At 56.6% G+C, this 57,671-nt stretch carries 48 protein-coding genes and 1 pseudogene (1 of these 49 running past the window's edge); 21 read left to right on the forward strand and 28 right to left on the reverse strand.

All coding sequences use genetic code 11. The annotated features are described in order from the left end of the window. Positions 1–614: 614 nt before the first annotated feature. The 15 genes from ACLFKU_RS31175 to nodB form a co-directional block, all read right to left on the reverse strand. Entirely contained in the window at positions 615–1,982 is a 1,368-nt protein-coding gene (locus tag ACLFKU_RS31175; RefSeq protein WP_410851672.1) for a carboxyl transferase domain-containing protein, read from the reverse strand. A gap of 82 nt (positions 1,983–2,064) precedes the next feature. Beyond that, positions 2,065–3,408, reverse strand: a complete 1,344-nt coding sequence (locus ACLFKU_RS31180; protein ID WP_410851673.1) for an amidase family protein — start codon at positions 3,406–3,408, stop codon at positions 2,065–2,067. 39 nt (positions 3,409–3,447) lie between these two features. Then, positions 3,448–5,136: an FAD-dependent oxidoreductase gene (locus ACLFKU_RS31185; RefSeq protein ID WP_410851674.1), complete on the reverse strand. Its 1,689-nt coding sequence runs from the start codon at positions 5,134–5,136 to the stop codon at positions 3,448–3,450. A 1,554-nt stretch (positions 5,137–6,690) separates the two neighbouring features. Beyond that, complete coding sequence (locus ACLFKU_RS31190) at positions 6,691–9,738, reverse strand: efflux RND transporter permease subunit (protein ID WP_410851675.1); 3,048 nt, start codon at positions 9,736–9,738, stop codon at positions 6,691–6,693. An 11-nt stretch (positions 9,739–9,749) separates the two neighbouring features. After that, positions 9,750–10,901 (reverse strand): efflux RND transporter periplasmic adaptor subunit, encoded by a 1,152-nt coding sequence (locus tag ACLFKU_RS31195; protein ID WP_410851676.1) that lies wholly within the window; start codon positions 10,899–10,901, stop codon positions 9,750–9,752. A 94-nt stretch (positions 10,902–10,995) separates the two neighbouring features. Beyond that, positions 10,996–12,588: an efflux transporter outer membrane subunit gene (locus ACLFKU_RS31200; protein WP_410851677.1), complete on the reverse strand. Its 1,593-nt coding sequence runs from the start codon at positions 12,586–12,588 to the stop codon at positions 10,996–10,998. 217 nt (positions 12,589–12,805) lie between these two features. Then, positions 12,806–13,402: an adenylyl-sulfate kinase gene (gene cysC, locus ACLFKU_RS31205; protein WP_035491029.1), complete on the reverse strand. Its 597-nt coding sequence runs from the start codon at positions 13,400–13,402 to the stop codon at positions 12,806–12,808. A gap of 181 nt (positions 13,403–13,583) precedes the next feature. After that, on the reverse strand, positions 13,584–15,332 hold the full coding sequence (gene nodU, locus ACLFKU_RS31210) for a nodulation protein NodU (protein WP_410851678.1): 1,749 nt from the start codon (positions 15,330–15,332) through the stop codon (positions 13,584–13,586). A 13-nt stretch (positions 15,333–15,345) separates the two neighbouring features. Beyond that, positions 15,346–15,951 carry a nodulation methyltransferase NodS gene (gene nodS / locus ACLFKU_RS31215; protein ID WP_410851679.1) on the reverse strand — a complete coding sequence of 202 codons (606 nt, stop codon included), beginning with the start codon at positions 15,949–15,951 and terminating at the stop codon, positions 15,346–15,348. Positions 15,952–16,061: 110 nt separating this feature from the next. After that, positions 16,062–16,652 (reverse strand): NodA family N-acyltransferase, encoded by a 591-nt coding sequence (locus ACLFKU_RS31220; protein ID WP_410851680.1) that lies wholly within the window; start codon positions 16,650–16,652, stop codon positions 16,062–16,064. Positions 16,653–16,873: 221 nt separating this feature from the next. Beyond that, positions 16,874–17,614, reverse strand: a complete 741-nt coding sequence (locus ACLFKU_RS31225) for a sulfotransferase (protein WP_410851681.1) — start codon at positions 17,612–17,614, stop codon at positions 16,874–16,876. 102 nt (positions 17,615–17,716) lie between these two features. Further along, on the reverse strand, positions 17,717–18,505 hold the full coding sequence (locus ACLFKU_RS31230; protein ID WP_368587017.1) for an ABC transporter permease: 789 nt from the start codon (positions 18,503–18,505) through the stop codon (positions 17,717–17,719). Positions 18,506–18,507: 2 nt separating this feature from the next. After that, on the reverse strand, positions 18,508–19,422 hold the full coding sequence (gene nodI, locus ACLFKU_RS31235) for a nodulation factor ABC transporter ATP-binding protein NodI (RefSeq protein WP_375792177.1): 915 nt from the start codon (positions 19,420–19,422) through the stop codon (positions 18,508–18,510). A 55-nt stretch (positions 19,423–19,477) separates the two neighbouring features. After that, positions 19,478–20,821 (reverse strand): chitooligosaccharide synthase NodC, encoded by a 1,344-nt coding sequence (gene nodC, locus ACLFKU_RS31240; protein WP_410851682.1) that lies wholly within the window; start codon positions 20,819–20,821, stop codon positions 19,478–19,480. A gap of 421 nt (positions 20,822–21,242) precedes the next feature. After that, positions 21,243–21,920, reverse strand: a complete 678-nt coding sequence (nodB, locus tag ACLFKU_RS31245) for a chitooligosaccharide deacetylase NodB (RefSeq protein WP_410851683.1) — start codon at positions 21,918–21,920, stop codon at positions 21,243–21,245. A gap of 226 nt (positions 21,921–22,146) precedes the next feature. On the opposite strand from nodB, the gene ACLFKU_RS31250 reads away from it, so the two are divergent. Beyond that, complete coding sequence (locus ACLFKU_RS31250; protein ID WP_018434998.1) at positions 22,147–23,055, forward strand: LysR family transcriptional regulator; 909 nt, start codon at positions 22,147–22,149, stop codon at positions 23,053–23,055. Here ACLFKU_RS31250 and ACLFKU_RS31255 read toward each other — a convergent pair. Beyond that, on the reverse strand, positions 23,052–24,371 hold the full coding sequence (locus ACLFKU_RS31255) for an acetyl-CoA carboxylase biotin carboxylase subunit family protein (RefSeq protein ID WP_410851684.1): 1,320 nt from the start codon (positions 24,369–24,371) through the stop codon (positions 23,052–23,054). The two genes, ACLFKU_RS31250 and ACLFKU_RS31255, sit on opposite strands and share 4 nt — an antisense overlap. Before the next feature lie 626 nt (positions 24,372–24,997). Beyond that, positions 24,998–25,711 (reverse strand): hypothetical protein, encoded by a 714-nt coding sequence (locus tag ACLFKU_RS31260; RefSeq protein WP_368587013.1) that lies wholly within the window; start codon positions 25,709–25,711, stop codon positions 24,998–25,000. A gap of 655 nt (positions 25,712–26,366) precedes the next feature. Between ACLFKU_RS31260 and ACLFKU_RS31265 the strand changes: the two genes are divergently transcribed. From ACLFKU_RS31265 to ACLFKU_RS31300, 8 genes are all read left to right on the forward strand, one after another. Then, positions 26,367–27,299 (forward strand): LysR family transcriptional regulator, encoded by a 933-nt coding sequence (locus ACLFKU_RS31265; RefSeq protein ID WP_410851685.1) that lies wholly within the window; start codon positions 26,367–26,369, stop codon positions 27,297–27,299. 730 nt (positions 27,300–28,029) lie between these two features. After that, a complete protein-coding gene (gene nifA / locus ACLFKU_RS31270) occupies positions 28,030–29,676 on the forward strand; it encodes a nif-specific transcriptional activator NifA (RefSeq protein WP_410851686.1) in 1,647 nt (548 codons plus the stop codon). 273 nt (positions 29,677–29,949) lie between these two features. Further along, positions 29,950–31,443: a nitrogenase iron-molybdenum cofactor biosynthesis protein NifE gene (gene nifE / locus ACLFKU_RS31275; protein ID WP_410851687.1), complete on the forward strand. Its 1,494-nt coding sequence runs from the start codon at positions 29,950–29,952 to the stop codon at positions 31,441–31,443. 21 nt (positions 31,444–31,464) lie between these two features. Beyond that, positions 31,465–32,826: a nitrogenase iron-molybdenum cofactor biosynthesis protein NifN gene (gene nifN, locus ACLFKU_RS31280; protein WP_410851688.1), complete on the forward strand. Its 1,362-nt coding sequence runs from the start codon at positions 31,465–31,467 to the stop codon at positions 32,824–32,826. Positions 32,827–32,877: 51 nt separating this feature from the next. Continuing rightward, positions 32,878–33,291, forward strand: a complete 414-nt coding sequence (gene nifX, locus ACLFKU_RS31285; RefSeq protein ID WP_018435005.1) for a nitrogen fixation protein NifX — start codon at positions 32,878–32,880, stop codon at positions 33,289–33,291. 73 nt (positions 33,292–33,364) lie between these two features. Then, positions 33,365–33,583: a CCE_0567 family metalloprotein gene (locus ACLFKU_RS31290; RefSeq protein WP_410851689.1), complete on the forward strand. Its 219-nt coding sequence runs from the start codon at positions 33,365–33,367 to the stop codon at positions 33,581–33,583. Continuing rightward, positions 33,580–33,882, forward strand: coding sequence for a ferredoxin III, nif-specific (gene fdxB / locus ACLFKU_RS31295; protein WP_018435007.1), 303 nt, complete (start codon positions 33,580–33,582; stop codon positions 33,880–33,882). Before ACLFKU_RS31290 ends, fdxB begins: the two co-directional genes overlap by 4 nt. A gap of 16 nt (positions 33,883–33,898) precedes the next feature. Continuing rightward, complete coding sequence (locus ACLFKU_RS31300) at positions 33,899–34,468, forward strand: nitrogen fixation protein NifQ (protein ID WP_018435008.1); 570 nt, start codon at positions 33,899–33,901, stop codon at positions 34,466–34,468. Positions 34,469–34,890: 422 nt separating this feature from the next. Here ACLFKU_RS31300 and ACLFKU_RS31305 read toward each other — a convergent pair. Next, positions 34,891–36,784 (reverse strand): annotated as a pseudogene (locus ACLFKU_RS31305) (SAM-dependent methyltransferase). A gap of 1,502 nt (positions 36,785–38,286) precedes the next feature. Between ACLFKU_RS31305 and ACLFKU_RS31310 the strand changes: the two are divergent. Together ACLFKU_RS31310 and ACLFKU_RS31315 are read left to right on the forward strand one after the other, a co-directional pair. Then, complete coding sequence (locus tag ACLFKU_RS31310) at positions 38,287–38,715, forward strand: hypothetical protein (protein ID WP_410851690.1); 429 nt, start codon at positions 38,287–38,289, stop codon at positions 38,713–38,715. Positions 38,716–39,002: 287 nt separating this feature from the next. Further along, positions 39,003–39,251, forward strand: a complete 249-nt coding sequence (locus ACLFKU_RS31315; RefSeq protein ID WP_410851691.1) for a hypothetical protein — start codon at positions 39,003–39,005, stop codon at positions 39,249–39,251. A 1,422-nt stretch (positions 39,252–40,673) separates the two neighbouring features. Here the strand turns inward: ACLFKU_RS31315 and ACLFKU_RS31320 are convergent. Genes ACLFKU_RS31320 through nifV form a run of 7 tightly spaced genes read right to left on the reverse strand, consistent with a single transcriptional unit; the run spans position 40,674 to position 46,340 of the window. After that, a complete protein-coding gene (locus tag ACLFKU_RS31320) occupies positions 40,674–41,177 on the reverse strand; it encodes a hypothetical protein (protein ID WP_026228606.1) in 504 nt (167 codons plus the stop codon). A 59-nt stretch (positions 41,178–41,236) separates the two neighbouring features. Beyond that, positions 41,237–41,539 (reverse strand): ferredoxin family protein, encoded by a 303-nt coding sequence (locus ACLFKU_RS31325; protein WP_018435014.1) that lies wholly within the window; start codon positions 41,537–41,539, stop codon positions 41,237–41,239. Further along, positions 41,536–42,849 (reverse strand): FAD-dependent monooxygenase, encoded by a 1,314-nt coding sequence (locus ACLFKU_RS31330; RefSeq protein WP_410851692.1) that lies wholly within the window; start codon positions 42,847–42,849, stop codon positions 41,536–41,538. The genes ACLFKU_RS31325 and ACLFKU_RS31330 overlap by 4 nt, the downstream gene beginning before the upstream one ends. After that, on the reverse strand, positions 42,846–43,964 hold the full coding sequence (locus ACLFKU_RS31335; protein ID WP_410851693.1) for an electron transfer flavoprotein subunit alpha/FixB family protein: 1,119 nt from the start codon (positions 43,962–43,964) through the stop codon (positions 42,846–42,848). Before ACLFKU_RS31335 ends, ACLFKU_RS31330 begins: the two co-directional genes overlap by 4 nt. After that, positions 43,961–44,809, reverse strand: coding sequence for an electron transfer flavoprotein subunit beta/FixA family protein (locus ACLFKU_RS31340; protein ID WP_410851694.1), 849 nt, complete (start codon positions 44,807–44,809; stop codon positions 43,961–43,963). Before ACLFKU_RS31340 ends, ACLFKU_RS31335 begins: the two co-directional genes overlap by 4 nt. Positions 44,810–44,823: 14 nt before the next feature. Next, the gene (gene nifW, locus ACLFKU_RS31345; RefSeq protein ID WP_410851695.1) at positions 44,824–45,162 is read right to left on the reverse strand and encodes a nitrogenase stabilizing/protective protein NifW; all 339 of its coding nucleotides are present in this window, start codon (positions 45,160–45,162) and stop codon (positions 44,824–44,826) included. A 41-nt stretch (positions 45,163–45,203) separates the two neighbouring features. Then, entirely contained in the window at positions 45,204–46,340 is a 1,137-nt protein-coding gene (gene nifV / locus ACLFKU_RS31350) for a homocitrate synthase (RefSeq protein ID WP_410851696.1), read from the reverse strand. 404 nt (positions 46,341–46,744) lie between these two features. Here nifV and nifB point away from each other — a divergent pair, with 404 nt between their 5' ends. The 7 genes from nifB (at position 46,745) to ACLFKU_RS31385 (ending at position 51,565) form a co-directional block, all read left to right on the forward strand. Further along, the gene (gene nifB, locus ACLFKU_RS31355; protein WP_410851709.1) at positions 46,745–48,343 is read left to right on the forward strand and encodes a nitrogenase cofactor biosynthesis protein NifB; all 1,599 of its coding nucleotides are present in this window, start codon (positions 46,745–46,747) and stop codon (positions 48,341–48,343) included. Positions 48,344–48,412: 69 nt separating this feature from the next. Then, positions 48,413–48,607, forward strand: a complete 195-nt coding sequence (locus ACLFKU_RS31360; protein ID WP_084598351.1) for a 4Fe-4S binding protein — start codon at positions 48,413–48,415, stop codon at positions 48,605–48,607. A 68-nt stretch (positions 48,608–48,675) separates the two neighbouring features. Continuing rightward, a complete protein-coding gene (locus tag ACLFKU_RS31365) occupies positions 48,676–49,038 on the forward strand; it encodes a HesB/IscA family protein (RefSeq protein WP_368587268.1) in 363 nt (120 codons plus the stop codon). 59 nt (positions 49,039–49,097) lie between these two features. Continuing rightward, positions 49,098–49,595, forward strand: coding sequence for a nitrogen fixation protein NifZ (locus ACLFKU_RS31370; protein WP_410851697.1), 498 nt, complete (start codon positions 49,098–49,100; stop codon positions 49,593–49,595). Between the two features lie 318 nt (positions 49,596–49,913). Further along, complete coding sequence (gene nifT / locus ACLFKU_RS31375; protein WP_184228259.1) at positions 49,914–50,132, forward strand: putative nitrogen fixation protein NifT; 219 nt, start codon at positions 49,914–49,916, stop codon at positions 50,130–50,132. 1 nt (position 50,133) lies between these two features. Further along, positions 50,134–50,412 carry a hypothetical protein gene (locus ACLFKU_RS31380; protein ID WP_026228609.1) on the forward strand — a complete coding sequence of 93 codons (279 nt, stop codon included), beginning with the start codon at positions 50,134–50,136 and terminating at the stop codon, positions 50,410–50,412. Next, positions 50,402–51,565, forward strand: a complete 1,164-nt coding sequence (locus tag ACLFKU_RS31385; RefSeq protein WP_368587270.1) for a DegT/DnrJ/EryC1/StrS family aminotransferase — start codon at positions 50,402–50,404, stop codon at positions 51,563–51,565. The genes ACLFKU_RS31380 and ACLFKU_RS31385 overlap by 11 nt, the downstream gene beginning before the upstream one ends. Before the next feature lie 58 nt (positions 51,566–51,623). On the opposite strand, the gene ACLFKU_RS31390 is transcribed toward ACLFKU_RS31385, so the two are convergent. From ACLFKU_RS31390 to ACLFKU_RS31400, 3 genes are all read right to left on the reverse strand, one after another. Then, a complete protein-coding gene (locus ACLFKU_RS31390) occupies positions 51,624–51,866 on the reverse strand; it encodes an FmdB family zinc ribbon protein (RefSeq protein WP_035491037.1) in 243 nt (80 codons plus the stop codon). A 13-nt stretch (positions 51,867–51,879) separates the two neighbouring features. Further along, positions 51,880–52,521 (reverse strand): ankyrin repeat domain-containing protein, encoded by a 642-nt coding sequence (locus ACLFKU_RS31395; protein ID WP_410851698.1) that lies wholly within the window; start codon positions 52,519–52,521, stop codon positions 51,880–51,882. A 92-nt stretch (positions 52,522–52,613) separates the two neighbouring features. Further along, positions 52,614–53,222, reverse strand: a complete 609-nt coding sequence (locus ACLFKU_RS31400; RefSeq protein WP_018435028.1) for a hypothetical protein — start codon at positions 53,220–53,222, stop codon at positions 52,614–52,616. Positions 53,223–53,667: 445 nt separating this feature from the next. Between ACLFKU_RS31400 and nifH the strand changes: the two genes are divergently transcribed. The 3 genes from nifH to nifK form a co-directional block, all read left to right on the forward strand. Further along, entirely contained in the window at positions 53,668–54,549 is an 882-nt protein-coding gene (gene nifH / locus ACLFKU_RS31405; RefSeq protein WP_018435029.1) for a nitrogenase iron protein, read from the forward strand. Between the two features lie 78 nt (positions 54,550–54,627). Beyond that, positions 54,628–56,091, forward strand: coding sequence for a nitrogenase molybdenum-iron protein alpha chain (nifD, locus tag ACLFKU_RS31410; RefSeq protein WP_410851699.1), 1,464 nt, complete (start codon positions 54,628–54,630; stop codon positions 56,089–56,091). Positions 56,092–56,155: 64 nt separating this feature from the next. Continuing rightward, positions 56,156–57,671: the 5' portion of a nitrogenase molybdenum-iron protein subunit beta gene (nifK, locus tag ACLFKU_RS31415; RefSeq protein ID WP_410851700.1), read on the forward strand. 44 nt of this gene lie beyond the right edge of the window; the window shows 1,516 of its 1,560 coding nt (coding positions 1–1,516); it begins with the start codon at positions 56,156–56,158; the stop codon falls past the right edge of the window.

Consider the following 57,671-nt stretch of genomic DNA (forward strand, 5'->3'; position numbering starts at 1 on the left):
GGTCGCTTGACCTTCGCGATCCGATTCAATGTCTCGTCCACTTTAGTTCCCACCAAATTATTTAGCGGGAACTAAACTACCAACCGGTTCGCTCAGCCGTCGAGAATGGCCGTCATGAGCCGCTTACGTGTATATGTTACATCTCCCCTAGTTCAGCGGCAGGCTTTGTGCACGTCATTTCTTCAAATAGAGCTAATCCGGGAGGCACGCTCGACGTGCGCAAAGGCGCCACAGTGAAGTCGGTGCGCGTGTAGACACCACACAATCCGATCGGAGCAGTTCAAAAGCGGCCGCGTTTTTGCATTGGCAACTGAACTGCAATCCTTGGCAGAAAAGCAGTCGCACTATGCAGGTTACAGGTCGGCGTGCCAAACGCATCTGTCCTGGGCATCGTCCTGCTGAGCCTGACACGCAGCGCAATCTTGTTGATAGTGCGTGGACCCCGCCTAGCGCGATGAACGTGACATGCGTACATCGAATCGCCGGTTATCATGACGCAGTGCCGGATGACCGTGGCGCGGCAACAGTCCAAAGAAGTTTGATCGCGGCAGTGCTACGACTTGGACACGATAGTCTGGCAAGTCGCGCATTGTCCCGCGATCAGAACATCCGACTCAAGATCTGCCTGCTTCCGCGAACAAGTATCTCGAAACCTGCTCCCGGGTATCTTCTATTTCAATGACGTCGGTAATCAGTCCACTGGCCTTCAACAGTTCGGGATTTACGATCTCGTCGGTCAGCTTCTGCATTATGTCTCTTGTCGTTTCATCAAGTTCTGGCATGACTTTTGTCATCGTATCGGGAGCGAAAACACCAATGTGAGCCTGCGGATAAGCCAAGACTGCTACTGGGTTAAAGCCAGGGCCGCACATAGCATACACGCCTCCCGTGTACGCTTTTCTTGCAATGAGCAGCAACTTAGGTACTTTGCTTCGAACGTGTGCCCTGAACAAATCTGCCGCTGCAGAAAAAATCCCACTATTTTCGGCCTCTCGGCCTATCATAAATCCAGGGATGTCAGCAATAAACATGATCGGTATCCGGACTTTCTCAGCCACACCAACCATTTTGACTATTTTGGTAGCGGATTGCCTGTGAATGGCACCGCCCTTATAGCGGGGATTGTTGGCAATGATAGCGACCGCGCTTCCTTTAATGGTCGCGTAGCCTGTCAACACTTCCTTTGCGTATTCGGGGCTAATTTCGGTGAAACTGTCCTTGTCGACGAAAGAATGCAGCAACTGATGCATGTCATAGGGCGTACGATGATCCGATGGAATCAAGCTCTTGAAATCAGCTGCTTCGGGTTCTTCATATCCCAGACCACGGTTCGCTCCGCGGTTGGCGCTGACGTGAAGCAACTGCCTTACACATCCGAATAAGTCTTCTTCATCTTCGAATACCAATTGAACTGAACCTGAGTGCTTGCTGTGAACGTCTGTTCCACCTAGCGAATAGAGATCTGAATCCTGGGCCAGCATGGCCTTCACCATATCGGGGCGACCCATGCACAAGGCGCCCTTTTTGGTCATCAACACCAAGTCAGCCAGCATCAGTGGTAAGGCCAAGGGGCCTGAGGTCGGGCCGAGTATGGCGGAAATTAGCAAATTCTTCTCGGCCAACTCCGCGAGGGATGCACTGACTCTGCCCATTCCAGTTGGTGATAAAAGCAGTTTCGACATGTCCGATGAAAGAACTTTTGTGGTATCGAAACTATCTGTCCCTCCGGGACAGTCCTGAACGTAAATCAATGGGGCGCAACTGTCCCGGGCTATCGTCACGGTCTTTGTAATCTGCGTGGCGGTGCGCCACTGTCCGCTTCCTCTGAATTCACAGTCTCGTCCCCGATTCATGACCAGAAACGTTCTTACGGAATTTATAGACCCTTCGCCGCAGATGAAATGACTTCTCTCGACAGGGTGATGGTCGACAAAACTACCGGCGTCAAAGAGAGTGTTTATTCTTTGCAATGAAATCTGCATTGGCTACCGCCTCCGAAACGGTGTGCGAATCGTTTGCTGCTGCCTGCGCATGAAACCTTTCGCAGTGAAGATGGCAGTCGTGTTACGACGAATTCAGAACGTCTTCTACAGACGTTGCCATAGTCAAGAGGCGGCGGTCCTGACCTCGTGGTGCGTCAAGGCTCAAACCAACGGGCAATGCACGATCCGGAGCAACAGGAAGCGTAACCGAGGGCATCGCGGCATTGCTGGCCAAGTCGGTATTACGTATCACCTCCGAGAAAAGTTCGGGCCGCCCGGCATCGCTACAGTGGGGAACGCTGCGTGGAACCGTCGGGTATGCGAGAAAATCGATACCTTGGGTGGTGAACAGGTTTTTCATTTGTTGACGCAAAAGGCCCACATTCTGAATCGCAAAAGAATAATCCGCCGCGGAGATCAGTTGCGCACTAAGGTTACTGTGGACGATGTTGCGGACAGCTTCATCACGGATGTTATCGAATATCGTATTTATCCTGTTGGCCCAACCGAAGGAAAGCAATGTGCGTGGAAAGTCCATGAAGAATTCGTAAACGGGAATGGTGAAGGTTCCAATCCTATTTAAGTCGGCAACAGCCGAGTCGTCCAGATCAACGCACTCGAACCCCGCGCGGATCAGACGCGTGATCGCACGCCAACAATGCTTTCGGACATCTTCATTGAGGTCACTCCACATGGACGCCGGAAGTCCTATGCGGTAACGAGTACTAATCTGTTTTTCCGGCGGGCGGGTACCGGTGGAAAGCAGCTCATATATCATCAACGCGTCCTTCGCCGTGCGCGTCAAAAGCCCAGGTGAATCTTTAGTGCGAGAAACTGGAATGATTCCGGCTGAAGACCAGTGACCGCTTGTAGGCCTGAAGCCGATAATGCCACAGAAGGCGGCCGGTATCCGCACTGAGCCGCCAGTGTCAGTTCCGATCGCCATCGGAACGATCCCGGCAGCCACCGCGGCCGCGCAACCGCCACTGCTTCCGCCCGCCAGATATCCAGGAGCCTTCGGGTTGCCCACCGTTCCCCACCTCGGATTGACCGATGTGATGCCAAAACTAAGTTCATGCATATTGTTCTTACCGGCGACGACAGCGCCCAAGGATTTCAGTTTTCGGACGATAATGGCATCGCGTGTCGCTATGCATCCTTCCATCCCTGGCGTACCGGCAGTTACTGGAAACCCGTTAGCACAAATATTGTCTTTCAATGAGAAGGGGATGCCGTAGAGTGGTGCGCCTTTCAGCACATCATTCGGCCTTGCGAAATGCGCATCGAGGTCGCGACCACCAATGAAACAATTGAGCTTCGACTGACTGGCATTGGCGCTAATTGCGTGCTTCCGCATGTCATCCGCAGAGATTTCACCATCGCGTATACCATCACAAAGCGATTCCAGAGAGTCTTCCGAATACATAAAGTGTCCCAAAATAGGGTGTCGTCAGAGCATGCGATATCAGTAGTGATAGGCACTGCGTATTTCGTCGAGAGGATTGCCCCGTAGAAGGTCTCCGCCCGTACTGCGTATAACGGCGCAGGCGCTATTGATAGCCGTCTGGACCGCCCCCTCGATCCAACCACCGGTGAATGAACAACCACATCCAGCCAAATATAGGCCGGTATCCGTTGCAAGGTCGTTTGCCGTCTGAAATTGAAAAAAAAGCCGCTGTGAGTACACATCTTCACCGGGATAGTTGAGTTTAAACGCACCGGAAGAATGGGGATCAGTCAACCAGTCATGGTGAAGGATGGCATGCTCGTAGTCGTCATCCACGGGAGTCAGGTGGCGCGCAAGTTCAGGGTTGAATGTAGCAAGGGCGTCGACAAAACGCTCGCAGCGCTGCTTTTTGTCGGGGACGCTTAGTAGCTTATGCGCGTCGTCCTCCCACGTGTAGCTAAGCAAAACTACACCTGGACCGTCTGGCCTATCGGGCTCGTAGTCAAGGCAATATACCCCGCGCGCAAAACTGTCAGATTGAATTGTGACTGGCAAATCGTTACCGATCCAAAATTTACCATGTGTAAGCATGAATAGTTTTGATGACCCAGTGAGATGCGTTTCTCTAACGGCTCGTGAGACGTCTCGACTGAGAAACGTCTCGTCGTCGGTCAGGCCGTGAACCATCTGCATTGTCCTTGTGTTGCTGGTAACGATAACTCGGTCAAAGGTCATGATTTCGCCCGCGTCAGTCATCAGCCTTATCTTTCCGTCTTCTTTGTAGATACGGCCCACGCCATTGAAGCGAACCCGGTCAGCAACGGTGCATTCTCCGATCTTCTCTGCTGCGAGGCACTCAGCTAGTGTAGAAATTCCGCAAGAGACCAAGCGTTGATCGTCCATGTAGCCATTGATGACGAGCCGTAGTATTTCGGTGAATGCCGCCTGATAAACAGGAAGGAAGCCTCCAGAGCCTATGCCCAAAGAACCGAATAGTTCAAAGTCGTCAGGCCGTTCCCAGCGGATGTCTCCGGGCGGGCGAGATCCAGTGAAGATGGCCACGATGGCTGCATAAAAAGAACTGTCACGAAACACGTCGAGCCACGCTTGCCATTCCGCTCGGGCTTTCTCAAACCGGCCTGACCTCAACATTGCGGTGATTTTTGCGGGAGCAACTAGAGACGTACCGTTGATCACGCATCCTTCCTGCAAAAAGGCTCTCCAGCCTTCGTAGACGACTCTGAATAATGGGGGCGGCGGTTCTCCCGCGCGCCAGATATGGCGAGTACCGCGATAGTGCAATTCGGTATCGACCATTCCTGGATCCGGGAAAGAGGCTGTCGTCGAAATGCCGTACCTGTCAAGATAATGAAAAAGACCGGTCGCAGTCGGAGGAAATCTCATTGCACCCATTTCAGCAATGAGATGCGGGTACCGTGGATCAAAAGGTTGTGACCATACTCTACCTCCGATGCGATCGCGGGCTTCAAACACGGTGACATCGGTGACACCTGCTCGCATCAATTCCGCCGCGGCCAGAAGCCCGCTAATGCCAGCCCCCACGATTGCAACCCGCGGCGTCTGTACACTGGGTGAAAACGAGCCAATTGCTCCTTCCGATTTGCAAATGTCGAGGAAAGGAGCGTAGTCATACAATAGGTCAATAGTCGGTGATGCAATTTGTGAAGATGCGGCGCAGTTTTTCATGAATTATCTCGCTTTGGAGTACCTCTACCCGTCGAAAAGACGATCGCTGAGAGTAACGCTACGATTTAGATAAGAGAGAGGGAAAGATTGCTTATTTCGTTGCCAATAACTCCGTTGTCTGTCAGGGCAAACCGCTATTTATTTTTAGTATCCGCGTATGCCACGATAGCAAATCGTCTACCTCAGGATCAAACAAATAAAATTGATACTTGTGAGAAGATATCGTGAGGTCAGAACCGGTCGTCTATTTTTTGTCGCCGCCGAGTTGCCTAAACATCGCTTGCGAAGACGTGAAGGCAATGTCGCAACGAGGCGAGCGTCAGGATGTCGACTGGAAAAGGTTACCTCGTGCTCGATATCGGCTAACTTGAGGACGAGAACCCGTGGGCATATAACTTTCCGACTGGACTCGATTGCGGGTTGGTGGCGTGGCGTTGCCCTATAACCCCGGGGAAACGCACATCGTCTTCACGGACGAGTGAGCCATACAATTGCTGTGGGCCAGTGTACGTGCGTGGTCAGCGGATGCGGGGGGAAGGCAGTTCGCGCCCGAAGATACGCGTGCCATGGTCGATGTAGGTAGAGCGTTGTACGTCATTCGTTCGATGAGCTGCGCTGCTCGACGGCAATCAGCATCACGTCGTGCGCCACGCTGCCGGTATGGCTTCGAGTTGTCGCAGTCCAGCTAATCGCCTCCGGTCGCGGCAGGCAGCTCGAAGGTTACACACAGGGAAGAGCCATCGTCGCACCGGAACTTGAAGCCATCGGAGCACGAATGGTATTGCTGTTGTCCATGGCAACAACACGATCGTCGTGCTGGCACGTGTATCGCAGCGCCCCGAGACGGCGCAGCAGCAGATGATGCCCTCAGATAAGCCGATACACGCGCTTGTGGTTGGGCTACGGGGCGATCTGTTCTCGCCCGGAATGCCGTAGCGCCCAGACACCTGAAGTCGGAAGAAAATGCGTTACATGGACCAGCATTTCTTCGAGACATTCTGAGTCATCGGACGGTGTGGCGCTACGACCGCTTTGCCAATCGGACAAGCGAGCCCGTTTTCACTGCTACGTCATAGCGGACCGCGCCGAGAACTTCGCAGACCGCTTCAATCGTCGCCCCCCGCACCAAGGCGGGCGCGCAAACACGTCTTTGTGCACGCCATTCCAAACCTTCCTTTAAGGTTCCGACACCGGTCGTCCTAGTCCGCTGCGGCGTGCTCTGATGACGGTGCGACGTATCGTCAGCTTTCATCGCCGCCACTCCGCCTTCCTGCAATTGCTCGGTCCGACCGGACACCTGGTTCGGGTTAACGCCTCACCAACGGTGCTCCGGTTCACTCATAAATTCAACGGTTTCACATAATGTCTAGGCTTACCGCTAGCCTAGGCTATCCCTGATCTTAGGGGAGTCTTCGTGTCCTCAGATACGTGGGGCTGATCAATGGCGAGACACAAAGACCCGCGTGAAGGCAGTCCTTGCAGTCATCGCAAGTCGCTTGCTCCAGCCACGCCGCGGCGCGAGGAGTGCACGAAAAATTGCACAGTTGATGGCGGTCACGTCATTGCTGTTGTCTTCTCGTGATGTTCTGCACCTAACAACATGTACATCGACGGGACAACGAACAGTGTGAACAGAGTGCCGATCGACAGTCCCGTGAATATTACCAGCCCGATCGCGTTGCGCCCTGCCGCGCCAGCGCCGGACGCAATCACTAACGGCAGAACACCAAGCACCATGGCGGCTGTAGTCATGACGATCGGGCGCAGGCGCGCGCCTGCCGCTTCTTCAAGAGCTTCGCGCTTGCTGCGGCCTGAACGCTGTAACTCATTCGCGAACTGCACGATGAGAATGCCATGCTTGCTGATAAGCCCCATGAGTGTGACCAGTCCGACTTGCGTGTAGATGTTGAGCGTGGAAACGCCGATGTTAATGAAGATCAGCGCACCGAACAACGCCAACGGCACTGATACCAGAATGACGATGGGATCGCGGAAGCTTTCAAACTGCGCCGCGAGTGCAAGGAACACAATGACCGCTGCCAACATCAGAGTGATTAGGAAGCCGCCCGACTCCTGCATGAATTGGCGCGAAAGTCCGGAATAGTCCATGTTGTATCCTGAGGGAGCGACGCGGGTTGTGGCGTTGCGCAGGAACTCGAGTACTTCGCCCTGCGAAACGCCGGGTGCGACTACGGCCGAGATCGTTGCCGAATTCATTTGCTGAAAATGGCTGATGGATTCGGGCACAACCGTCGACTTCAGATGCGAGACAGTCGAAGCAGGGATCATACTGCCGTCGGAAGTGCGCAGGTTGTAGTCTAATAGCTGCGATGGGTTCATTCGGTCGACCTGCTGAAGTTGTGGAATCACCTTGTAAGAACGGCCGGCGACCGAGAAATAATTCGCGTAGTTACCACCGAGCGCAGCTCCGAGCGCCTGTCCCATGTCGCTTTGCGTAAGGCCGAGCGAGGCGACCTTGTCGCGGTCAACCATCAGAACGGTCTCGGGCTTGTCGATCTTTAGGTCGCAGTCGACAAAGAGGAACATGCCGCTTTCGCGCGCCTGTTGCAAAACCGCTTGGGTTACTTCGTTAAGGTTATCGAAAGGCTCAGTCGTGTTGATCACGAACTGCACCGGGAAGCCTTGCGCACCGGGCAGGGGTGGAAGCTGGAAAGCAGCAACTCGCGCGCCGGCGATGCCATTCCACTTGTGTTGAAGCTCCTGTTGCAACTCGGAGGCACCTCTCTTTCGCCTGTCCCATGTCGTGAAGAGCACGCCGCCGAAGCCCTGATTCAATGTCGGCGCGCCTGTCAACTGAAACATCTGCGCATACTCGGGCAATTGCTTAGATATCTGGAAAACCTGGTCGGCATACATCTGCATCTGTTGAATCGTCGCATTGGGTGGTCCCTGGATCAGCGACAGTACGATGCCTTGGTCCTCCTGGGGGGCGAGTTCGGACTGTGACGTCGCAAATAAATAGATGGTCCCGCATAACAGTATTGCACCCATCACGACGAATACGGTCCATGTGTCCAGTATCGAGCGCAGGAGCCGCATGTAACCCCGATGCACTTTCTCAAACTGCTGATGGACGAAACGGTTGAAGCGTCCGGGTTGCTGCTCGTGATGAAAGAGTCGCGAGCACATCATTGGCGATAGGCTTAGCGCGACCACGCCCGACATAGTGACCGCGCTTGCCAGTGTAAATGCGAACTCCGTGAACAGTGCGCCCGTCAGTCCGCCCTGGAAGCCAATGGGGAGATAGACGGCAATCAACACAACAGTCATTGCGAGTATCGGGCCACTGAGTTCGCGCGCGGCGATGAGCGCGGCATCGAAGGGACGCTTGCCCCGGGTCGTCAGGTGTCGGTCGAAATTCTCAACCACGATGATCGCGTCATCGACCACGAGTCCGACCGCGAGCACCAGCGCGAGCAGCGTCAGTAGATTAATGGAGTAGCCGAGCAACTGCATCATGAAGAATGTGCCGATCAGAGACAGCGGCATCGCGAACAAGGGCACTATCACCGCGCGGAAGCTGCCGAAGAACAGGTAAATCACTAGCGTTACGATCAGTAGTGCCTCGACGAGCGTCTTCACCACTTCGTCGATGGCAGTCTCGATAAAGTCCGTGGCATCATAGACGATGTCGCTCGACACCCCCGTGGGGAGCTGCTTCTGCAGATCAGGGAACACAGCTTTGACGCGTTTCGCTACTTCGAGCAGGTTCGCGTCGGGCGCTACCTTGATCCCAATGAACACCGAGCGTTTTCCACTAAAAGCGACATTGGAGTCGTAGTTGTCCGCACCCAATACAACATTGGCGACATCCTCTAGGCGCACGATCGCGCCGTCCTTCTGCTTGATAACCAGCTTCCTGAAGTCTTCGACGGAATGCAGATCGGTACCAGCGTTTAGACTGACGCTGGTCATCTGGCCTTTGGTTGCTCCGAGCGTCGCCAGATAGTTGTTGTTGCCGAGTGCGGTGTAGACGTCAGAAGCCGTGACGTTGTGCGCTGCGAGCCTGGTGGAATCAAGCCACGCGCGCAACGCGAACTGACGGCCGCCGAGAACCTCTGCGGTTTGCACGCCCTGAATTGAATCGAGCTTCGGCTTGACAACGCGCAGCAGATAGTCCGTGACGTTGTTGCTTGGCAGGACATCGCTGTAGAAGCCCATATACATCGTGTCAGTAGTCTGGCCGACCTGAATCGTCAACACTGGCTGTTGCGCTTGGGGTGGCAACTGGTTCCGCATAGACGCGATTTGGGTGTTGATCTCTGTTAGCGCGCGGTTCGGATCGTAGTTCAGGCGGAGAGTCGCGGTGATACTTGAGACACTCGTGCTACTCTTCGACGACATGTAATCGATGCCTTGCACCTGTGCGATCGCGGCTTCGAGCGGCTGAGTAACGAAGCCGGCCATCGTCTCGGCGCTAGCGCCATAGTACGAGGTGGTGATGGTAACGACGCCAGTGCCGGTCTGGGGATATTCGCTAACCTTAAGTGTCGACAGGGAACGTAAGCCCAGCACGAGGATGAACAGGCTTACCACGGACGCGAGGACCGGCCGTTTGATAAAGATGTCGGTGAAATCCATCTGAGGAACTCTTATTGTTCTTGGGGCGTCGGAGCAGGACTATCTGCCGGCAACACGCGATTGTCGATTACGAGCGGTGTGCCGTTCTTCAGCTTGAGTTGGCCGCTCGTCACCACTAGTGCGCCTTCGTCTAAGCCCTTCAGGATCGCAACCTGATCGCCGCGCGTGGGTCCTGGCGTTACGAAGATTTGTTGCGCAACGGGCATCGTTTTGCCGCGTGCGTCCTTATGCTCGCCCGGTTTGATGACGAAAACTGTTGCCCCGTAGGGATTGAAAGTGATTGCCGTTTGCGGCAGTGTCAGGTAGCGCTGCTCGTGACCAACATCGACTTTTACGCTAGCGTACATCCCCGGCAACAGTTTGCGCTCGCGGTTGTCGAGGGCCGCTTCGACCTCCACGTTGCGCGTCGTGCTGTCGAGGCGCGGGTTGATAGCGTGGATCTTGCCCACGAAGCCGCGGCTCACGAATGCACTTGTAGCTACGGCGACGCTCTGTCCCACCTGCAGTTGACCGAGTTCCTGCTGGGGCAGGTGAAAGTCGACGTAGATGGGGTCAATAGCTTGCAACGTAACGATGGCGTCTCCCGGATTGACGTACTGGCCTGGATTGACTGTCGTGATGCCCACGCGTCCCGCGAAAGGCGCGCGAATCGTTTTTTTCTCGACTAGTGCGGCCTGCTGTTCGACTTGTGCTCGTTTGCTTCTCAGGTCGGCGGCATCAGCATCCACTTGCGCCCTGGCAATCGCCTGAATGTCGTACTGTGCCGTGTCGCGGTTATAGACGGTTTGCGAGAGCTCGGCGGCAGCTCTTAGCGAGGCGAGCTGCGCGCGGTCCGAGCGGTCGTTCAGACGCACGAGCACCTGTCCAGCCTTGACTTCCTCGCCAGACTTGAATGCGATCTCGCGAACGAGTCCAGCCACTTCAGTCGTCACGTCGACACCGCGCACGGCACGCAGGCTGCCCACAGCGGCAAGCTGTGGCTGCCATATCTGATAGCTCACGACGGCGGACGTGACGGTAGCAGCCGGCACCGCATTGTGTGCCATGAGTTTCCGGATCATATGCGCCTTGTACAGGTTGAAACCGATCAGCGCGCCAAGCAGAACGCCCATGCAGATCAGCATGGTGATCATCCGTTTTGCTGTTGGTTTATTTGTCGTCATCGTCGTGTCCTTGCACGGCAAACTGATATGGAACAGATCCCTTTGGACGCGCAGCATTGGAAACCATGCGGGGCGCGGCAAGCAGAAAGAGGGTTCACTGCGGGTTGATATCGGAGTCCGCCTGTCCTGTCTGGAACCTGGCCGCGTCGCTCCACCAGCCGCCACCCAGTGCTTCGAACAATGCGGCCGTGTCTGCGTAGCGTGCAGCGCGCGCCTGGGTGAGATTGACGATGGTCTGCTGGTATTGACGCTGCGCATCGAGCAGAGCTAGATAACTGACACCGCCGGCACGAAACTGGCCACGCGTCAGCTCGAGCGAGCTGCTGGCTGCACGCCACGCTTCGGTTTGCGCGGCGAGTGCGGCTGCATCGTGATCGAGTGCGCGGAGCGTATCCGCGACATCTTCGAATGCAAGCAGTATCGTTTGCCTGTATTGCCCGTTGGCCTCATCGAAGGCGGCTTCCGCCGCGCGCTTTTTAGCGCTCAGTTGGCCTCCGTTAAAGATCGGCTGCGTGAGCCCCGCGCCGATGTTCCAGATCATGTCCGCGTACTTCAGCATGCCCGCTGGCGTGAATGATTGCGGGCCGTAGTTTGCGGACAGCGTAAGCTGCGGATACATGTTCGCGGTTGCGACGCCGACCTGGGCGCTCGCCTGACGCAGCAGGGCTTCCGCAGCCAGGATGTCCGGACGTTGACGGACGAGCGACGAAGGGAGGGCGACGGGTAAGGTCTGCGGTAGGGTGAACATCGACAGCCTGAACTCGGGAACGCTGTTATCGCTAGGCGGTTTACCCGCGAGCACGGCAAGCTGATGTCGCGCCCGATCGAGAGACTGCCGCAGTGGCGGCAGGGTAGCGCGCGTTTGTGCGAGCAACGTTTCCTGCGAGAGCACAGCCACGCGACCCACCCCGCCGAACTCAAGTTGCTTACGCAATACACCGAGCTGAGTCTCCTCATCCGCGGCGATACGCTCGGTCGCGTCAATCTGCTCGCGGAGGGAAGCTTCCCTGACCGCAGCGGTGACGATGTTCGCTGACAGCGCCAGGTATGTGCCCTGTAGCTGCAAATTCTGGAAGTCGACCTGCGCGCCCAGCGCCTCGAGTTCGTGGCGTGCAGCCCCGAAGAGATCCAGGTTGTAGGAAACGTTCACTGATGCGTTGTACAGACTTAGTATTCTGTTCAGGCTGGGCTGGCCTAGCGTCGTGCCATTGAGCTTTTCGCGAGTAGCATTGAGCTTCACATCGATGGCGGGATATAGATCGATCCCTGTTTGCGCACGCAGATTTTCGCTCGCCTGGCGCAGCGCCGCGCTGGCTGCAGCGATATTCGGGCTATTTGAGAGGGCGTCGCGTATCAGCGCGTCGAGGGGCTCGCAACGGTAAAGGGTCCACCATTGTGCAGGCAGCTCGCCGCCAGCCTTGAACTGCTGCGCAAGACCCGTCGCACCGGGCGACGAAACCGTGTGTTCGGGTAGGGCCTTCGGTGTATAGCTGTCGGTCGCGGGCGGCGCGGGAGTGCGATATTCGGGGCCGACTGTGCAGCCGGAAAGTGAATAGACTAGTGAAAGCAAGACAGTGATCGATGCGGCACGGCCGAGAGGCCGATTTGCTGCCGGAAGCAACGCTGAGTCGCGCAACCGAGACCGCGATCGTCCGCGATAGCAATTGAGATTGCCGTAATCAATCATCTGTCTACCTTGGTCCGCGTGAGCGCAGTGCAATCAGATGGGTGGTTGAAGAAACTCACCTCCCTGGCACCGGGTTCGCTGGAAGGCGGGTATGCAACATGCGAGTGTCGACGTTTCGCCCGCTCCGACAATTGGCGTCGATCGAGCCGCTCGTCCGCCATGGACATCGGTTTATCGAGTCCAGTTTTGCGGCGTGCCCACACTCGTCTCGCTCCAACTAGCGGCTATTGAGCCACTTCACCACAAGGTCCGCGCCTTCATCGATGGACTTCGAACATGTGTCGATGAATACGTCCGGGACCGTCGGCTGTTCATACGGCGAGTCGATGCCGGTGAAATGCTGTATGGCGCCAGTTCTCGCAAGCCGATACAGTCCCTTGGGATCGCGAGCTTCGGCTACGGCCAAACTAGCGTGAACGTGGATTTCGGCGAAACGGTGCCTACCCGCGGTAGATCTGGCGAGTTCCCGATCGCGACGGAACGGCGAAATGAGGCACACCAGCACAACGAGCCCCGCGTCAGCCATCAATTTTGCAATTTCGGCCACGCGCCGCACGTTCTCGTGGCGATCCGCATCCGCAAAGCCGAGATCCTTGCATAGACCGAGCCTGATAGAGTCTCCATCGAGAATGTAGGTGAGTTGGCCGGACGCATGCAGTAGTGCCTCGACCTTGTCGGCAATCGCCGACTTTCCAGCTGCCGACAGCCCCGTGAACCACAGGATGGCGGGCGTTTGCCGGAGCAATCGTCCTCTCGACTCCGGCTGAATCCGGAAGCCGTGCACATGAAGATCTGAAACGGAGGTCTTCTTCATATTTGTCTACGATAGGGGGTGAAACCGCTGTTGGAAGCAAAGGCGTCCGCTCTGCATCGCAGGGTCGGAGCAGTGTGGTGGGGCATCGGTATGGCAATATAAAAAATCTTGACATTGAGGGATGCTGCCGCTGTCTGTGCAGTTCGTCCGTGAAAGAAAGTCCCTGGCGCACTCATTCAAGTCACGCCCCGAGCGGTGCGCCTACGGCCCGCTCAAACTGGCCACCAGAACCTGGTTCGTCCATTGACGATGACAGGCCAGTGCTACATGCCTTGCTCAATAAAAGACCGTCGCACCATACATGTTCGACACCTCCCCACTCGCAGGCTGAAGCAGCGTCCGGAAAGAAGCCACGTCCATGATAGTTGGCACTGGTGTTACATAGCAAAGGAACGCCAGTGAGTCTTTCGTATTCAATCAGGAGTTGCGCCACGGGATGCGCGGAAGTTCTTGCAATGGTTTGCAACCGAGCCGATCCGTCGAGATGCACTACGGCGGGGATCCTTTCCCGCCATTCCTCGCGGGTCTGATGATCGAACAGCATGTAGGGGTCTGGAGTACCGGGACAAAAGACGGCAACCGCCCGATCTTCAAGACATATTGGTGCTACCGGACGAAAATGCTCCCGATGCTTCACCGCGTTGAGGAAGTCCTTCATCGCAGGGGACGTCGCAGCAGCGAGAATGCTTCGGGCACCCAACGCTCGGGGTCCCAACTCTGCCCTGCCGGCTAGGAAGACGACGGGTTTATTTTCAGCGAGTACGCCGGCGAGTTGTGCAATGGAGCAAGGGGACGTTGTCCATCCGGGCGGCACGTCACCAGTTTTCACTGCTGGCCCGCTATAGATCGACCATTCCAACGGCAGGAAGCCTTTGTTCGCTGCCATCGAGCAGCAAGCGGCGCCAATCGCAGACCCACTATCGTTCGGAAAAGGCGGAATCCAGATTGCGTCAAAAAGACGACTCTCACGTAGTGCGCTGTTCCATTTGATGTTGAGACCGCATCCGCCAGAGATGCACAAGTTCCGCGGCTCGAAAATCGGATGGCGTGAGAGCGCTGCTTCCATTCCTTGAACCAGAAGACGCTCGAGGAATACGTGAAAGGATGCAAGTATGTCTTCTTCAGGCTTGGCCTCCAATTGTGGAACGCATTCTTGGAAAAAGTCGCGTGTAGCTGCGAGAGATTTTTCTGGTATGCGGACATTCTCGCGGTATTCTTGCGCAAGTTCGGTGTCGCCGGCAAAGCGTTGCTCATAAAGATCCCGAAAGACTGCAATGATGCCTTCGTCGACCGACCCGAGCGCGATGTATGCCATAAGCTTGCCTGCCACGCCCAGGTCCCAGTCAGCGCCGCTCGCCTTCTTGTAGGGCCCGAAATGATGTCCAGCCGCCGCGTACATTTGGCCGATAACTGGGAACAGGCAATTGACGAGGCGTGCTTCGTCCGGTCGCACATAGTACAGTCTTGGGACCATGCCGCCATCCCAGACTAGGCAGTATGCAGGCTCCCCGCTTATCGCGAACGGACTGGTGCAGTACGCGGACGCGACATGGCCCGAAACATGAGGGTAGCTCTGATACGCATACGATTGTTCGCCGATTAACAGGCCGGTGCGTTCGAGCGGATGGAGGAGATCGTCGGCTCTGCGTTCGATATAGGGAGCACCTTTCAAGATCACAGGCGTACGGCCGCTGAGAGTGCGAAATTCCGACTCTATCTCGCCGTCCCAGCCATCAATTACAAACTGATCGATGTCATCGACAAGCAGCCCGTGTTCGCTCAGCACTGTTGCAACTACGTCAAGATTCCCGATTTCCTGATATCGCGGGTTATTGTCCCGCTTCTCCTGTTCGATGCAAAAAAGGAGCTTTCCATCCTCCACAACAGCGATGGCTCCATCGTGTGTCAGTTTGATGCCGCAGATGCGCATAGTATCTCCCGCTCTAACGGAGGCAATTCGGTTGATTTGGAAAATCCATCGGGCTCCGGAAGCGCGCGAGCATGCAATCCTCATTGGACGACCGCCCGATGCACTGCACGCGCTCGACCTCGGTCAGCTCTTCCCGTAGCATTTCGAGCACCGTTTCCGCCCCGGCGATGTGGCCCCACCGCCGGCAATTGGCGTCAACAGCCGATCCGAATACCAACTGCCCGTTGGGCGCAAGCATGCGCGCCAAGCTCTGCACAGTGGCCCGTACCTCGGCGATGCTTCCGAGGTAATAAAGAACCTCCGAGACAACGATCAGATCGAACTTTTCCGGAGCCGAAAAGCGCTGGATGTCTGATACGATCCAAGTGATATTGGCCGGTTCCATTAGCCGTGCGCGTGTTCGCGCGATCGCTTCTGGAACTACATCGATGACGGTGAGCCGTCGACAGTGAGGCGCCAGCTTTTCCGTGAACGCCCCGCCCGCACATCCGACTTCAAGTGCATCTGTGACGATGCCCTCGGCAAGTGACAATCGAAGCATTTGCCTGTGGCGCTCGAATTCGAACGGGTTACTGTCCAGCCGCCACGGATCGTTGGAGTTCAATTCCCGAAGCAGCAAGTCGAAGTTCGCTACATGTGTCAAGTTCACATACCTCGATAGCGGTTTACTATAAGGACAATTGCATGGGGGCGTCGGCTCCACCGCCTTCTGTGGTGAAGCGCCAGCCTTCATAGCTCCGGACCATTGCGCTCGATTGCACTCCCCTCCGGCCACTGGCTCATCGAGCTACCAATCGGCATGATTACCGCAAGGACGTCTTCAGTGCGTGTCGGGGGCAAATCTAGACGAACGTCGGCCAGAGTTGACCGCACCCGCACGCCCGAGACGACCATTCCCAATCCATGCCGACACAACCTCGCGATATGGTTCTTCAACTCATGGCGCACCGTGCCGAATGCGAAAGGAACCCGAAGGCCCTGCAGTGCCGGATACATCGCGCGGATCGAATGGCTGATGCCGAGTCCTTCGAGATCCGGACGAACTCCGTAAAGTCCCAGTTCGGCTACAAGAACATCGACCGTGCCAACCTTGATGAACCGGCGCAGCGAGCCCATGTGAGCCGCCACCCCTTGCGAATCGTAGGCAATCGCACGGAGTTCGGGCCGCGCACCAGCCCAACTCCGGCTGCCCTCGAAAGGTTTCGCGTTAAAAGATCCAGTTGGTCCATACGTTGCCCGAAAGAACTCGGACAATTCTATGTGGTCCGAGAGCCCTAGCTCATTTTCCCAACACAGTCTCCATTGCACAGTTGAGGCCATTTGAAGTCACCTTATAAGAATATGTTCATACGCCATTCGCTGAACACAGAACCGGAACAGTGGCCATACACATCGGGGTTCATCTGCTGTTCGGAACGCAAGAATTAGTTTAGCTAGGCTGCGGACCGCTAAACCCGAGTTTGCGAGTCGATAAAGCCAATGCTCTTCAAAAGCTAGACAATTGAAAGCTATCGGGGAAATCTTGATGTTTGGCGGGCCGATCAGCCCCCTTGAGCTTCGAAAAAGCTATCGTATCGACTGCCCTCGAAGTGACGCCTCAACTCTTCGAAGTTAAGTACCGTCTGCCGCAGCGATCGAACTTCCTGACGTCTAAGAGATGTGTTTTCAGAGCAAGGGTGATTCGAGATGCCGAGAAAGGCTGAGACCGCCTTCAGACTTGAGGCCGGATCGTCCCGAAGAGTTTCATAGTCGATAGTGAGCACGCTCGACGGTGAAAACGAGCTCAGAATTAAGTGGTGGAAATCGTCCGCGGCTTTAAAGTAAGCCTCACAGTCTTCGACTTTCAACATGACTTGCGGAGGCGGACGTGAGTCGTCGTTGTCCGGACCGTATTTTAGCCACTGACCGCTTTGTCTTGCTTGCACCAAAGAACGAAACGATTCCAACGTGTTTCGTCGAATCACGAGCAGTACCTTCAAACGTGGCCACGCGGCCAGCGTCTCGAAAAACCCGGGACGTTCGTTAAACTGAGGCTGGTTGATCTTGCAACCGACGTGTGTCAAATGGGGATTCCCGGTCATGGTCGGATGGTGCAGATAGGCTAGCTCGAGCAGTTCGCGATCGCTACGCAAAAGCCGGGCGCGATCGGGCCAGATTGGGTCATACGGATTGAGCAACTCACCATTGCTTGACACGTTCGGATGCGCATTCAGCAATTCTTCCAAGTAGTGAGTGCCGGTCCTCGGCATCCCCACGATCGCAAATGGCTCAGTTGTCTGCATGGGGTATGTCATGGCGTTCATCTAACGGGTTGAAAGAGGGTGTGAGTGCTGCGCAGATGGTCCGTTGCGAAGCTCGTGGGCTCGGATTGATTGCCAAAATCGTCACGACATTAGGCGGCGGCGAAGTAGAACCGCCGATAAAAAGAACGGCAGTACTGCGTAGACGCAAAGCGCAGCCACGTGAAGGCTGATACTAGCGACAGGCCGTGCCAGCATCGCTGGGCGGATCAGCTCAACGGAATGTGTCAGCGGAAGGAATCTCGCAATTTGCCGAAGAGCACCGGGGAGATGACCGATCGGGAAGACGACGCCGCTCAGGAACAACATGGGCGTCAGAACAAGGGTTTGGTAAAAAATGAAATAGTCGTAACTGGGCGCGATGGCGACGAGCACCATAGCCAGACTCGCGAAGGCGAGTCCAGTGAGAACGACGACGGGCATGACATAGATGATACTCGGCAGCGCCGCATAGCCTAGGACCGCAGCAACCACCATCACCGCAGCGCCGGCAAGAAGGGCTTTTGTGGCCGCCCATGAAAGTTCACCTAGAACGACGTCGCCAATCGTGAGTTGAGTGCATAACACCGCTTCCCACATGCGCTGAGTATGCATTCGCGAGAAGGCCGCATAAATCGTCTCAAAGGTGGCAGAAGTCATTGCACTCGTCGCAACCATTCCAGCGGCCAAGAAGGCGATGTATGACGTGCCGTCGACGCGGCCTATCATTATTCCCACACCTAGGCCAAGACCAAACAGGTACATCATCGGATCCGCAAGGTTCCCGAGGAGCGACACAAGCGCAGATTTCCTCCATGCAAGGTAGTTGCGGTGCCATACCGTGTGCCAGTTCAGCGCGTTGCCGGGCAGAGTTATCATGAATACATCACGCATCACTAATCCTTCATTTCGCGGCCGGTTAGCCGCAAAAACACGTCTTCCAGGTTGGCGGGGCGTTGGAGAATGCGCAGACCCGCATGCCCCCGCAACTGCAAACGCACCTGCTCAGGATCAGCGGCATAGCAAAACAATGCTTCGCCGCTCACTTCGGTTCGCTGTGTGTAGGGCTCGAGTAACGGCCGCAGTTCATGTGAATTGCCGCCATATATCTCAATCACTTGGCTCCCAATCTGCTCTTCGATCAGCGCACTAGGAGTACCTTCGGCAATGCTGCGCCCTTCGTCAATCACACAGAGACGGTTGCACAGTCGCTCCGCTTCTTCCATGAAATGAGTGGTGAGAAGAATTGTTTTGCCGCGCGCGAGTAGCAAGCGCAGGCGTTCCCAGATGAGGTGGCGCGCATGTGGATCAAGGCCCGTCGCGGGCTCGTCCATTACAAGTAGTTGGGGGTCGTTGATGAGCGCGCGAGCGAGTGTCAGACGCCGTTTCATGCCGCCTGATAATTCGATAACGCGCGCATCAGCCTTGCTTTCCAGTCGCGCGAATTCGAGCAAAGAGGGAATCACAACCGAGATCTCACCTGCGCTCATGCCAAAGTAGCTCCCGAATATCTCTAGGTTCTCACGCACTGTGAACCCGGGTTCAAGATTATCGAATTGCGGAACGACGCCAATTCGTGCACGTGCCCGTCGCGCGCGTCCAGGCACAGGCTCTCCGAGGACTGTGATCGTACCCGCGTCAGGTAGCGCCATCCCGAGGACCATTCGCGCGGTCGTGCTCTTGCCTGCGCCGTTAGGCCCCAAAAGGCCGAAACACTCGCCCGGCTCTACGTGGAAGGACAGTCCATTGACAGCGAGCTTCCCGCCGTAGGACTTGTTGACACCTGTAAACGTGATTGCTGCAGTTGGCATTGACATGGAAATCCAAATGGTTGTTCTCTTCAGGAAGATCTCGTGACGAACACGATCATCTGTTTCGGAAAACGTCATCAGATTCCGTTAATGCCTGCTCATCCCAGTGTCGACGGTGCTTGTCACGCTGAGCCTCGCCATTTGTGGATATAGTGGTGTCCGTTTCAGTGTCGTGCCCCGGCGGGTCGACGTGTGCGCTACAACCGCCGGCGGCCACGCCGCGGGACAGCCAGTTGCTGTTGCTGAGTGTACACAAGGCGTACGCCTTAACAGGTAGTAGGAACAGTAGGTTGACCAGCGTGTGCGCGGAGAACCCAAGAAATCGAAGCTCACGAGAGCGCATAGCTGCCACGGAGCAGCGGAGCATACTCATTGACGCGATCACGAAGCACGCCTTCCATGGGGCCGTCTCTGTCAATGCGATCTGTAAAAAGCCGGAGAGCATTGCGATCGCGAGCAATAGGGAGCCTGCATTCTGCGCAATGACGTCCAGCGTAAGATACCGATCTAGGCGGGGTAAAAGGCGTAGCGCCAACAGCGTGTCGCGATATGTGCTTCGCGCCCAGCGCAATTGTTGGCGAAGATACGGCCCGAGTCTGTCTGGAACGACGGTCGAAGCGATCGCATTTGGAACGTACTCTGTTCGGTAGCCCGCGGCCAGCATGAGAATTGTTAGATGACGATCCTCCCCAAAATCGCTTCGCTTTCCCCGGAACATCTGTGTTTCGTACTGGTCGAGCAGCAAGAGAAGCGCGGCGCGGCGATATATCGCGCACGGCCCGCAGCAGCACATCACGGCGCCGAACCGGGCCTGAGCTGCGCGCTCCTCGTTACACGCGAGCCAGTATTCCATATCAATCAGACGGGTCAACCACGTATCGTTGCGATTGCTGGCGGTCAATTGACCCATGGCGGCGCCGACCTCTGCATCGCTCATTGTCAGTATGAGTTGGCTTATAACGTCCGGCGCCAAGGTCGTGTCGGAATCGACGTTGAGTATGAGTTCTGCGGATGAAGCCCGTATTGCGGCGATCTGGGCCTTGCGTTTTCCCACGTTTTGGGGAAGAAGAACAAAATTGAATCTTGGATCGTGCTCGTAGTCGCGATAAACGGGTTCCAACGCATCGCGGTTGGCGGATCCGTCATCGACCACGTGGATTTTTAAAGCCCCTGAGTATTCCTGCGTTGCGATAGAGGCGAGACACGCGCGCAGAGTATCGGGGTTTTCGTTGAAGCACGGAACGATGACGTCGACGTCGGGAAGAAAATTCGTGGCAGATTGGTTGCTATGCTCAGCTGGGGCGGGTAGGGTATGTAGAACCTGCGCTGTCTTATAAACGGCAGAAAGAAGTGCGTACAATAAAACGGAGGTCGTATTGATGGCGGCAGGAATGTTCATCGAGGTCAGTTTGCTAAGTGGTGTCAAAAAACGATCTGATTACAGGCCTGCTAGGATCCGTCAATACGCCTGCTTGGCGTGATCACATCGACGACAGACCCTGCGTGAAACTGCGATACCGTAGACAGGAAGAGTTGACTGGGTGCTGTCGCGTACCGCCTAATCGTATTAATCTGTCGCTTTCGACCGACTAATAACCTCCTCCAATGCGTTCCATGGTATCGAGGTGAGCAACAACACCTCCATCGGCGGACACGGAAAGTTATATCAGTGGATCCTTTTTCACGGGTCAGTTTTTCCTGACATCTTCGTTTGATTGTCCGCCAGAATCGTGCACGATCTCTCGATGTGACTATGGGGAACCGTTTGCAATGAGTGGCTAGCCAATAGTCCAAGCAGGCTAGTGGTTACAGATGTGTACTCATTCGGCCAGTGTTTTGGATCGACGATCAGGAAGTCGACTAATCACGAACTTGCGCGCCTTCAATGCAGGAATTAGACGCGAGAGAGCCTCGGTCGTTTGTCTGCGGGATGTCGTGTGAACATCGGAGTTTGACTCTCCGGGGGGGCTTCCATCATGCAACAGCACAATCGAGCCTGGCCGGACTGATGCCATCACCGCATCAACAATCACATTGACACCCGGTTGAGACCAATCCCGCGGGTCTACTGACCAGTGAAGCGCGATCAATCCAGCCTTCCCCGTTTCCCCGATTGCGTCTTTCGTCCAGATTCCGTATGGCGCCCGGATATACGTCACTTTTGCCGCAGGACACGTCTCCTTGATAAGCGCATCCGCCTCCCATATTTCACGGCGAACTAGGTCCGGCTCACATTTCGAAAGGTCTGGATGTGTCATGGTGTGGTTAGCGAGTTCATGACCTTCTGCGGCGATCCGTTTGATCAGTTCTGGATACTCCGCTGCGTATGCGCCGATGACACAGAAAGTTGCCGCCGCTTGCTCATATGCCAATATGTCAAGTATTTTCGGCGTCCATACTGGATGAGGTCCGTCATCAAATGTAAGGTAAACCTTAGGGCGAAGATCGGCACAATCACTGTCGCTGCGCACTTCTGTCAAATAGTCTGGGTGGTTCATAGCCTTTCCATCGCGTCGGACGCATGCCTTGTATCGTTCGATCTGCCGATAGGTTCGATCGCCAACTGCGGATCACTATGCGGGATTTTGCGGATCAATCAGTACTACGATAGACGGGCTTCGACGTTCCCTATTCCATTTGAATGGTCGCAACTTTGCGTTATCGCAAATAATTTGTACAATCGATTGTTTCGATATGTCTCATCCATAAGGCGGATACCGGAACATGCGATTCAAAGGCCTTGATCTGAATCTTCTCGTCGCGCTGGATGCGCTGATGACGCAGCGCAACTTGACGGCTGCGGCGCAAAGCGTCAATTTGAGCCAGCCTGCCATGAGCGCCGCCGTTGCTCGACTACGCGATTATTTCGGCGACGACCTGTTTGTAATGAGAGGTCGTGAGTTCGTCCCCACTGCGCGAGCGACGGAGCTCGCTGGACCTGTTCGGGAAGCCCTATCGCACATCCAGCTTTCGATCATCTCGCGGGACGTGTTTCGACCGGAGAAGTCGAATCGCCGCTTCAGGGTGTGCCTGTCCGACTTTATGACGCTGGTCTATTTTCAGAATGTCATTGAGCGGGTAGCGCGCGAGGCTCCTTCGGTTGGTTTCGAATTGCTTTTCCCTGATGACGACCCGGGTGAGCTGCTTCGGCGTGGGGACGCCGATTTTTTGATCCTGCCGGAGCTGTTGTTGGCTGATGCTCATCCTAAAGCACCGCTCTTCGAGGAGAAGCTCGTGTGTGTAGGCTGTCCGACGAACAAACAGTTGTCCCGCCGCCTGCCGCTCGAGAAGTACATGTCGATGGGACACGTAACAGTGAGGTTTGGACGTGCACGGAGACCTTCGATCGAGGAGTTCTTCTTACTCGATCTAGGTCTCAAGAGGCGCGAAGAGGTTATCGTGCCTACCTTCGACTTGATCCCGCGAGTCCTGCTTCATACTAACCGTATCGCTACGATTCCTCTGAGGTTAGCAAAGTATTTCGCGGAAGTCGCCCCGCTGCGGATCGTCGACGTCCCGTTGCCACTTTCCTGTTTCACTGAAGCGATCCAATGGCCTTCCCTGCATAACGGGGATCCTGCGAGCATCTGGATGCGAGAGCTCCTGCTGGAGGAGGCGCGAAACTACGTCTAGCAAGGCAGAAGCGGCGGGGAATGCCTTCCGGGATGAACCATTGGAGCCGCTGGCTCCGCAGTGAAGGGGGGCGCGGCAATCTCGGCGAGCGTGTATTGGAAATTGTCTAATGTCGTGTGAATTCCTGTGGCTATTTCGTGCTCCGATGCAGCGCGGTAGCGGAAGCGCGCGAGGAGGGTGGCGTAGCCGCCGGTGCCGTCGAAGAAATGACGTGGCTTGGGGAAAACCGCCTCGTAAAGCGCGGGGATCTCTCGTAGCAATTTTGCATCGACGAATACTTTGCCCACTGGCTCCGGCAACATGAGGAATCCACCGCGGGCGGACGATGCCGACGCGTCTAGCGCTGCTTGCACCTGAGTGGCTAACCGCGCCTTGTCACCTGACTGCTGCGCGGCCCAGAGGGCGAACAGGTCAACACCGTACAGATCGTGAAAGAGGAATGGGATTTCTCCTTCGCCGACGCGGGCACCAACCTTAAGGAAATACAATTCATCGCAGCCCCGGACTATCTCAAGATGGAATGGCCCATTTCTGAAATCCAGGGCGCGCAGACACTTTACGGAGAATGCGGTTAGCGCCTCATTTAGAGGACTTGGGTCGAGCATCACCGAGCCGAGTGGTTTACCTTGAGCGAACTGGACATAAGTGCTGATGTAGCGAGACGCGCGCGCGATAACCAATGTGCTATTCAGAAGGAAGCCGTCAACGTGATAAACCGGACCGTCGATGTACTCCTCGCAATCGTACTCGGCAAGCGGTAGTGTCGGCCACAGTGCATCGAACTCAGGACGGGTCTCGATGCGCCGTGACCCTATGTTCGCCGTACCTGATCGCGGTTTCACGATTATCGGAAAACGCATCACAGTGGTAGTCGCCGCCTTGGCAACGACCAGATCTTCCAGGGCTGCAAACCGCGGTACACGCAGGCCAGCTGCGGCGATAGTATTCGTCGTAACGGCCTTATTTCGAAAGCGCACGACTGTCTCGGGAAGGTCGCCGGGGATATTGAACGAATTGCGCAGTCGCGCGGCCGCTAAAAGGTCGAATTCGGATAAGGCGACTAGCCTGTCGATGCCGCCGAGCGCTGAACTACAGGCGCGCACCGCCGCATGCAGCGCGTCTTCATCGAGGATGTCAGATAGCTGTTCGACGTGTGCAATGCGAGAGGTGTCAAGCGCGGCGACACTGTTGGGCGTGCAGACGTATGCGATCTTGTTCGCCGCATGATCAATGTAGCGCTGATAGGCAGCGAAACCGTCGGACCACCGGTTAAGCACGACTATGCGGTTACCCTTAGCAGGATGATTGGCTTTCATGTGGAAGCAACTTGTTCAGATATTTTTTCGGCTTGATCAAATTTGAGCGCACAGAGCGTTTTGGCGATGTCCGGGCCCGGCGTCGGGGCGATCTGCGGCGGTGAACCGGACATGTCTGGTAGGGGTTTAAGAGAGCAGTCAGTCTCGCGATAGTGGAGGACGGGTGGGCGTGGGAGCTTCGTCTCCTTTGAGACCGGATTGTGGCGCACACTCGCCACTTCGGCGCCGCCGGCGAAGTCCGCTGATAAGGATTTGACGAACCGTACGATTGTCAGGCACGTCGCATCGCCACGTTCGCATTGCCGGAGCTGCGTGGGTTTGGATTGCAAATATGGCCGCGTATCATCAGTTTCGACAACAAGATCGACTTGTTTAGTTTAACCAGTGGGTATATGTGTCCATTACGCTGCTGCCCGGCAATCTCTGCGAGCGCTGAACTGTCCACGGTGACTCGCCTGTGCATGGGAAGACACCGAGCGCAGCGCCCACCACCGCGAAGGACGCAACAGACGCTCGCAGTCGAAGGGTCGCGGCACGCGCAAATGCAAGGGCGGCGATACCTTGACGAGCTGTGGCGGCGAAAACTGCGGTACCGGATGACGCTGGCGCAACCAAGATGACGGCGGTCATGTGGCTGCTTCCCGCGAGGTTATGCTTTCCGTCCGGGGCACGGTCGTCACACGCAACTCATCGAAATATTCGTGGATCAGGCCGACGAAGTTGCGGAGATACATTTCCGCGCTCTCAATGCTGCCCCAGCCGCCTATTGCCCGCTGAAGGGCAATCCAAATGATGTCATAGTGCTTGTGCGATTCCGCGTACTGAATGTGGTCGAGCGAACCTTTAACGTGATCGTGGCCGAACGCCCGCGCGGCGGCTTCTGTAATGCTCTTGCTGTAGCGATTGGTGTACCATTCGAGCAGCCAGTTCCAGACCATCGTCGGCAGCGGACCGTTGCGACCAATGCTCAGATAGAGGTAGCCGATCAGTTTGTCGGTGCTGTGGAGGGGGGCAACCCGGTCGACGTCATTGGCAGATAAGCCGAATTTCTTAAGGTCGTGGAGGAATTTCCCCTCATGCCCGTATCCTTCTGCCAAGTATTGCGCGAGGATCTGTGCGAGCGTGTTGTCCTTGGAGCCGATTTTGTAGAGTGCGAACGCGTCGACCTCGTTATTGAGTCGGATTCGCAATACAGTTTCTACGAGGTGGCGGCGATAGTACTCACTGTCGATCCAGTCGCCGCGGTGGAACGCTGCGGTTTCGGGCGAAGTTGCGAACATCTGTTCCACAGCTTGTTGAGCGACTTGCTCAAAATAAGTGCGATCGTTGGCTGTACTCATGTGACCTCCGGTTAGAAATTGAAAAAGGGCAAAGAAACGAGCGAACCGGGCTGCTATAAACGCGTCGAGGAGATCAGCCGGGCACCTTGACGCGTTCCTGCGGGAAACTTCGATGCGTACATCAGGCTCGCGGGAGTTCCTAGAGCTTCTAGACTCGAACCGCGACTGCGGCGGTCGTGCGATGAGAGGGCAGCACTGTCAAACATTCTTGGGCATTTTTTTCGGCTAGCATAGCGAGAGAGGGTTCGTGCAACCTGCTGAACGCAATGCTTCAACCTATTGTTTGCTAAGCAGTTAAGTGGTCGTATCCGGGCTCAGATAGCCCGGCGTGCCTAGAACTCCTCATCGAGGAGCGCCATGACGTGGGCACGAGATGACTGGAGGCCACAACGTCAAGCTGTGCTTTTCTGCAGTATTGCTCCTTCACTGGAAGGAGCATTGGCCAGTTCGGTGGCGGCTGTTCGATCAGGTACACGGCGAAGCTCGAGGGGCCGGCTGCGCCAGCGACTCGGGTATTCCCCGCAATGCGTATTCGGCGTGTTTCTCGTGCAACTTTTTTCGCATCCATGTTCCCTGACTCGTGACGGTAGGATATTAACCGCAGGGGTATGCGTGGTATAAGCTGATAATCTTTATGTCTGCATGAGGGAAATTGATGATTCGCGATCTCGACAGCACGCTGCTGCGTACGTTCGTGACGGTTGTAGAAGCCGGCACCGTGAGCAATGCTGCGATGGCTCTCCATCGGACACAGGCTGCTGTCAGCATGGCCCTTCGGCGGCTCGAAGATGAGGTTGGCCACCGCTTGCTCGAACGTTCACCGCGCGGCGTAAAGCCGACCACCGCGGGCAGCGTGCTACTGCCATATGCGCACAAGCTCCTCGACATTGGCCTCGCGGCTCGCTCCGCCCTGACTGAGGGCGACGTTTCTGGCACGGTGAGGGTCGGCATTCCGGAAGACATCGCAATGAGCCACCTTCGCCATGCATTGCGGCAGTTCTCGGCTCTCTATCCGGACGTAGCGCTGGAGATTGTTGTCGATGCGAGCCCGGCGTTATCGCAGCGGCTCGCAAGCAACACACTAGATTTCGCGATCGGCGACCCTGCGCTGATTCACTCGGAGCCGATAGTGACATGGCGGCATCCGCTTCGCTGGGCGGCCGCACGTACCCGGAACACGGACCTTGGCGAGGGCCCGCTTCCGATTGTTGCATTCGGCGGCGCATGCCGGTGGCAGGAGATTTTTTTCGCGACGTTGCTCGACGCCGGCATCGCGTGGCGTGTTGCGTGTACGAGCACAAGTCTGTCGGCGGTGCAGTCGGCCGTTGAGGCAGGACTCGGTATTGCAGTGCTGCTCGACTGGCACGTGCGCCGCGACACCATGCACGCGATCGATCCGCAAGCTGTCGGGTTGCCGATGCCGCCAGTGGCGGAATTCGGTCTGTTCACTCAAGAGAACTGGAACGACCGAACATCCGCAGCTACCGCACTTCAACGGTTCCTCTTTCGCTCGCTGCAGCTGAGCTCGGCAGAGCACGGAATGTTCACGGCAGAGCAGCCGGCGATGCCAACGCGTGGTCAGGTTTAGGTGACGTCGCGCAGTGGTCGGGTCGAAGAGATGATATTTCGGCGCGTCAAAACGGTTGCTGCCGGGTATTTTCGATGAGCAGCCCCGACGCTGACGCGGGCAGGCAGCGTTGCTTTGGGAATTCACGAGCCCACTGAGTGGCGTTTGACTTATGTCATCGAGAAACATCGGGCCTCGATGCGGAATGACATAGGTGTCGACCGGTTGCAGGCGTGTAACGTTGCATTGGATCGCGCGCTAAAAAAGAAACGACGAACAACTGGGCGGATGCACTCGAGCAAGCTGCTGAACTGCTCTCACAGCATTTTGGAAGGACTCGCGCGGAGTTGCGTCTGCGTGGTGCAATGCAATCTGAACTGCCATTTGAGGCCTATGGCACTTACGATTTGAATTTCATATAACGAAACCGCTTCTGCCTTCCTTCAACGCTGGCAGCGTTCGACCGAGACTAGGAACCTCGACTGACGGTGCGGGTTGCCGTTGACCCGAATTTGTCGTGAAACCTACGTCTTTTTTGGTTAGTATGCTAGCCGCGAACGGAGGGGCCCCGTTGCCTCTGTTTGCAGCTTCCCGACGCCATTGCTGCGATTTTGTCATTTTTGTCGAGTTTGGCGATGCCTGAGCACAGCGGCATCCCGAATTCGGCTGCCAACAACGCGACTATGGCTCTGCCGTTGTGCCGAGCCGTCTCCGTCACTGCGTTGACGAGTTGTCGCTGGAGCCCGAATCTATGTCGCATTCTCTTATCAACGAGAGCCCTCCCGATTTCGATGTAGTGGCCGAAGTGCTAAAAGCGCTGGCCTCATCCCGTAATGCGGAGCACGCGTTGAAGAGGTCGCTGTGGTTTCTGTCGCGTGCGAGAGGCTGGCGGTCCGCGTTCATCGCCGTCGAGCAGCCGGATGGAAAGCTTGGCGGCCTGTGTAGCACGGGACTGTCAGACGGCTGGCGAGAAGGTATGCGTTTTCCCTCCGGTGAAGGGATCGTAGGGCAGATACAGGAAAGCGAGTCCGCCGTGGTTGTGTCTGAGTTGGATGGTGACCCAATGTTCGACGACCGCACGGGGGCTGTTCGTGTTTCCAATGCCGAGCGTGTCGCTCTACTTGGGACACCGATCCGGCACGAAGGACGGCCGCTCGGGGTGCTCGTAGCACTTTGTGAGAATCCGGACGGGAAGCGTGTTTTCGCAGACGATCTCCAACTTTTGGAAGTTGTTGCTGCGCCAATGGGCAGGGCACTTCTCCTTGAGCGTGAGGCGAATCCGAACCGCAAAAGCGTGCAGGAGGAGATTAGTCGCCGACGGAACGCGGCCCCTCCTATATATCAAGTCGATTGGGCAATCGGCCGATCTGCGTCGATGCAGCACGTATTCGCGCAGGTCCATCAGGTCGCACCTGCGAGAACGACGGTGCTCTTGCGCGGCGAGAGCGGCACCGGCAAGGAGTTGATCGCGCGTGCAATCTATCGTTTGTCCCCGCGCAAGGACCAGCCATTCGTCTCGGTGAATTGTGCCGCGCTGACGGAAACACTGCTGGAAAGCGAGCTGTTTGGCCACGAGAAGGGGGCGTTCACGGGCGCGCAAACTCAGCGAAAGGGGCGCTTCGAATTGGCGCACGGCGGAACACTTTTCCTCGACGAGATAGGTGATATATCGCCGTCGTTCCAAGCGAAACTCCTGCGCGTTCTGCAGGAGCGGGAGTTCGAGCGGGTAGGAGGGACAACGCCCGTGAGAGTTGACGTGAGGCTCATCGTAGCAACTAATCGCAGTCTGGAACAAATGGTGAGAGAGGGCGAATTCCGAGCGGATCTTTACTACCGCATTAACGTGGTGAGCATCGTGTTGCCGCCGCTGCGCGAGCGCCGGGAAGACATCCCCGAGATGGCGCAATACTTCCTTAACCGCTTTAATCGTGAGAACGGTCGCGCTCTGCATTTCAACGAGGAAGCGTTGCGCGTGCTGTCGAGTTGTTACTGGCCCGGAAATGTGCGCGAGCTCGAAAACTGCATTGAGCGGACTGCGACAATGGCGCATCATGACACGATTGGTCGTTCTTCGTTTCTCTGCGAGATCGACCGGTGCCTCACGAAGGTGTTGCATCATGTGGAGCGAGAAGACGCAGTACGTCCGGCACGCTCGTCGGACGTTACAGTCAGTAACGCGCTGAACGTTCCCGCGAAATTCGGCGCCCCGGAGCGCGATGCCCGCGGTCTCGGCATGCGCTCTGGTGAGTACATCCCTGAGGACGAGCGTGAGCGGTTGCTCTGGGCCATGGAGCGCTGCGGTTGGGTGCAGGCAAAGGCGGCACGCCTGCTCGGCATTACGGCGCGGCAGATCGGCTATGCACTGCGCAAGCACGGAATCAAACTACGCCGCTTCTAAGAAAGCGAAGCTTGAGGTCACGCCCTGGACGGCTCCGATATTTCGTCTGCTCGGTATGCAAAGCGAAGCGCGCGTGGAACACAGCACGCGCATGGTCTGAAAGAAGGTCGATAAGTATGTTGTGTCGCAATCCGTTCAACTCCGACAAAGCACTGGTTTAAGTTGACGCTGTTACTACAGTGCCCGATCTCCCACGCTGCGGATGCCTGCAGGTTCGAGCCGTGGTATGGAACTTGCGATTAGTTGTGGACCTCATATTGTCAGGATTCTCCAATGTGGTTCAAGGCTAGGACTGCAGATATTTTCGACGAACCCGGTTGCGCGAAGAATAGGGCGAAAAGTGAGACGGAGCGCAGACAAGGCTGCGCCAAGCAACTTCCGCCAGGAGCGACTGCTGGCGGTTGTGCATTCGATGGAGCTCGGATTGCACTTCAGCCCGTGGTTGACGTAGCGCACCTTGTGCACGGGCCGATTGCGTGCGAGGGCAACTCGTGGGATAACCGTCCCGCGGCATCCTCCGGGTCGATGCTCTATCGGACTGCGTTCACGACTGATCTAAGTGAGATCGATGTAATTTATGGCGGCGAGAGACGGCTGTTCAGAAGTATTCGCGAGATTATCCAAAAATATGATCCCCCTGCCGTGTTTGTCTATCAGACGTGCGTCACCGCGCTGATCGGTGACAATATAGAGGCAGTGTGTAAGCAAGCGTCAAAGAAATTCGGCAAACCTGTGATACCGGTCAACGCGCCCGGTTTCGCCGGGTCGAAAAACTTCGGCAATAAACTCGGTGGGGAGGCGATTTTCGATCATGTAATCGGCTCGCGTGAGCCCGCTCACACAACGCCGTTCGACATCAATATCATCGGCGAATACAACCTCTCGGGGGAGTTGTGGCAGACGAAGCCGCTCTTCGACGCGCTTGGTATCCGTATCTTGGCTTGCATCTCTGGTGATGCTCGCTACAGTGACATCGCGAGCGCTCACCGCGCGAAGGTAAATATGGTGGTGTGCTCAAAGTCGATGATTAACATTGCCACAAAGATGCAGCGGAAATACGACATTCCCTATTTTGAGGGCTCTTTCTACGGAATCGGCGATGTGAGCGATGCGTTGCGCCAAGTCGCCAAGCTGCTGGTGCAAAGGGGTGCGCCCGACGATCTGATCAAACGCGCCGATCGCTTGATTGAAGCAGAAGAGGAGCGCGCGTGGGCGCGCATTGCGCCATACCGGGCGCGCCTCGATGGAAAGCGCGTGCTGTTGATTACAGGCGGTGTGAAATCCTGGTCGCTTCTTGCGGCGTTGCAAGAGGTGGGGCTCGAGATCGTTGGCACCAGTGTGAAGAAAAGCACCGAGAAAGACAAGGAAAGGATCAAGGAGATCATGGGCGATGACGCGCGCATAGTCGACAATATGACGGCAAGCGAAATGTACGGCATGCTCCGCGAGTCGCAGGCCGACATCATGCTGTCCGGCGGGCGCTCGCAGTTTGTCGCGCTAAAGGCGCGGGTGCCTTGGCTTGATGTCAATCAAGAACGCCATCATCCATATGCCGGGTATGAGGGAATCGTCGAGCTGGTGCACGAGATCGACCGCGCAATCAGCAACCCGGTCTGGCAGCAGGTGCGCATTCCAGCTCCGTGGGACGACAAAGGCGAAGGGCTCTGTGGCGAGCGAATGGAGTTCACGGAGCGCATGACAGAACAGTCGCCGCGTGCAAGCGCGCGGGATTGCCCGAAGGGCCTTCGACCCAGCGTCGCGGCCTGAACATAGCGGAGTGCAGACACAATGGCAAACGTCGTCGAACTAGGGAAAGCCTGTACGGTCAACCCGCTAAAAATGAGCCAGCCGCTTGGCGCGAGTTATGCCGCCATGGGACTCGATGCGTGCATGCCGGTGATGCACGGTTCGCAGGGCTGCACGTCGTTCGGCCTCGTCCTGTTGGTGCGCCATTTCAAGGAGGCCATCCCGTTGCAGACCACTGCAATGAATGAGGTCACTACCATTCTGGGCGGATTTGAAAACGTCGAAACGGCGCTACTAAACATCTGCAAGCGCGCGGCGCCGAAAATCATCGTGCTTTGCTCGACAGGGCTGACTGAGGCCAACGGGGAAGATGTCGCCGGTCATCTCGCGATGGTGCGCAAACGCAAGCCAGAGTTGAGCAATACCGAACTCGTGTACGTATCGACGCCAGACTACATTGGCGCATTCGAGGACGGCTACAGGCGCGCCATCGTTGCAATCGTGAAGGCGCTTGTCAAGCCGCTGCCAACCGTGCAGCGACAGGTCAACGTGCTGCCCGGCAGTCATCTGTCACCCAGCGATATCGACGAGTTGCGAGAGATCATTGAGGCATTCGGGTTAGTTCCGATCATATTGCCAGACGTCTCCGGTTCGCTCGATGGCCACATTGCTCCCGACTGGCGCGGGACCACGCTGGGCGGGACTTCTCTCGACCAGATACGCGCCGCAGGTGCGTCGACATTCACCTTCGGCGTGGGCGAGCAAACGCGCGACGGTGCGCAGGCACTGGAGACGATCGCAGGCATCCCATTCGAAATTTTTGAGCGGCTCACAGGGCTCGAACCGAACGACCGGCTCTTGCATCGCCTTGCGCGATTGTCAGACCGGGAGGTCCCGATCAAATACCAGAGGCAGCGCAGCCAACTGCTGGATGCAATGCTCGACAGCCATTTTTACATAGGTGGCATCAAGGTGGCCTTGGGCGCAGAACCGGATTTGCTGCTTGCAATCGGTTCGCTGTTGCACGAAATCGGCGCCGAGTTGCCAGTCTGCGTCAGCACGACTACATCGGCGTCGCATGCGCTACTGCCGACGAGCGAGGTCGTGCTCGGTGACCTTGAGGACATGGAACGAGGCGCGGGGGATTGCGACCTGCTTATTACGCATTCGCACGGCCGGCAGATGGCCGCGCGTCTCGGCAAGCCTCTGTTGCGCATAGGCTTTCCCGTATTCGACCGGGTCGGCAATGCCCATCGATGCCAGGTCGGCTATCGCGGAACGATGAACCTCGTCTTCGAACTCGCGAATCTATTAATCGATCGAGTTACGCACCACCGCTCGGCCGACTGGGCTCTGCCGCAGTCGTCGCTCGACCTCGCTGCGCCAGTCGCTAACGCGGAGTAAGGAATTCCGGTCGTCGCGACCATTGCATGCAAATCATGAGGGAACCATTGCATGAAAATCGCATTTGCTACGCAGGACAAACTGCATGTCGACGCGCACTTTGGCTGGGCGAAAAGCATTGTTATCTTCGATGTGACGGCGGAGGGGTACGCGTTCGTGGAAGCCTTCGATTTTGGCGGCAAGTTAGAGGAGGACGGCGACGAAGATAAGCTTGCACCGAAGCTGGACGCGATCCGCGGTTGCGCGATCCTGTACGTTGCCGCAATCGGTGGTTCAGGAGCGGCGCGCGTCGTAGCGCTGAAGGTGCATCCAGTCAAGGTGCCACAGCTGGAGCCAATTGAGGACATCCTTATCAAGCTTAGGGATGTCCTGAAAGGTACGCCACCGCCGTGGTTGCGCAAGGCGCTAACCAGAAATGTGCGCTCATTCGACTTGGCCGAGGATGACGAGGTATCTCATGGCTAAAGCCACTGTTGACAAGACCGCCACTTTGCGGACAGCGACAACTGAGGCGCGTCCTTTTACCACGGGAGGGGGCATGAGTGACCCGAATGAACTGAAGGTGCGCCTGAAGACACTCAATACACGGGCCATTCAGGCCAAGATGGATCTCCACGACCTTTCGGAGGATCTTCCGACTAGGTGGGAAGAGATATTGACGGTTGCGCAGCTCTGCCACGAGGCTCACGCCGCGCTGATGGACGCGCGCAAGGCCGCGGCAGCGGCTCTCGACGAAGCGCTTGGGAGCCGGAGATGAGCGAGATTTTTTGCGTAAAGCTACCTAGCGGGGAGATGTGGACGCCTACCTTTGTCTCCGCCCTTGATGATGAGAAGTGTATCGGCTGCGGACGATGCTTCCGGTCGTGTTCTCGTGGGGTCCTGCAGCTCGTCGGTGTAGACGAGGGGGGCGAGCTTACCCCGGTAGGCGAGGATGACGACGACGAGTACGAAAAGAAGGTTATGACTATTGCGCGCCGGGAGTTGTGTATCGGTTGCACGGCATGCGCGAGGATATGCCCAAAAAAGTGCTACACGCACGCGGTGGCCATGGTCTGAGCCACAAAGGACGGTGATGGACTTCTACACGACGTTGATGCGTCACGCTGTGGACAGCAACGATTCCACGGTTCTTGCCCTCGCTGGGGTACTCTCGGCGGCGTTCGGCCAAGCCGGCGTGCACACACTGCCCATCCGCGGGTTGAATCTGGATGAAACCCACTGGCTGCTCGCGCATTGGTTTCCCGGCGTCGACAGCGCCCTTTTCTTGCAACTGGCCGCCTCGCCTGCGGCGTGGCGCCAGCGATCGTGCGACGACGAGGTCGGAGACCTCGCAAACCTGTTGAAGGCACATGCTGATCCGCTCGCAGGCACAACGATTGAAATCCATTGCGTTTCGCATGCGCTCGCCTGCGCCTGTGCGGGGCACAAACACCTGTGGCAGGAGCTGCGCCTTCGCTCGCGTAGCGAATTGCCGGTGCTGTTGGGCTATTGGTTTCCGCGGCTGGCGCAAAAAAACGTTCACGGTATGAAGTGGAAGAAATTCCTCTACAAGCAACTGTGCGAGCGTGAGGCGTTGCTTGTCTGCAAGTCTTCAAACTGCGCGGAGTGTGGCGACTTCGCGGATTGCTTCGGACCAGATTGATGGTCTGGTTACCGACGATACGTGGCCATGCGGGGCCTTGGCATATTCGCCGTGACGGTGAGCTACAAATGCTCAGGAGATACTTTAACGATTGCCAGCTGATTGCGTTCAGCGCGGATCAAGGTGTTAAGCGTGGATGTCATCATGTCTTCCTATGCGTCTTCGCCTCCGGGTTTCTCGTCGCACACGACTGTACCGAGGCTGCAAACAACCTAGAATCCTTGGTGCATCTCGCACCCGAGGATTTCCTGCTCGGCTCCCCGGCGCACGCGGTGACCCGTACTTGGCTCGGTGGCATCGCTGCGCTGGCGCATTGCTACTCGTATAGCCTTGCGATTGTGGGATGCCCTTGCCGCTTGTAGCGCTGACCATTGCGCGGACTGGGGCGGATAAACAAGTAATTGCGAGGCATAGTCTGACGATTAGACCGTGGCTAGAGTTAGACGTGACGGTGTTGTTCCGATTTGCAGTCCGTCTGAGCGGTTCGCAAAGTACCTGTGGTTCAACTGGTCTATAGTCCAAGTGTGGGAACTGCTGAAGCCCAGTGTAACCAGCATTTGAGCCAACTCAGCCGGATCGAACGCGCTTTTCCACGGCTCGCCGCCCTCGGCGAATTGCGCCATCAACTGTTCGACGAAGACACGCATCATCGGCGGCAAGCTGGACACTGGCAATGCGTATTCCAGCAGCACGGCGCTGCCTCTGGCGCAGCGCGCGATGAACCGCAAAGTATCAACGACCGCAGCCTCGTCGAGGTACATGGTTACTCCGAGCCAGCTGAAGAAGGCCGGTGCGAGTGGATCGAATCCGGCACGCGTCAAGCCCTCGGCAAGGCTGATGCGCTCGAAGTCGACCGGTACGAACCGCAACGATTGCGGCAAGCGGATGCCCGCCTCATTCAGGTGCGCTCGTTTCCATTCCTGTGTGGCCGGCAGGTCAACCTCGAAGATGCTCCCGGGCGTGTCGTGCTGCCGGTAGGCGGTGGTGTCGAGTCCTGCCCCAAGCACGACGTATTGTCGCACCCCCCCACTCGGCGGCCTCGGTCCAAATGTCGTCCGCTAGCCTACTGCGTACGACCAGCGCGCTGCGCCTACACATCGACATCGGGTGGCGGAACCGATCGAGGCCATTGCGTAGGTCCTGTGCCTCGGCTTTGCCTAGCACGGCCAATGCGAGCGGATCATCAAGCACCAGCGGGCGATCCAGTAGTTGGTGCGCCGCCCGTTGCCTAGCCACGATCAAGGCGCTAGGCTTGGGCCCGGCGTCGGTTGGTGTCACATCGTGCCCAACGATGTGTGCCTTATGCAGATAGGCCAACAATGCCTCGTCGAGCCCCACCCCAAGTTGCAGGTCCGGCTCTTGGTTCAAGGCTTCTCGAACATGCACTTCCAAGACCACGTCATCGCCACAGAAGCCTTCACGGAAAAGCTGTTGCCAGCGCTCGACGAGAGCCTGTACCGGCGCAGCGTCGGCCGCGACGCCGGCCTGCATGTGTGCCCGCAACTCAAGCGCCAACGTTGGCCATTCGCGCCTGTTCTTTTCGTTAAGCTGGCGGCGTCGAACTTCGTCCATTTGCGCCGGGTTCAAGTGTTTGGCGAGAAGTGTGCAGCGCGCGTGCGCAAACGATTCGTCTATCCAAACCAGCATCTCCGCCGTAATGCCGACAATCTGCTGTGCGCGTGGTTCCGCGGTTTGAATCTTCATCAACTTGTAAGCGAGCGCCGGGTCGTTGTTCGTCATGCGGGTCATGAGCCGAACCCAGCGCCATGCCAACTCTTGGGCAACACTGCTTTCACTAGACAGACCTTCCCGCATGGCGCTATGAACCTCAACGATGAGCTCGTCCCATATTGGATCCATCGGCGCAAGCGCGTCCGGGCCCGTTGCAAACAGCGTGTCGAGTTCGTCTTCGTTCAAGTGCTTTTGATACATACTCATCAACTCCAAGGTGTTGAGCCAATCAATCGCGGGCGTTTCGCTGCCGGCGGCAAGCATCTTGGCGAGGCGTCTCAGGTGGCGACTGAGCCGCTGCGCCCGCGAAGCCTGCGCGTCCAGTTCGGCGATCTGCCGATGAAGAATATTTATCGGCGCACTGGCCGGTTGGTCGTCAAGGCTGGCTTTGATATCGGGAAGCGAATAACCGAACCGTTTCAGTGCCTCGATACGATGCAGCCGGATCAGGTCGCCACGCCCGTACAGGCGTGCTCCCCCCTCAGTGCGTTGCGACGGAGACAGCAAGCCGATCGCGTCGTAGTGATGTAAAGCACGAACGCTCAGCCCCGCTCTTTTTGCCAGTTCACCGATCTTTAACTGCATTGCGTCTCCGGTACGTACGTCAACGCTAAAGCCTGACGTAGCGTTAGGTGCAAGGTGAATTGATGTGCCGGTGCTGCTCCGCATTTTCAAGCTAAATGAATATCAGGTGTCGCGCCGATCGGCATCTGGCCTGATCTTGAAAGCATTGTCAATAGCTTGCCTGTGCTACCAAGGAAACGCCAAGCGCTGCGATGTTGTGATGTCTGGAAGGGCGATACAACGCAGCCCCGATTGAATTCTGAATCACTTTGGATGCGATAGAACTCTCTGGCTGGTTTGCGCGCCGCGCAAATCAAACAGTCAAGTGGTGGTCCGCGCGGTCGCCAAAAATCTAGCTACTGCTACTTGTTGATAGTCGCTGCTCCGATTCTTTGCGCAGCTGCAACCCGGCCTCGCCGTCATAGATTAGATCTGATCCCGGCTATTCCACCCGGGCGGCTTTGTTGCACTCCAGGCCTCCATGGCTCGTCAGTGGTACGCTCACGGCGCACAAGCGTCTCATCCGTCTGGCAATGTCATCGAGCATGCGCGGTTGAACGATTGTCAGCCGTTGTCCCAACGAATTGCCGCAGGAATGTGGTCCTCTGGCACGGTTTGCGTGGCCCCATCTGTATCGGATTCCGATATCGGCTCGCACGCGAAGGTTATGCCTCATTGAAAGCGGTCGATAAGAACTTGCGGCTAGTAGTATAAGAAATGTTGAATGCCAACTTGTTCTATAGTCTGCTAGCCTTCGGTACTATAGCTAAAACGTGGCAGCGTTCGAGCGCGTTCAGCGTTGAGGTGGGCGGCGGCACCATGACATTAGTTTCGTTATCGTGGCAGCAGTGCTATGAACCGCGGGTTCGATGGCCATCTGCTATCCTGATAAGGAGTTTCTATGCCTAAAATCAAGAGGGGCATGTTTGGATGGGGCTGGCCGCAGTGCTAGCCGGAAGAGCGCCGCTGGTCGCCTGCTGAGTACGCGGCCACCTGTCAGTCTCGCGAAATCCTTCTGGGATTTACCGCTGCGCAACGTTTGACGGAGGGTCAGTGGGCGTTGCTTTTAACCGGTGACGAGCATGATTGTTGCTGTACTGATCACGGCACAGGTACGAAACGGCCTAAGCAGCAAAACTCGTTGATCTGAGGTGCATGCTCGTCCAGGTGACTTCGCGTTTGACAGCCTTTCGGAGAATGGCCGTCGGTCGGACGCGGGCTATATGTATCGTCGGCCTAACTTCTAAAGATTGCGGTGCGGCGAACTCGTTTATGAGGTGCCGTCGCCCGTCGTCCTCCGCTTCAAGCGTCCCGCTGGCACTCATGAAGCACTAGAAATTCCGTTGCTTTTTTGACGACTGGAAAGCGTTAAGTCGCGCAGAGCAAGCTTTTTGAACTGGCCTCTCACTTTCCCGGCTCTTGTGTAATCGCTGTGCGCGAAATGGCGGGGCAGTGACATCTCACTTTGGCCGTCATTGTTGGTTGATTGTCAAATGGGCCCTTTCGAAACCTTGGAGAACATCGTGGCAATACTTGTAAACATTACCAGCGGTACTCCCGACGCCGTGCAAATTTGGGGATTCCATGATCTGTGTTGCGTGGACGACGTCGCGGCCGCTCTCAACACGATCGCTGCGGGGCTGAGCGGTGATGGTAATACGATTCATGTGATGTCAGGTACTCATGGATACTGCAGCGGACGGGTTGGTGCAGTAGCGACGCGGGAACAGAGGTTCGCGGAAGAAGATCGAGTTCTCGCTCACCCAATGACGAAGGACAACAACGCCGTTGCCGTGGTTGTCCACGACTTCAATACCGACAAGCTGCCGGCCCCCGACTACGTGTCTGCGGCGATGGCGAAGCTCAACGCGGATATCCGCTCAATCGTCAGGACCGACACCGGAAACCATGTATTCCTCCTCGCCTACTGCTGTAGTGCTGGTACGGAGTAGATTCGCAAACCGGGACAAGAGAACAGGTGGGCTTGACCCCCCGAGCATGTGCCTATGGCGCAGCGCGAGCCGGTTAGACACGCTTGTCCGTTCTGCAACCTTTGCAAGGTCCCGCATGCGCCATCGGGCTTGCCGCTGACCCGCGAGGCCACGCTGCTGCGTCGCTTCGGCGGTGAACTGCGTTGCAAACCATACAGAAATTGCTCATATACGTACCGAAGAAACGGGGCGCTCAAACTACGAGCGAAGCGGCTGGTGGCAATGCTCGCACGTATTAGAATGCAGAAATGCAGCCATTTAATCAGTGTGCGCCTTTATTTTTAGTTGATATGCTGTTCACGATGCATAAAAGACAGATTCATAAACTTCTCGACCTTGCTCACGAAGAAGCCTACGCTTTCGTTGAGGAGAATCCAGCACGAGCTTTCAAAGAATCGGAAGAGCTCTTTGATGAAATGTTCTTTCATCCGCTTTCGCGTCACATTGGTGAAATGACAATCGCAGAAGTATCCACCCGTATTCGCGAAGGAGAATGAGAACGAAACCTAATCTATCAGTTGGGCTCTGAGCAGTCAGAGAGTCACTGTGACATTGCTGAATTGACCGAGTACGATCGCGTGCTTAGGATGCGAGATCGCCGTGACCCACGGTCTTCGCTTCCCAGCGGCGGTCATCAGTTGCGCGATGTCCTATGCTTCAGGTTTCGGTTCAGTCTGTGTGATATCAAAGCGCTGCTGTTCAAGTAAGAGTAGCGTTAGTTGCGGACCGCTCCGACTTACGGACCTGATGGCTGGAAAATGACAAAGGACAAACACCATGACGAAAAACTCCGATGCCGCAACGAGGGGAAGCCGTCCGTAGTGGTGTGGAGGCCCTTGCGATGGGGCTGACGCGAACGGGGCGTTATCCCGTTGACGATGGTCGTCAACCTGACAGCTAGGGATGAGTGACATGGCCTTAACAAAAACCGCATTGCGAGGAGCACGGTGTGAAGCGTATCAGCTTGTACCGATTGCCCGGCAGGTTCTGTCCGAATGTCGCGATGCAACCAGTCCGACTGGTTGGCTCGATTGAATCGAGCGTGGACGATCGTGTAACCCGTTCGAATGTTTCCGCCTCGCCGACAAATGTCATGCGTGGGTTGGGGTGGTCGGATCTGCGTAATAAACCGACGCCCGCACGACGGTTGGCGTCTTGACTCCCTCCGCCACTTCGGCAGGTTGCATGGCGCGCAGGCATCCAGTCGGGCTTGCCGTCCTGACGGTGCACGCGTCTGCATCCCGCTTTGCCTCAATTGCGCGCGCATCGCTTTATCCCGGGCATGACGGCCCGAGCGTCAACGACGACATAATCTGTAGCTGTCGGGTCGACCGGTTTGCACTACCCACGCGTGGCCACCCGAGCGCGTCTACTTTGCGCCCACTTCGGGGGTGGCCGCGATGGTGCGGTCGATGGAGTAAGGGTACCGGGCGGTGTAGACTGGCCGAATGCGAATGGTTGACTTGCCTCCTTGTCAGTAAGCGGCGGTGCCACATCGTCTCCATTGCATTCGGCCAACTGGATTGCTACTGATACGAGCAGAACAGCCGCCCCCAACATCGCACGAAAGGATGCTCAACTCCGCTGGCGGCCCGTTGTACTCATGCTTTTCGAACTAGAATTGCATTAGCTGTTCGGGGATTGCGACGTCGTCAGCGGCGAGGTCCGGAACTCGCTCGCAACCTTCGGCACGGATTGATGTGCACCCCTGCATGAAGGTAGACGCGACATTGACGATACCGGGATTGCCTTCCGCACCGAACACGCACGAAGTCATGGTCTGCTTGTTGTTGAGAAGGTGCTATGCACCGTGCCGGAAGGATTGAGCATTACAAAGCTGACCACGCATTTCGATTGGGCATGCGGAAAAGCTCCAATGAATCGTGGGAGTTCCCCTTCTAGTGACGAATTGCTGTCTGTCAATTCGTCAGTTTGCGATTGCCGTGTTCTGACTGCGCGAGTAAGGCTTCGACGACCTCGAAACCGATGCAATCAATCGGGTCCAGCCAGCGTAGTTTGGCAATCAGCTTCAGTGCAAGGGCCCGTTCGCCACGCCGTACGCTGATGAACGCAAGCGCCTTCAGCGTAAAGAGCCAAAAGCGCGGCGGCCCGGGAATGGAGAAGTCCGCGTCGCCCGGCTGCACCGCGCACCAATCACCGCTGATCGACGCTTCCCAGGCAGCGACCGCCAAAGCCCTCGTTGCAACTCTATGCGCCTCGCCAAGTTCTCCCCGGTTTGCATGGAACTTATATAGCAGATAGTAGGGTGGCAGGCAGCGCGGATAGGACAGGATGGCAGTCCACAACGCGGCGGCCACATCGTCATCGCTGCCGCGGCGGGTTCTCTCGATCAGCTGTAGTACGCCGGCCGGGACTTCACCGCCGAATAGATCCGTCGACTCGATACCAGTAATGAGATTCATCAAAGTTTCTCCGGATGTGATAAGGCGCTCAGCCGCGGAGCGATACTGAGCTTGTTCGTTTAGCCGAATTTGAACTGTATGCCATATCCCCCGCGCGGATAGGCCCATTCAACATTGTGGTGGTCGGTGCACAAAATGCGGCAACTACCGCATTCGAGGCAGCCGTCGGTGACCAACGTGACTGAGCCGTCGTTCTCGTTCCGATAGCAGGAGGCGGGACACACGAATGTACAGCTCTTTTCTGTGCAATCGTTTGTGCAAATGTCCACGTCTTTTATGCGGACGTGCGGCCGCCCGACGTCCACTCGGTAGCGATTTTGAAACAGCTTTTCGTCGATGTTGGCAGTGATCGTATTATTCATCGGAAAGCCCTCCAGAATTTGTATGCGTCGCCGATCAGCCCTGCCACTGAGCGACTTTTACGGAAGCTGGCTATGACCTCGCGCTTCTTGGTCTTCTTGTCGATGCCATCGACCGTCATCATAGTGCGGGCCGCTTTCGCGACGAGATCAGGGTATGTGGTAAAGAACTGGGGATTATGGTGTAAGACCTTCGGCATATCGCGGTACTTGTGCAAGTCCTTCATCACGAAACTCTTGTCTAGCGCGGCCTTATACGCTGACAGCGTGCTGGCACGGTAGCCGTGGCGGCCGGCCGCTTTGGCGGCTATTGCTGTCTCGGCGGCGAGGCGCCCCGTCGTCATTGCGAGATTCGAGCCTTCTCGGTGCGCGGCGTTGACGAAGCCGCCCGAGTCACCGACGATCATCCAGCCGTTACCGTATACTTGCGGGATCGCATTAAACCCTCCTTCGGGAATGAGATGCGCGCAGTACTCCTTCATCTCGCCACCCGCGATAAGGGGAGCGATGGACGGGTGACGCTTCATTTTCTCGAGAAGCAGATACGGGGTTGTGCGATTAGAGTTTTTCTTGAAGTCGCTCAGCATACAGCCGACGCCGATCGTCAGCGACTCCTTGTTCGTGTAAAGAAACCCAGTTCCTGCCATGCCATCTGTGATTCGTCCAACCATCTCTATTACAACGCCTTCTTGATCGGCAACGTTAAACCTCTCGCGAATTGTCTCCTCGGGCATGAAGAGGATCTCTTTCACAGCTAGTGCGACGTTGCGCGCTTCGATCTCACCATGAAAGCCCGCTTTGCGGGCCAAAGTTGAGTTGACGCCGTCAGCGAGAATCACGACATCCGCATAAACTTCGCCGTGTTCGCGGTCGCACTGGACGCCGACAACTTGGTCTCCGTCAAGAATCAGGTCATTCACCGTAGTCTCGCAGATCAGTAAGGCACCGGCCTCACGGACCTTCGACGAAAACCACTTGTCGAATTGCGCCCGTATGATCGTGTAGCGGTTATACGGTGGGTTGTTATAGTCGTCGCTACGCGTGTGTGTGCCCACAAACGAAGTATCGTCGAGCATCCACATGCGCTGTTCAATGATGTGGCGCTCAAGTGGCGCGTCGTCACGGAAGTCTGGGATGATTTCTTCAAGTGCATTGGCGTAAAGAATCGCACCTTGAACGTTCTTGCTACCGGGATATTCGCCGCGTTCGATTTGAAGTACTTTGAGTCCACCTTTAGCCATAACATAGGCCGCAGCGTTGCCCGACGGTCCGGCACCCACGACGATCGCGTCGAATTGCGACGATTCTCTCATCTAACTCTCCTGGTGTCTCGCATTTGCCGAAGTGCCAAGTGTTCCTTGCAGGCGTGCGTTAGCGCGGGCAGGAACTGCAGTGCGTCCCCGACGATGCCGTAATGCGCGCAATCGAAAATAGGTGCGTTGGGATCGGTGTTGATTGCGACAATCACGTCCGAGCTTTCCATGCCGACGCGATGCTGGATTGCCCCCGAGATGCCGGCTGCGATATAAAGTTTTGGCCGCACGGTTTTGCCAGTTTGCCCGACTTGTCGATCCGCCTCGACCCAACCTGCCTGCACGCACGGGCGCGTAGCGCCGACTTCACCACGGAGTACGCGCGCCAGATCAAACGCGAGTCCAAAATTCTCCGGAGTTTTGAGACCCTTGCCGCCGCTGACGATCACATCCGCATACGGAAGGTTGATCTGAGAACTCGTCGTATCGGCGACAAAGTCGAGCAATTTGGTGGCAATGTCGGCTTCGACGAGCCCCAGTGTTTCCTGCACGACCTCGCCGACGCGGCCTTCTTGCGCTGAGGGCATCGCCATGACCCGTGGGCGTACCGTCGCCATCTGCGGGCGATATGCAAGCGTCATGATCGTGCAGAGCAATGAGCCGCCAAACGTCGGACGGGTGGCCGCCAGTGACCGGGAGGTCGGATCGATGTTCAGTTCGGTGCAGTCGGCGGTGAGCCCAGTGAGCAGGGTTGTCGCAACGGAGCCGGCGAGATCCCGGCCCATCGAGGTCGCGCCGAGCAGTAGAATTTCAGGGTGGTATTTGTTGACCAGATCGGTCAGCCCCTTCGTGAATGGCTCATTGCGATAGCCACGCAACACTGGGTCGTGAATGACATAGGCTTTGTCTGCTCCAAGGCTGAACGCCTCAGTTGAAAACTTTTCGAGGGGCTCATCCGTGCCGCCGAGCACCGCCACGCAGACGTTGCTGCCAAGTTTGTCTGCAAGCTTGCGCGCCTCGCCGAGCAGTTCCCAAGACACGCTATGCACGTGGCCGCGGTCGTGCTCAAGGAAGACCCAGACACCGGTGTAGTTTTTCAGATGTTCGGGTAGCTCCAGGTTGCGGCCTCCGGCATTCAAGGCCGGCTGCTTTTTCGCGGCAACGGTCGAGTTCATAAGGTCCTCTTCATTAGCACGTCTGCCTCCAAAGTCGGATGGCGAGCGAACATCCTATGCACCAGATCCAACGAGACGCCGCGCAGGCTCGCCATATCCACTGTGAGCATCTCGGCTTTTTGCTCGCGCGGTGTTGGGCCGAACACTTTGCTCACTACGGTATGTGAGCCTTTCAGCCCAATTTTGCTAACGTCCTCGATGCCGGCCTGCTCGCGATTCCATTTCCGTACCGGAAAAGCTGCCGCGTGGATCATTCTGGGCAGCGACGCGAAGCGAAGTTCGTTGGTGTTCTCAAGCATCGTCACCAAGCATGGCAATCGAGTTTTGAGTACGTGTACGCCGCCTTCTGCACGACGCTCGACGACGATCGAGCGTGCGGTGAGGTCGATTTCCAGGATCCTGGACACGTAGGTGAGCAACTGGAAGCCCATGCGTGTAGCGATGCCGGGGCCGACCTGAGCAGTGTCGCCGTCGATAGTCTGCTTGCCAGTAAAGATCATATCGACCGGCTGTTCCTTGGCGATTTGTCGGATCGCGGTAGCCAGCGCATATGACGTTGCCAGCGTGTCGGCGCCAGCGAAAGCGCGATCGGTGACGAGTACAGCCTCGTCGGCCCCATAGCTGACGCATTTGCGAAGTGCGTCTTCAGCCTGCGGCGGCCCCATGCAGAGTGTGGTTACAGTACCGTCAAAGAGGTCCTTTAGCCTCAACGCTTCCTCCAGCGAGAACAGATCGTACGGGTTTACGATGGCTGGGACGCCTTGACGCATGATGGTGTTGGTGACAGGGTGAACGCGGATCTGTGCCGAGTCCGGTACCTGCTTGATGCAAACGACAATATGCATTGGCTACTCCGGGGTCAGGCGTCGCCGCGTGCTGGCAGCGACGCGCGCAGCTGGTCAAGTGAGACGACCCGCCGTCCGTCCGCTTCCTGAAAGACTCTGAAAACCTTTTGCTCTGCGGGCGTGGACAAGACGAAGTCGTTGTAGGCCTTATTCAGTAAACATCGATAGATAGAGAACACAGCCGCCGCGTTATTACGCGGTAGCGCCTTCTGTTGCTCGATGTACTGAAAAAACCGCTTGAGAATGTGCAGGCGGCTGACGTTCACTACCTTCTCATCGTATGAAATGTCAAAGAATCGCAGGAAGTCTTCCGCGGACGACAGGCGATGCAGTTGTTCGATAACTTCTTGCACGTAGTTTCTCCTATTGGACCAATGCGCACCCGATGACGGCCTCAAGACACCTTAACTCGGGTGCCACGTGCTTGCGTCAGGAAGCGATGCAGATCGGCTGTCCCCGGCGCCTGTTTGTACTGTGTGGCAAATGACCGGATACGTGCAAGCAACTGGGGCACAAGCCGCTCAGACACTTTGACGCCAAGAGCGTCGTAGGCGTCACGCACACTTTGGGATCCAGAATGTTTGCCGAGTATCGTCGACCGGTGCCGGCCTAGTTCTGCGGGATCGAATCCCTCGTAGGTCGTGGGGTGCTTCGAAAGGCCGTCGGTATGAATGCCTGACTCGTGCGTAAAGACGTCCCTACCAACAATGCTCTTGTTGGAGGAAATAGCGCGGCCAGACGCCCGTTCGACCAGCGATGAGATGTCGCATAACGCAGTTGCGTCAATGCCGGTGTCTCGTCGGAGCAGATGTCGCGTGCCCATGACGACTTCCTCAAGCGCTGCATTGCCGGCCCGCTCACCCAAGCCGTTGACGGTAGTGCTGGCGTGGGTCGCCCCTGCCGAGAGAGCCGCTAGCGTGTTGGCGGTGGCGAGTCCGAGGTCGTCGTGCGAATGGATTTCGATTTCCAGGTCCACGGCGGCGCGAATTGCTGCGATAGCGTGGAATGTCTTGAAAGGATCCAATATGCCTACGGTGTCCGCAAATCGAACGCGCTGAGCCCCATGCTGCTCTGCGCATCGCGCAACTTCTAAGATGAACGAGGGGTCCGCACGCGAGGCGTCTTCCATACCGAGGGAGATCTTGGGGTGGCTTTTCGCAGCCTTACCAATGACGCGTGCGATGCGCGCTAGCACCCAACTACGCGGCTGTCGTAGCTTGTGTTGCAAGTGAATATCCGATACCGGGACCGAAAGATGAATCATGTCGGCATCGCAGCGTAATGCCGCGCTGAGGTCCTCGTCGGTGAGTCGCCCCCAAACCATCAGACGAGCGTCGAGGTTCATGTCGACAATCGCATCAATGCACGCCATTTCCTCTTCGCCCATGGCTGGAATGCCGATATCGAGTTCGGAGACGCCAGCTTGCGACAGCGCGGCGGCAATCGCGCACTTTTCCTCTGTGCGAAATGCGACGCCAGCGGTTTGCTCGCCGTCGCGGAGTGTCGTGTCATTGATGATTGGGTTGCTCATGTCGGATCGCTTCAATTGTTGGCCATGGGTCGCAAACGTTGTGCCAGGTGATGGTCTACACGTCAAAACAACGCTTTGCGGTACCCTGTCGGCGCCACACGAACGGCCGAAGCTTGCCCTTCAGGCGGAGGATCGCGGATGCCCCACGCGCGCAATCCGGCAGTGCCGGGTGATTGAGAGCGTATAGTGGCCTACCAAAAGCAATTTGTGCTCACGACGAGTGCGTTATTTTTGTCGTGACAGCGACAGAATACGGCTTGGTTGTCGGCTTTTGGTCAAGACGCGTAGGAAGAACATTGAGTTGGTTGGCCAACTCACGTACCGATACCAATGGAGTTCGAGCGAGTGGCATGGATTTCGCTGATAAAGCCGGCGAACCACTGGAGGCTTTGGAGAGAACATCCATGCAAGATTGCGCGAATGCCAGCACGCTGTCCTCGACTGCGCCTGTCGGCATCCAAAAGACACTAACCCTGAGGGTGACCGGACATTCGCTTGTTCAGATCGACGGCTGCGACACCCACGGCCGCGCAGACAAGTCGGGCTGCAGTTCGTCGGACGTGCCTGAGCGCGAGCCGGCAGAAGTATGGGACAGGATAAGCAAGCATCCTTGTTTTTCGGAAGAAGCGCATCGCCATTACGCGCGAATGCATGTGGCGGTGGCGCCCGCCTGCAACATCCAATGCAACTACTGCAATCGTAAATATGACTGTTCCAATGAGTCGCGACCCGGCGTCGTGTCGGAGAAGCTGACGCCGGAGCAGGCCGTGAATAAGGTTATGGCCGTCGCGGCCAAGATTCCGCAGTTGACGGTGTTGGGCGTTGCGGGTCCCGGTGACTCGCTCGCCAATCCGAAGAGGACTTTTGACACTTTCCGTATGCTCCGCGAGCGCGCTCCGGACATCAAACTATGTCTGTCAACGAACGGACTAGCGTTGCCGGACTTTGTCGATGAGATTTGCAGCAACGCTGTTGAGCATGTGACGATCACCATCAATATGGTGGACCCCAACGTCGGTGAATTGATCTATCCGTGGATTTTTTGGGACCACCGGCGCGTCAGGGGCAAGGAGGCCTCGCAGATCCTTCATGAGCGGCAAATGCAAGGGCTCGAAATGCTCACGGCGCGCGGCGTGTTGACGAAGATCAACTCGGTGTTGATTCCGGGCATAAATGACGAACACCTGATCGAGGTGAACAGCGAAGTGAAGAAGCGCGGTGCTTTCCTGCACAATATCATGCCGCTCATCTCGGACGCTGAGCATGGCACGTATTTCGGACTGCACGGACAGCGTGGCCCTACTGCTAGCGAGTTAATGGTCGTGCAGGACCGTTGCAAGGGAGGCGCTACGTTAATGCGCCATTGCCGTCAGTGCCGTGCGGACGCAGTAGGTCTACTGAGTGAGGACCGCCGCGACGAGTTCAAGCTCGACGGGATCGACGACATGGAAACTAGGTCCGACGCTAATTACCGTCGGGAACATCAGCGCCGAGTGGAAGTGCAACGCAATGCGCAGCGCGACGCGAAACAGACTGCAATGGCTTTGGTGAAGGCGAGCGAAGTGCCGGCCGACCTGAAGGTGCTGATCGCTGTCGCGACGAAGGGAGGCGGCCGCGTGAACGCACATTTTGGGCATGTCTCCGAGTTCCAGATTTTCGAGGTCAGCGCTGGCGGAGCGATCTTTGTGGGACACCGCCGCGTGGAGTCGTATTGTCGGGGCGGCCATGATGATGAAGATCGCCTGCCACCGCTCATACACGCAATCAGCGATTGCCACGCTGTACTGGTTGCGAAGGTCGGTTTGTGTCCGCGCAAGGAGCTGTCGCAGGCGGGCATTGAGCCGGTGGACCAGTACGCGTACGAAACAATCGAAAAAGCCGCGCTGATATGGTTCATCGAATATTGCAGCCGCATCACGAAAGGCGTGACCGTGCACGTGGAGCGTGGCGCCCCCGGGATCCGGCAGAAGACGTCGATCACTGCGACGGCTGCTGCTGATTGAGCGGCAGACGGACAAATGGATCGGCGCTGCCCGCGCGCTATACAAACCATCATTACAAGGAGTGCCATTATGCCCCTGAAGATCATTGCCTCGACCTGTACCGGCTGCTCGGCCTGCGAGCCGCAGTGCCCGAATGTCGCCATAAGCGAGAAAGGTGGCGTGTTCGCGATCGATCCGAAGAAATGTACCGTATGCGAAGGACAGTTTGATACTCCGCAGTGCTTGGCGGTTTGTCCCGTGGACGGGTGCATTGTGGTGAGCTAGCATCGCTAGCCGCGGGCAGCACATTGACGAATCGTCAAACGACTGCTAACTGTTACCATGCCGACATCATGTTGACCAAATTTTCTGTTACCGCTGCCGCGGAAAAGTTTATGCGCCGTGTGGTGCGTTTTTCCGGCTTGCCATCAAGTGCTGGTTTTCGTCTTCTTGTCAGGACCGGCGGATGCTCTGGATATGACGCCGAATTCAGTGCCGAAGTAGAGGCTCGGACCGGCGACGAGACCATCGAAGTCCACGGACTGCGAATTTTCTTGCCGGCAGAAAGCCGCGTTTTGCTAGATGGTCTGAAGATCGACTTTATCGAAACGCCAGATCGGTCAGGTTTCGCATTTATTAAGGAGGACCAACGGTCGGTCGTCGCGGTCAGTGCCGATGTCGCTCGGATTGATGTGAGCGCGATCGGACGCGGTTGACGCATTCATCGACCGCAGTTGTCTTGAGCTAGCAGTTCGGTATGTCACGGAGGAAAAGTATGACTGGAACTGACAACGATGACCTCATTGAGCTCACATTTGCGCCTCGCTTCAGCATTGGTGAGCGCGTCGCTTCGCGCTTCTCCATCCGTAACGACGGCACATACGCCGGTAAGGCTTTGGGTGAATCGCTCGTCAGCAAAGGCGACGTGGGGTATGTGATCGGAATCGAAACCTTCCTGCAACGGTTCTACATCTATGCAGTTCACTTCGTCGAAATCGACCATCGCGTCGGCATGCGCGCCAAGGAGCTATGCACGCTCGACCACCTTCCCCATGACGTGCTCGCCCGTTTGGGCGAGCATGCGGCCGATCTATGCTGGATAGGTCTTCGTATCCCCGAGGGAACTGACCGCAATGGAACCGTCGGACGCGGCTCGTGTAATGCGCATGGTTATGATGCACCGGACGGTTCGCAAGTCAACGGAGCCCGTCTAGTCGTCGGCAATCCGCGTCACGGAGTTGCGGGACCTTTGCAACGGCGAAGTCTATTTTAGGCCGGTGCGGAAGCGGCTTTCTGGTTAAGGCTTGGAGGCTTGCCGAAATGGCCAGAAATACGTGGTGCCTGCGAGTCTTGCGATGCGCTCAATCAGTCAATTTTGACGGGCAGGCGGTCGCTGCACTGAGGGCGAGATCGCGCCCGGCTGGACGGTCGTAAGGGAAGAAGGACGATATCGGTCTATCAGAGCTGGGAGGCACTGGTCGCAGTACAAGAGCCACCTACGACGAGCGCTGTGCTTCTCGGCCCGATCGTTAGATTTATTGGATTTACTTGTTGAAGTGCGAATCTTTTAACCGACCTTGGAACTCTCAACGTGAAACTAATGATCCGCATGGACAGGAAAGGCATACTCAGCGCCTACGTGCCAAAGAAGGATCTCGAGGAGCAGATCGTCTGCATCGATGGCAAGAAGATGTGGGGCGGAGTGATAACGCTTGCGAACGGCTGGCGATTCCAGCTGCCGGAGATGGCGGCCGATACAACGCTTCCTGTCACCGTAGAAGCGCGTCGCGTCGCGGGTGAGCCCGACTGACATGGCACTTACAGCAGATCAGATCAGTACTATCGCCGAGTTGATGCTGAGCGAACCGACGCTGCTGGAGGCTGCCGCAACCTGGCGGAAGTCGTATCCCGATGTGCGAGTCATTCGGATTAGCGCGGTCGAGCTTGTCAATGAAAAACCCCTCCTCCAGTTTCGGGGCCGCCGCGTTTATCTCGCGACGTCGACAGGTGTCTGTGTTTCCGTGACAACAGACGCAAGTGAGGCCAATATGCTCATCCTTGCAGAAGACGGAGTCTACGATGGAAACTGAGGGAATTTCACTTACTGAGCCTGCGTGCGGGCCGCGGGAGGTCGAGCTGGTTCACGCGGTCCTGCAATCGTCGTGCTGGAGCGACGGACCAATGCTCGATTCTTTTGAGACTGCATTCGCAGGCTGGAGCGGCCGTGTCCATGCGGTCGCAGTGGCGAGCGGGACGCTCGGCACTTGGATTGCGCTGCGTGCGCTCGGCATCGGTCAAGGCCATGAAGTCATCTGCGCATCGCATACATGGCATCAGATCGCGCATGCGATCACCCTCGCTGGCGCGACACCGGTGTTTGCCGACATCGACTACTGGAGCGGTTGCCTCGACGCGATGAAGGCACAAGAGAAGATTGGAGATCGGACGCGTGCAATCCTTGCGGGAAATACGAACGGACATCCTGCCGCGTGGCAATCGTTGCGCGAGCTTGCCGATTTGAATGGTCTGAGCCTGATCGAGGATAGCACTGAGGCGCTCGGATCACGCTACCGTGGGCGCTGCGTGGGGTCGTTCGGTAAAGTGACGGTTTTTGACTTTTCGCCACCCTCCGCGTTGTGTGCGGGAGAGGGCGGAATGCTCGTCACGGACGACGACAGCTTGGCGCACGAACTGCGTTACTTAAGGCGACGTCTGAGCGCCGATCGAAAGTCGGTCTCCCTCGGTGCCCGGGTGCCGCTGCAGGCGGGTATGAGTGAAATCACCGCCGCGCTCGGCCTCGCACAACTGGCAGGGCTCGAGGAGCGGCTCGCCCAACGGAAGCGGGTCGAAGCCTGGTATCATGAAGCGATGGAGAGCTTCGAAGGCATCAAACCACCGTATCAAGCGGAGGACGTGGACGAAGTGAATTGGATGCTTTACGTCGTGCATCTGGGCAAGAGGTTTACTCACAGCGCGCGTGCTCAAATGATCGACGACATGCTGGCTTCCGGGGTAGAAACGGCAGCCTACAGCCATCCGTTGCATGAGCAGTTTCATTACATGAAGGCCGCCGATGCTATTGGAGGTCGACGAGGCTGTCTGCCCGATACCGAGCGGATTGGCGATCGAGCACTCGCGTTGCCGCTGCACACTCAGCTTACTGTTCAGGATGTGAAGTACATCGTCAAAACTTTGAAGGACACGGCGACCAACGTCGGTGCGGGGGCCGCGATCTATCTCTAGGTAGAACAACGGAAAGAGAGAAGAAGGTAACATCGGCCATGTTGTCGCTGCGCCTTTATTAACCCTCACGCAACAGTTTGCTGCGGTCCGCCGTCGAGTAGTTGCTGAAATGTCCCTCGTGCGCCGCTTGACGGCGGGCCGCAGCGATGATTGCCCTGCTGCGCGCTGGGGCGGACGGTGCACTGACCTGCTTCTCCAGTTCGGTGCTCTGACAGCGGGGGCAGGCCACGGGCGAGTTCGTGCGCACGAGAGTTTCGAAACGCAACCTGCAGTTGCGACATACATAGTCGTAGAGCGGCATGACGAGGGGCAGGTCAACGGGAAACATTATCGGAGAAGACGCCGCGCGCGCTCCCCGGGCCATAATAAGGCGATTCGCCGGCTGAGACCAATTTGGGGCTCCTGCGTTCGTGTGCCGCGTGCAGTAACTGGAGTCCCAAATCGGCAGCCATGTCGAGGGCGTCACGGCCGTCTGGCGCAACGAGACTGTCATTCGCGCCGAGCGACAGCAACAGCCACATAACCTCAATTCGACCGGTGGCGGCCGCCTGCATCAGACACGTCATATCGTCCGCGTTTAGGTGATCAAGAGCGAGTCCTGCACCGACCAACCGAAGGATCGGTCCTGGTGCGCCGCCCAAACATGCATACCACAGCGCATGGTTTCCTTCGTCGTCGAGGGCGCTGATGCGTGCGCCTGATTCGAGTAGCGCAGCGACAATGTAGTCTTCGCCGTGCAGCGCCGCCAGCATTAAGGGCGTAATGCCGTCAATGCTGCGCGATTGAGTGTCCTGGAAGTCGTGAGCATCGAGCCATTTCGCAACCGCCACGCACGGAGGTGCATGAAGATCTGCGTCGGCGTTCGGGATATCCGTGTGCGTGTGGCTCGGGCTTTCGAGTAGGGGAGTCTCGAGTGACGCGGTTTGACGTGATGCGGTCTTGGTGCGCAGTGACATGCTTTCACTCCGGTGGAGGTGATTGGAATCGCCGTCACATTCTGAAACGCGAGGCAGCGATTACATGCGGGCGACCTGCCGTGACGCTGTCGTCAGACGGGCCTGTTTTCATTTGGATCGCGAATCGGTCCCATCAGTTTGAGGCCTTCCGCGTAACTTATCGTGTCAAAGGAAAAGCTAAATTGCATCGCCGCATCGACGATAGCATCGAGCTTCCCGGCAGTGTCTGTCCTCTTGAGGTCGCCCTTCTCCAGGTAAAGGAGTTCGAGCATCTCGTTGTAGACTGTCGATTCGAGTATCGGCAGAACATAAAACGTCGCTTCTTTGTACGGCACCTGAAAGCGGCTGGACAGATCGATGTTGTCACAGAACAGGAAGTACTTGCCGTGGTGCGACAGGGCCTCGCCGAGTACTTCTCCGACATTCGTCAAGTGTTCAAAACTCAGTAACCAACCTGCGAAGAATTGGACGTGTGGGTCGCCAGCATTCGCGACAGCCATCACCTGCTCGCAAGAGAGCTCGGGCGGGCGGGCCTCGTCGGCGAGGTGAGGCCCAAATCGTAGCGCCAGCTCACCGCGAAAGCCGAACCTGTCAGCCGCATTTGTGCGGCCCTTAAAGACGGGGTTGAGGAGGCGCCCCTCGCGATCGAGGCGGGCAAATGGTGTCCCACTGAGTGCAGGAGAGGTTAGCGTATCAGGCATTCTGTAATCCTAATTGGAGAAATAGCTTGGCATAGTTAATCTGGTGCTGGATCGTGCCTTTTCAGCGGGCAGCCAGAAACTCGCAACATCCGTACCAATGCTGCATGCTGGCCAATACTGCGGTAAGCCGGGTCAAGCGGGCAACAACTCTGCACGTGGATGTCCATTTGGGGCAAAGGGGCGTGCGGTTTGTCAGGAAGACGACGTCGAAATTGTCGGTGGCCGAAATTGGAGAGTTTGCGGATGGCCTCGCTGAGCAAGCATTTGGCGGATTCAGGGGCTTGTGGCATGGACGTTGCAGGGACGAAGGGCGCGGACACACTCCGGCCGATGCGTGACTCTAGAAGAAGACCATATAGACACAGCAGGCTGAGGACTTGGTCGTGGCTTTTCAGTGCTGATTCGCACCTATGGTTTTACCTTCTAATCTCAATGGAGTAAAACAATGTCTCAACTTCGACAAATTGCCTTCTACGGAAAGGGCGGCATCGGTAAGTCGACCACGTCGCAGAATACGCTTGCAGCGCTTAGCGACCTTGGGCAAAAGATCTTGATCGTTGGGTGCGATCCCAAGGCCGACTCGACACGTCTTATATTGCACGCGAAAGCTCAGGACACCATCCTCTCTCTCGCGGCGGAAGCCGGTTCGGTCGAAGACCTCGAACTCGATGACGTTATGAAGATAGGCTACAAGAATATCCGCTGTGTCGAGTCGGGCGGGCCTGAGCCAGGCGTCGGCTGTGCGGGTCGGGGTGTCATCACATCGATCAACTTCCTTGAGGAGAATGGCGCCTACGACGGAGTCGACTACGTGTCATACGATGTGCTCGGCGACGTCGTTTGCGGTGGCTTCGCAATGCCTATTCGCGAGAACAAGGCACAGGAAATTTACATCGTGATGTCGGGAGAAATGATGGCGATGTACGCCGCTAATAACATCTCGAAGGGAATCTTGAAATATGCGAACAGTGGGGGTGTGCGTTTGGGCGGACTCATTTGCAACGAGCGCAAAACCGACAAGGAACTTGAACTGGCCGAATCACTGGCAGCGATGCTAGGCACTAAATTGATTCACTTCGTCCCGCGCGACAACATTGTGCAGCATGCGGAACTTCGTCGGATGACCGTGATTGAGTACGCGCCGGACAGCGAGCAGGCTGGGCAATATCGCGCGCTTGCGGAGAAGGTTCACCATAACGGCGGCAATGGCGTGATTCCAACCCCGATCACAATGGATCAGCTCGAAGACTTATTGATGGAAAAAGGAATTATGGTGCAAGTCGATGAGTCCCAAGTCGGCAAGACCGCCGCCGAGCTCACCGCCTGACGAGTGCTGGACGACGGTTGCCGTGCGGCGCACGGCTACCGTTTCCGCCAACGACAGTCTTCACTTATAGGATATTCAATGACCGCGACGGTTGAAGAACGCAAAGCTGCTAATAAGGCCTTGATTGACGAAGTGCTGCGAGCTTACCCTGAAAAAATGGCTAAACGGCGGGCCAAGCATTTGGGTTCCTTCGAACAGGGCAAGCCTGACTGTGGTGTGAAGTCAAACATCAAGTCTTTGCCGGGGGTGATGACGATTCGGGGCTGCGCTTACGCGGGCTCGAAGGGCGTCGTCTGGGGGCCGATCAAGGACATGATTCACATCAGTCACGGACCTGTCGGATGCGGGCAGTACTCGTGGGGATCGCGCCGCAACTACTACGTCGGGACGACAGGAATCGATGCGTTTGTCACGATGCAATTCACGTCCGACTTCCAAGAGAAGGACATTGTGTTCGGCGGCGACAAGAAACTCGATAAGATCGTCGACGAGATTCAGGAGCTGTTTCCGCTGAACAGGGGCATATCCGTCCAAACCGAATGCCCAATCGGCCTCATCGGTGACGATATTGAGGCAGTATCTAAAAGGAAGAGCGCGCAGTACGGCGGGCACACGATCGTACCGGTGCGCTGTGAGGGCTTTCGAGGCGTATCGCAGTCACTCGGGCATCACCTCGCAAACGATGCGATTCGCGACTGCGTGTTCGACCGCGTCGAGCCGAGACAGCGATCCGCGCTGGAGTCCACACCGTACGATGTCGCGATCATTGGCGACTACAACATTGGCGGTGATGCGTGGTCGAGCCGCATTCTCCTCGAGGAAATGGGCCTGCGGGTCATCGCGCAGTGGTCAGGCGATGGCACTCTCGCAGAACTTGAGAATACGCCGCGATCTAAGCTCAACCTGCTTCACTGCTACCGTTCGATGAACTACATCAGCCGGCACATGGAGGAGAAGTATGGCACTCCATGGGTCGAATACAATTTTTTCGGCCCGACAATGATCGAAAAGAGCTTGCGCGAGATTGCAAGCCGATTCGACGACACCATTATGGAAAACGCCGAGAAGGTGATCGCAAAATACCGTCCGTTGATGGATGCCGTCATAGCCAAATATAAGCCGCGGCTTCAGACGAAAAAAGTGATGCTGTTTGTAGGTGGCCTTCGCCCACGCCACGTAATAGGCGCGTACGAGGATCTTGGGATGGAAGTTGTCGGTACCGGCTACGAGTTTGCTCACAACGACGACTACCAGCGCACAACGCATCACATAAAAGAAGGCACTCTGATTTACGACGACGTGACTGGCTACGAATTCGAGAAGTTTGTCGAACATACGCGACCAGACCTCGTCGGCTCCGGCATCAAAGAAAAATACGTCTTTCAGAAGATGGGCGTCCCATTCCGCCAGATGCACAGCTGGGATTATTCTGGCCCATATCATGGCTACGACGGCTTCGCTATCTTCGCGCGGGACATGGACATGGCGATCTCGAGTCCTGTCTGGAGTCTGTCGAAAGCACCGTGGAAGAAGGCGGCGTGAGCGCTGTTAGCGGCATGGCCGCGCCGATCGCCGGTTGCATAGAACATCAATACAGGAGCCAATCATGCCCCAATCAAGCGACAAAATTCTCGATCACGAACTGCTGTTTCGCGAGCCGGAGTATCAAGAGCTCCTTCGCAATAAGAAAGATAACTTCGAGTTCAACCATTCCGACGAGGCGATAAAGCGGGTTGCCGAATGGACGAAGACAGAAGATTATAAACTGAAGAACTTCGCCCGTGACTCCCTGACCATAAATCCAGCCAAGGCGTGTCAGCCTCTTGGTGCCGTATTCGTCGCGAACGGATTCCATAAGACACTGCCTTTCGTGCATGGCTCGCAGGGCTGCGTGGCCTATTACCGTTCGCACTTTTCGCGACATTTTAAAGAGCCGACGTCGTGCGTCAGTTCGTCCATGACAGAGGATGCGGCCGTGTTCGGTGGTCTGAACAACATGATCGACGGTCTCGCGAATGCATACAATCTCTACAAGCCCGACATGATCGCCGTATCCACGACCTGCATGGCGGAGGTGATTGGCGACGACCTCGACGCGTTCATCAAGAATAGCAAGCAGAAGGGCAGCGTGCCACAAGATTACGACGTGCCGTTCGCGCATACGCCCGCGTTTGTCGGCAGCCACGTGACCGGCTACGACAATGCGCTCCTGGGCATCCTGAAGTACTTTTGGGACGGCAAGGCGGGCACTACTGCACCACTTTTGCGAGTTCCTGACGAGAGCGTGAACTTTATCGGAGGGTTCGACGGCTTCGTGGTCGGAAACATGAAGGAGATTCGGCGTATCTTCGATTTATTTGGCGTAAGCGTGAATATTATTTGCGATCCATCGGGAACTTGGAACACGCCGACTGATGGCGAATTTCGGATGTACGAGGGCGGGACTACGAAAGAGGAGGTCGAACGTGCGCTGAACGCCAAGGCAACGTTCGTCTTTCAGGAGTATTGCTGTGAAAAGACCAGCAAGTTCCTCGCCGATCATGGCCACGAAGTCGTGTCACTGAATGCGCCTGTCGGCGTTTCAGGTACAGATCATTTCCTCATGGAGATTTCGCGCGTGACGGGAAGACCAATCCCGGCTGAACTTGAAAGGGAGCGTGGGCAACTAGTTGATGCGATGGCAGACAGTCAGGCGAGTCTGCACGGCAAGCGGTATGCGCTCTATGGCGATCCAGATCAGATGCTCGGTTACACGAACTTCCTGCTTGAGTTGGGCGCGGAGCCGGTGCACGTGCTCTCGACGAACGGTAACGAGGGGTGGGCGGAAAAGGTTAGGGCATTGCTGGACGCGTCGCCATATGGTGAAGGATGCAAGGTCTATCCAAAGCGCGATCTATGGCACTTGCGCTCGCTGCTATTTACGGAACCAGTGGATTTCCTGATCGGCAATACACACGGAAAGTACTTGGAGCGCGACACTGGTACGCCGCTCGTCCGACTCGTGTTTCCGATTTTCGACCGCCACCATTACCACCGCTATCCGACGTGGGGGTATGCGGGGGCATTACGCGTTCTGTTAGCGCTGCTGGATGAATTCTTCGAGACACTCGATGCAAGCACGA

Source organism: Paraburkholderia sp. EG304, from assembly GCF_046543485.1.
GTDB classification, from domain to species: domain Bacteria; phylum Pseudomonadota; class Gammaproteobacteria; order Burkholderiales; family Burkholderiaceae; genus Paraburkholderia; species Paraburkholderia youngii.

Excerpts from the sequence above, each read along its gene's own strand:
- ACLFKU_RS31175 (WP_410851672.1), bottom strand. The coding sequence starts at position 1,982 with ATGCAGATTTCATTGCAAAGAATAAACACTCTCTTTGACGCCGGTAGT.
- ACLFKU_RS31180 (WP_410851673.1), bottom strand. The coding sequence starts at position 3,408 with ATGTATTCGGAAGACTCTCTGGAATCGCTTTGTGATGGTATACGCGAT.
- ACLFKU_RS31185 (WP_410851674.1), bottom strand. The coding sequence starts at position 5,136 with ATGAAAAACTGCGCCGCATCTTCACAAATTGCATCACCGACTATTGAC.
- ACLFKU_RS31190 (WP_410851675.1), bottom strand. The coding sequence starts at position 9,738 with ATGGATTTCACCGACATCTTTATCAAACGGCCGGTCCTCGCGTCCGTG.
- ACLFKU_RS31195 (WP_410851676.1), bottom strand. The coding sequence starts at position 10,901 with ATGACGACAAATAAACCAACAGCAAAACGGATGATCACCATGCTGATC.
- ACLFKU_RS31200 (WP_410851677.1), bottom strand. The coding sequence starts at position 12,588 with ATGATTGATTACGGCAATCTCAATTGCTATCGCGGACGATCGCGGTCT.
- cysC (WP_035491029.1), bottom strand. The coding sequence starts at position 13,402 with ATGAAGAAGACCTCCGTTTCAGATCTTCATGTGCACGGCTTCCGGATT.
- nodU (WP_410851678.1), bottom strand. The coding sequence starts at position 15,332 with ATGCGCATCTGCGGCATCAAACTGACACACGATGGAGCCATCGCTGTT.
- ACLFKU_RS31220 (WP_410851680.1), bottom strand. The coding sequence starts at position 16,652 with ATGGCCTCAACTGTGCAATGGAGACTGTGTTGGGAAAATGAGCTAGGG.
- ACLFKU_RS31225 (WP_410851681.1), bottom strand. The coding sequence starts at position 17,614 with ATGCAGACAACTGAGCCATTTGCGATCGTGGGGATGCCGAGGACCGGC.
- ACLFKU_RS31230 (WP_368587017.1), bottom strand. The coding sequence starts at position 18,505 with ATGCGTGATGTATTCATGATAACTCTGCCCGGCAACGCGCTGAACTGG.
- nodI (WP_375792177.1), bottom strand. The coding sequence starts at position 19,422 with ATGCCAACTGCAGCAATCACGTTTACAGGTGTCAACAAGTCCTACGGC.
- nodC (WP_410851682.1), bottom strand. The coding sequence starts at position 20,821 with ATGAACATTCCTGCCGCCATCAATACGACCTCCGTTTTATTGTACGCA.
- nodB (WP_410851683.1), bottom strand. The coding sequence starts at position 21,920 with ATGAACCACCCAGACTATTTGACAGAAGTGCGCAGCGACAGTGATTGT.
- ACLFKU_RS31250 (WP_018434998.1), top strand. The coding sequence starts at position 22,147 with ATGCGATTCAAAGGCCTTGATCTGAATCTTCTCGTCGCGCTGGATGCG.
- ACLFKU_RS31255 (WP_410851684.1), bottom strand. The coding sequence starts at position 24,371 with ATGAAAGCCAATCATCCTGCTAAGGGTAACCGCATAGTCGTGCTTAAC.
- ACLFKU_RS31260 (WP_368587013.1), bottom strand. The coding sequence starts at position 25,711 with ATGAGTACAGCCAACGATCGCACTTATTTTGAGCAAGTCGCTCAACAA.
- ACLFKU_RS31265 (WP_410851685.1), top strand. The coding sequence starts at position 26,367 with ATGATTCGCGATCTCGACAGCACGCTGCTGCGTACGTTCGTGACGGTT.
- nifA (WP_410851686.1), top strand. The coding sequence starts at position 28,030 with ATGTCGCATTCTCTTATCAACGAGAGCCCTCCCGATTTCGATGTAGTG.
- nifE (WP_410851687.1), top strand. The coding sequence starts at position 29,950 with ATGTGGTTCAAGGCTAGGACTGCAGATATTTTCGACGAACCCGGTTGC.
- nifN (WP_410851688.1), top strand. The coding sequence starts at position 31,465 with ATGGCAAACGTCGTCGAACTAGGGAAAGCCTGTACGGTCAACCCGCTA.
- nifX (WP_018435005.1), top strand. The coding sequence starts at position 32,878 with ATGAAAATCGCATTTGCTACGCAGGACAAACTGCATGTCGACGCGCAC.
- ACLFKU_RS31290 (WP_410851689.1), top strand. The coding sequence starts at position 33,365 with ATGAGTGACCCGAATGAACTGAAGGTGCGCCTGAAGACACTCAATACA.
- fdxB (WP_018435007.1), top strand. The coding sequence starts at position 33,580 with ATGAGCGAGATTTTTTGCGTAAAGCTACCTAGCGGGGAGATGTGGACG.
- ACLFKU_RS31300 (WP_018435008.1), top strand. The coding sequence starts at position 33,899 with ATGGACTTCTACACGACGTTGATGCGTCACGCTGTGGACAGCAACGAT.
- ACLFKU_RS31315 (WP_410851691.1), top strand. The coding sequence starts at position 39,003 with ATGCAGCCATTTAATCAGTGTGCGCCTTTATTTTTAGTTGATATGCTG.
- ACLFKU_RS31320 (WP_026228606.1), bottom strand. The coding sequence starts at position 41,177 with ATGAATCTCATTACTGGTATCGAGTCGACGGATCTATTCGGCGGTGAA.
- ACLFKU_RS31325 (WP_018435014.1), bottom strand. The coding sequence starts at position 41,539 with ATGAATAATACGATCACTGCCAACATCGACGAAAAGCTGTTTCAAAAT.
- ACLFKU_RS31330 (WP_410851692.1), bottom strand. The coding sequence starts at position 42,849 with ATGAGAGAATCGTCGCAATTCGACGCGATCGTCGTGGGTGCCGGACCG.
- ACLFKU_RS31335 (WP_410851693.1), bottom strand. The coding sequence starts at position 43,964 with ATGAACTCGACCGTTGCCGCGAAAAAGCAGCCGGCCTTGAATGCCGGA.
- ACLFKU_RS31340 (WP_410851694.1), bottom strand. The coding sequence starts at position 44,809 with ATGCATATTGTCGTTTGCATCAAGCAGGTACCGGACTCGGCACAGATC.
- nifV (WP_410851696.1), bottom strand. The coding sequence starts at position 46,340 with ATGAGCAACCCAATCATCAATGACACGACACTCCGCGACGGCGAGCAA.
- nifB (WP_410851709.1), top strand. The coding sequence starts at position 46,745 with ATGCAAGATTGCGCGAATGCCAGCACGCTGTCCTCGACTGCGCCTGTC.
- ACLFKU_RS31360 (WP_084598351.1), top strand. The coding sequence starts at position 48,413 with ATGCCCCTGAAGATCATTGCCTCGACCTGTACCGGCTGCTCGGCCTGC.
- ACLFKU_RS31365 (WP_368587268.1), top strand. The coding sequence starts at position 48,676 with ATGTTGACCAAATTTTCTGTTACCGCTGCCGCGGAAAAGTTTATGCGC.
- ACLFKU_RS31370 (WP_410851697.1), top strand. The coding sequence starts at position 49,098 with ATGACTGGAACTGACAACGATGACCTCATTGAGCTCACATTTGCGCCT.
- ACLFKU_RS31380 (WP_026228609.1), top strand. The coding sequence starts at position 50,134 with ATGGCACTTACAGCAGATCAGATCAGTACTATCGCCGAGTTGATGCTG.
- ACLFKU_RS31385 (WP_368587270.1), top strand. The coding sequence starts at position 50,402 with ATGGAAACTGAGGGAATTTCACTTACTGAGCCTGCGTGCGGGCCGCGG.
- ACLFKU_RS31390 (WP_035491037.1), bottom strand. The coding sequence starts at position 51,866 with ATGCCGCTCTACGACTATGTATGTCGCAACTGCAGGTTGCGTTTCGAA.
- ACLFKU_RS31395 (WP_410851698.1), bottom strand. The coding sequence starts at position 52,521 with ATGTCACTGCGCACCAAGACCGCATCACGTCAAACCGCGTCACTCGAG.
- ACLFKU_RS31400 (WP_018435028.1), bottom strand. The coding sequence starts at position 53,222 with ATGCCTGATACGCTAACCTCTCCTGCACTCAGTGGGACACCATTTGCC.
- nifH (WP_018435029.1), top strand. The coding sequence starts at position 53,668 with ATGTCTCAACTTCGACAAATTGCCTTCTACGGAAAGGGCGGCATCGGT.
- nifD (WP_410851699.1), top strand. The coding sequence starts at position 54,628 with ATGACCGCGACGGTTGAAGAACGCAAAGCTGCTAATAAGGCCTTGATT.